Raw genomic sequence first — 57671 nt, forward strand, 5'->3', positions numbered from 1 at the left:
CCGGAGATTTCCTCTGTTCTACAGGGCAGACACTGCTCTTCCTGCGCCTATAAAGCCTTCCTCTCCTCTCTCCTGCGCTAAGGCTCTTCCCAAACAGGAAAAGCCTTCTCTGCTGTCCATCCCTGTGATATTTGCCTTTCAAAAAGCTTGCGGCCTTCCGCCGCAGGTGGACATTACTATACACCGCATGCGCACTCTTGTCAACTCCCGGAACGCCTTTTTTTCAGTTTTTTTCGCTTTTTTTTGCACGGATAATGCACCCCAGGAAGCGCTTCTTATTAATCAGTTATAAATTTTCGATTCATTAGGCTTTTTAAGCAAGATATCGGACTTACAGTGAATAATTACATTCAGCAAAAACGCATTTTGATGGAAAAAACGAACTTCGCTTTACGAATAAGACGCTTGATGTAATTGCCCAAGAGTGCGGACTGGAAGAAGCAAATTATTTTATCCGTATGTTCAAGAAAATTGAAGGACTTACTCCAGGAGAATACAGAAAGAGATGGGGATTAAGGATTAAGAATTAAGAATTAAGAATTGAAAAATATCCGTCCCAAATTATGCAAAATTCTCAACCAAGACTATCCAAAATTATGCATTTACATTGAAAAAGAGCAGAAATTCAGCTATAATATAACCAAAGGTTCTTATGCTCAGAAGAAAAGCTTACGAAAATCTGCTTAAATGGAAAAATACAAAGAAAAATGAAACTTTATTGATAAAAGGTGCCCGCTCGTTGGCTTTGGAAAGGGATGTAAAAATAGCGTAACGATTCTATTCTAAAAAATTACATCGGTGCTATCTTGTTAAAATGTTCACCTGCTACAGCAAGATTCCATGCAGGATATGCTTCTTCTTCATGCAATGCAAGCCAGCCAACAACCATTTTCATTTGTCTGGCTGGTAATTTTCCTGCAAGAAGTTCACCGTCTATTCCAATGGCGGCTTTGTATTCTCCATAGTAAACATGAACATGAGGTTTATTATGTTCTTTATTATCTCTAAACAAAAGGTATATTATCATTCCTTAAAATCGGCTTAATTCTGGCATTGCTGTTTCCTATGCAATCTTTCTGCTGTGTATTTATAACTTTCTTCATAAAGGGTTGCCAGTGCTATGTCAATTTCACCATCCATCCAAGAAACAAAACCGTGCGTTACTTTTGCTGTCTGTCTGTTTGATTCTTCCGCCAATGGCAAAAACGCAGAACCTTTATTTAAAAGTGATGTAACGTCAAAAAGTCGTGTTTCCCCTGTCGAAAATAAAACAAGCATCATTCCATCTTCAAGAACTTTTATAGAAGAAACTTCAATTTCGGGAACTAATTCACCTGCACAACAAATCCCGTCTTTTATATACATTTTTATCCTCCATTTTCATTTCTTTTCGTATTCTAGTATTTAATCAACTTTTCGTACATTTTAAAAAGTTCTGCAACAATTTCACTTTCGGTAAGTTTTTTTTCTTGGGGTCATTTTTTGCCTGCGCAAAAAACCGGGCTTTCCGCAATTCCGTTTTCGCTCCATCCTCCTCGTCGCCTCCGGCTTCTGCGGTGGATCGCATCGCTTCGCAATGCGCTTGCTCCAATCCCTTGCCTGCTCGTTGGCTTTGGAACTAAACAAATCCTTTTTTTTTATTTATTCATGAATTTACAGGTTATATATCACCCGCTAAATATGAAGCCATTAAAAAATCATTTACTTTTGTTTGCCAGCCTTTTCCAAGACTTTTAAAATGATCTACAAGAATTGAATTGAATCTGATGGAAATCTGCTCTTTTTTTGCTTTAAAATATTCTGGATGCATAGGTTCAAATCCCGAAAAATCTGTAATTTCCGGAAATTCAGAAGTATCAATCTGACTATCAGAAACTGCATTTGCTTCACACTTTGCTAATAATTCTTCTAAGTCTTTCATAATAAGCCTTCCTTTCATTTGTAGTTGCATACCGTGCAGATATGATTCGTTTCTTTTCATTTCTTGGTGTGTACACAACCAGCGTCACTATCTGACGTTTTATTCGACCAATGACAATATATCTTGCTTCATCGATTGTAGAGTTTTTATCGTCATATTTTTCCAAGGCAAACGGATCATCAAAAACTTCAGCCGCTTCTTCAAATGATAATCCCTCATGTTTCTTAATATTTGAGGAAGCTTTATTCTCATTCCATTCTGTAGATTCGTTTTCCATATCTATAATGTATCACATTTTTGTATCACAAACAAGAATTTTATCTTATATCTTATAACGAAAGCATGCTGCAACAGTTCAAAGCGATTATTGGGGTCATTTTTTGCTGGCGCAAAAAACCGGGCTTTCCGCAATTCCGCTTGCGCTCCACCCTCCTCGTCGCCTTAGGCTCCTGCGGTGGATTGCATCGCTTTGCGATGCGCTTGCTCCAATCCCTTGCCCAGTATTGCGGCTGTTTTTTAGCTAATTGCCCAATTTACATCTTAAACAAATCACTATGGCTACCTGTACGGGAAAGTTCCAATATCAGTTCGTTATTATTGATTGAGTATATTAATAGCCAGTCTGGCTGTATATGACACTCTCGATGCTTTGACCAAACTCCTTTAAGCTGATGGTCTTTATATTTTTTAGGCAATGGTTCCTGTTTTAAAAGCATTTCAAGAACTTCAATAAAAAGTTTTTCATCTTTTCCGCATTTTAGTGCCAGTTTAAAGTCTTTCTTAAATTGATTTGAATAGCGCGGTTCAAGCATGCAGGGAATCCATAAGCTCTGAAACAGAATGATAAACAGGACTCAGATTTTTGCCTTCTTCCGTTTCCTTTAGGACTTTTGCGGTCAGTTCATTGGGAGTTTCATATCCGATTTCAAAAGGAATTCTTCTTTCTCGAATTACCTGCTTCAAAAAAACATTTATTGCGCTTGTCATAGAAAGTCCGAAGTCTTCAAAAAGTTCTTCAGCGGCCTTTTTTGTTTCTGCGCTTGTTCTAACATTTATTGTTGTCATTGTAGCCATAAATACCTCACATTTGATTTATAATATAATACAATGTAATGCAGATTGCAACAATTTTTAACAATCGGATTTGCTCAGAACTAACGTTCTTCGCTTGTTTCTCGTGAGCATCGTTAGATGCGAACAAATCCGTTTGTTATTTCTTTAACATTCTGTTGTTTTACACAGTTTCTCGTACATCTTGAACAGCTCTGCAACTATTTCGCTTTCGGTCATTTTTGGGAAGGTGTTGGAGTTTTCAGATTCTTTATGAATTCGTCAATATCGCTTAGAATGTAGTTTTTACCTTGCGTGTGTAGAATTTCGGCATTGTCGTCAAGATAAGAAAAAACGCCTTTTTCATCGAACATTTTTGAAATTTCAGCTGACGACTTGTTTTTTTCTGAAGCGTATTCTTCAATGCACCATGAAAGCCAGAAAGCTTTGTCCTCATCTGTCATTTTGTTTTTCTTCCTTCTCATTTTCGATTTTATACAAGTCATAGATGCCAACCCAGCCGTCGTGCCAAAGCTTGGTTGATTCATCTTCAAGAAGCTTTGCCGTATTCGAGCGGTAAAATTTTGCAACAGCTTTTGCAATCGGAAGATTTTCATTTTTTGCAATCTGTACGCTGATTTTTGAAACTTTGAAGGGAATAAAAAGATGAACATTTTTCTGCGTGATTTCTGGAATCATACAAAGACCTCCTTTTCAAAAGAAAGCAGTTTTAATGCTCTCTGGGTATGAAATGAAATTTGATTCACATAAAGCCATGTTTTTAACTCTTTTAGCTCATTTGCCTGGTGAGCTTTACGGATTTCCGGGGGGGGGTATTACAGTTTCGTCGTACAGGTTGAATGATTAAGGAATATTATGATGTTTTCAGCTTTCCGTGCTTTCTTCATACAGGCAATCAGGGCAGTAATCTATATCATTATTCCATGCAATGCTTCCGTATTCCACTCGGACTGTTTTAAAAAATTCTTTGTTGCGCAACGGCTTGTAGCAGGGTAAATCATATATTTTTTTTGCATCGAAATATTTTTCTTCATTGTTGTTAAATTTGATTTTTAAAATATAATTCGGCAAAGCTTCCACACTAACTGCACGTGGCAACAATGGTTTTCCATGAATTATTTTTTCCACAAAAGCCTCCTAAAACTATTGCAAAGGATTAATTTTAAAAATCTGTTCACCTTCTATTGCAAGTTTCCAGTTTGCCGTTAATTCATCTTGATGTAATAACGTCCATGCTTTTACAAGTGCAGCCTGCTTAGAAGGAAAATCACCGGCGATGATTTCTCCCTGCAAATCAAAAGCCGCTTCAAACTCATTATAATATGCATGAAAATGAGGCAAATGATGTTTGTCATTATCTTTCCAATTCATTTTAATCAAAATTCCATAAAACATTGATAATACCGGCATTTTCCATCACCTCCATATCTATAAATATAGCATGATTTTTATAAATTTTCATTCATTTACGCTTTTTGTGTGAGTTTCTCGTACATCTTGAATAACTCTGCAACACACTCGCTTTCGGTCATTTTAGTGTTGAATCCGTAGGCGGTCATTACGGCGCGGTCATTTGCCTGGTGAGCTTTGCGGAGTTCCGGGGGCATTACGGTTTCGTCGTAGAGGTCGGCAAGGGAGCTGTCCGGGTATTTGGCACGAGCATCCAGTATGGCTTGAGCAGTTTCTTTGATTTTTGTTTTTTGTTCTTCCGTTGGATTGCACCACGGGAAATTGTTGTAAACATTATCTTTTGTTATTCTATAGCGAGTTTCTAATCTTCCGCAAACAGATCGCATCCATGCCATAAAAATACTAGATGTGATTATTCCAAAATGCCATAGTTCAGCATTGGCAACAATTACAACAAGATTACTGGCAATTATATCAGGAGTTAAATAGCCAATGGGAACATAACTTCTTTTTTCAGACGAAGTTAATGGCATTATTAAATACGGTTTATCAAGAAAAGTTTCTACATGAAATCTAGTTGGTTTTTCAGCTAGTTTTCTTGTTCCTTCACTTTTGCTTGCAAGTCTGAAATTTTTTACATTTTGTATTCGCTTCAAACATTCTGGCATTTTCCTAAGTTCAGAAGGCGAACAATCACCTAGCCAAAGGCAATATCTAAAATATCCATTTATAAATTCGTCTGCACCAATCCATTTTCTAAAATATTTTTCTGAAGATGGTTCTTTTTTGATAAATTCTTTCATTTCCTCTTCTGTGAATAAATAATTACCATCATCAATAGGTTTATTTCCACTCCTTGCTTCAGGAACATTTTGTGATATAGGCTTGCTACAATTATCAATAAATATATTTTTATAATCAATTAGATATCCATTAATGTTTTCAGCTACTAATCTTTGAGAATCATTCAAATAAATTGTTTTGTTTTTGTTGTCTACATAGCTAAATCCAATAATCACGCAGTGAACGTGTGCTTTTTGTGTAGACTCGCTGTCCCATCGGAATGTTCTGTAGGCAAAATTAATTTTAATGCCCGAATCCATAAGAGGCTTCCACATTATTGCAACCTGTTCGCCTTGTGTAATGGAATTTGTTGATACTAAGGCTGATTGTATCTTTGTGTTTTTCATCAAATCCGCCGCTTTTTTGTACCAGCACGAAACATAATCAACATTCCCAATATTTTTTACACCTCCCCAAACAGAAAGTACATCTGACTTTTGGCTTTCGTTCATCAGCCTTGCTCCCACAAATGGAGGGTTTCCCATGATGTAGTCGTAATGATGTTCGCTTCCGTCTACATGGGTTGTGATTCCGGCAAAAAGTCCGTCGTCGGGTAAGATATTGTTGTCAATCGGCTTGAGAGTTGTCCAATCTATACGAAGGGCGTTACCTTCCACAATAGAGGCATTTGTTTTGAGCGGAAGAAAATCAATTTCCTGGCTGATGATTTTTTCGGTTTCGGCTATCATCTGGCTTTCGGCAATCCATAAGGCAGTTTTGGCAACTGTTACGGCGAAGTCATTTATTTCGATTCCGTAGAACTGGCTGATTTTTACCTTTATGAACTCGTCAAATCCAAGAACTGTTTCGCCGTTGAACAGAGAGGAAATAACTTTGTTTTCAAGACGGCGGAGGCTCAAAAACGCTTCGGTCAGAAAATTTCCGCTTCCACAGGCAGGGTCAAGAAATGTAAGTTTTCCAAGTTTTTCTTGGAATTCCAAAAGTTTTAAATCGCGATTTTTTTTCTGTGTGATTTTCTGGATTGATTCAAATTCAGCATTAAGAGAATCCATAAAAAGCGGATCGATTACTTTGTGGATATTTTCAACACTAGTGTAGTGCATACCGCCGCTTCGTCTTGTTTCGGGGTTCAGGGTGCTCTCAAAAACTGCACCGAAAATTGTCGGGCTTATTTCTGACCAGTCAAAACCTGCACAGTCGTTTACAAGAACATCTACAATTTCCTGCGTAAAATTCGGGATTTCAATTTTTTCGTCTTTAAAAAGTCCGCCGTTTACATAAGGGAACGGCTTTATAGTTTCATCGTATTTGTCGCGGTCTTTTAGTTCTGTGTCCAAAGCCTTAAAAAGGTCTATAAGTCCTTTGCGTACATTCTGAATATTGAAAGATTTTATATAGTCTTCAAAACTTGTACGCGTGGCAAAAAGTCCTGCATCTTCTGCATACAGACAGAATACAAGGCGAACGCATAAAATGTTCAGGCTTCTAAGGCTTTCCGCCGTCGGCTCGACATATTCTGTTACAAGCGCATTGTACAGTTTTTTTACAAGTTCTCCTGCCTTAATGCTGATTTCTTCTTCGCGCCTGATTTTTTCGTTCGTGCGGTCTGCAAGAAATTCAAGGCGGTAATATTCTTTTTCAAGATTTTCAAGTTTGAGAATTTCCGGCTCGTCTTCCGGGCGGTTCATATCGTGAATGCGGATTTCTGCAAAATTTGAAACGACAATCCACCGCGGACGCAAATCGTATGGAAGTTCCGAAGCATATCTTTTTGCCTGTTGGTATGGAGTAAGCATTGTACCATCGGACTGTGTATAAGATTTTTCAAGGTCGATGTCAATGGATTTCTGCTCAATAAGGACTTTTGTTTCAGGGATATAACCGTCGATGAAACTTGTATGAGAAAGTTTTACCCGTTTTTCAAATTCAATATACGAAGCTGCCTGAGGAATGTTCAGGACATCACCTAAAAGACCTATCCAAAACCGCTGGGTTTCCTGCTTTTCGTCACCTCGTCCTTTCCAATCTTCACTGAATTTCTTTGCCGCTTTCTGCTGTTCTGCCTGTGTCATAAGAATTATTTTAGCATAAAATTTGTTTTTTCTGCCATAACTTAACTTTGTAATTATTCTCCCGCCTATAGAAAAAATCTATAACCCCCTATAGAAATTTAGTATTTGAATAGAATCTTAAAAAACATTATACCTAGCAAACAGATAGGTAATAAGTTGTAACAAACAAAATTGGAGGTGTCAGTTGAAAACCAAAGTTCACAATATAAATATAGAGCGGAATACAAATACAAACATAAAAAATATTGTAAAAAAACTTCTTCCTCTGGCAGGCGTAATAATTGCGCTTTTAGTGCAGGTTCTTGTTCCAGACAGTTCATCGCATCCTGTGGCAAAACGTCCTTATTACACAGCTTTTTTAACAGCGTTGCCGGCAATTCCGTTTATCGCCTTTGTTTTGTCATTTTTCTTCCATAAAATATCTGAATATCTTGAACGCAAAGGACATTTCTGGCTTGGAGCTGCCCTTGTAGTTACGGCAATAAATTTTATAACAGCAAAATTCGCGCTTCTTCCAGTGATTTTTTTTCCGTCGTTTGACAATATTCTGGCTATTTTTGTGGAATCGTGGCAGCTTGTGCTCAAGTGTATTTTTTACTCGTTCAAGCTTTTGATTTTCGGAGTGTTCTGGGGAGTGCTTGCCGGTTTTGTTCCAAGCCGTTCACTTGGCAAGAAAACTTTTGAGGCAGCAGCGCGCCAGCTTCAAGTTGCAGGAATCTTAAAACCAGAAACAGACATCGCAAGATTTGTCGAAACAGGCTACATAGAACTTCCGGGCGTTCCAGACGGCTAACTCTATGATTCTGAAAAAGGTGAATACATAGAAATTACGGAACCGCGTGCATAATAAACGCACAAAGTGCAAAACACCGCAGTTAATTCAAGCCTTGTATTTTCAAACTGCGGTGCATGTATTTTTGAAAACTTTATATTGTAGATGGAGAAAAAAATGTCAAAAGAATTAAAACCAAACTTACAGCCAATTATTTTTGCAGCAGTCACTGCAGTTCTCGGAATCCTCGTTGCCGTTGCACCGCAGACTTTTGCTTCTGTGTGCAAAGTTACGGGAAAACCGATGAAGTGTTTTTGGACAGCACGTGCAGAAATTTTTCTTGGAATTTCTATTGCAGTTTTCGCTGCCTTGCAAATTTTATTTGCCTTAAAAAATTTGAACACTCAGGCAAACATTGCGCTTAATCTTGCAATCGCCGTAAATGCCATAGGCGTTATCCTTGTTCCGTCGGCATTAATCGGAGTATGCGCAAAACCTATGATGCACTGCCATTCAGTTACAAAACCGTTTTTGATTGTTGCAGCAATCCTGATTATTCTTATCGCTGCATTGCAGACAGCATTAGCTTTAGTTCAGCGTTCAAATAAAACTGGAGAGTAACTGATGAAAAAACTTTCTTCGCTTTCAATTGCACTTTCAAACCTTTCGTATAAAATAAACCGTACTTTTTCGATGCTTCTTTTAACTTCGCTTTGTGCAGCGTCTGTTTTTGCGTGCGCCGTTCTTTCTTTCGGACTTAAAAACGGAATAAGCACAGTCCAAAAAAGGCTCGGAGCAGATTTAATGATTGTGCCGGAGGGAGCTGAACAGAAAATGCAGTCAGTCCTTATTTCCGGCGAACCGAATTATTTTTATATGGAAAAAGAAATTGCAGAAAAAATCAGTCAAATTGAAGGCGTAGAAAAAGTTACGTCCCGCTTTTATCTTACAAGCGTAAGCGAAGATTGCTGTGATTTTCCAGTTCAGATTGTAGGATTTGAACCGGAAACAGATTTTGTAATTTCTCCGTGGATAGAAGAATCCTTTCCTCCAGATTCAAAAAAAATCACGGAAGAATTTTATAAAGAAGGATGCGTCGTAACCGGAACCAATGTACTTACGCAAAAAGACGGCGTACGTTTTTTTGGTAAAACGCATCCTGTTTCAGGCAGACTTTCTAAAAGCGGCGCAGGAATTGATAATGCAGTATTTGTAAGCATGAACACGTTAAAAGAAATTTATGACGATGCAAAAGGACGAGGCTTTGGTTTTATTTCTGATGGAGAAGCCGGTTCAAAAGTCAGTGCAGTTTTTGTCAGGCTTTCAGAAGGAGCAAAGGCAGACAGCACCTCAGTAAAAATTACCTCCCGGATTCCGAACGTCAGCGTAGTAAAGCGAGATGCCGTTTTTTCTGAAATTTCATCTAGCCTTGATTCCGTTTTTTTTATACTCAAAATTCTTGCAGCTTCTGTCACGCTTTTTACAGTCATTTCGCTTGCGATAATTTTTCCGCTTGCAGTTTCTTCAAGAACAGCTGAATTTTCAATTTTAAGAATCTTAGGGGCAGCTCATAAAAAATGTGCAAAAATTCTTTTGTGCGAAGCGCTTTTTATAAGCGTTGCAGGAGGACTTTCTGGAATTGCCCTTGCGTGCCTTCTTGTTTTTCCATTCTGCACGGCAATTGATTCAGCGCTGTCAGTACCGCTTGTTTTTCCGCCGCCTGCAATTCTCTTTTTGACAGGTTGTGCCGTCATTCTGGCAGTCATTTTAGCAGTCCTGCTTTCTGCATTAAAAAGCATTATTGCAGTTTCAAAACTTGAACCATACAGCGCAATGAAACAAGGCTGAATTATTTTTTTGCGGAGTTAAAATGAATATAGAACTTAAAGACATTTCAAAAACTTTCTGGCAGAACGGAATCGAACGCACCGTCCTGAAAGATGTATCATTAAAATTACAGCAGGGAAAAATCATTGCACTTACTGGTGTTTCAGGGGCTGGAAAAAGCACGCTCCTTTCAATTGCAGCAGGAATTCAAAAGCCGTCTTTAGGAAGCGTTTTCTGGAACAAAACAGATATTGCAGGATTTTCTGATGATGAAATTTCAAAACTCAGAAACAAAAACATCGGTTTTGTTTCGCAGGAATACAGCCTGATTCCATCGCTGAATGTTCTTGACAATGTCCGCCTTCCGTTTTTTTTAACAGACAGTTCAAAATCGGATGCACGTCAGACAATTTTACGTGCCAGAGAACTTCTTGTTCAGCTTGGACTTGAAAAACTATCCGAAAGTTTTCCGGGAACTCTTTCTGGCGGAGAAAACCGCCGTGCAGTAATTGCCCGCGCACTGATGAACGACCCGGAGATTATAATCGCTGACGAGCCGTCTTCTAATCTTGACTGTGAACAGGCAGATAAAATCAACCAGGTTTTCAGGACACTTGCACAAAACGGAAAAGCCGTTCTTATTGCCACCCACGACGAAAAAGCCGCTGCTTCCTGCGATGAACATTATGTGCTTGAAGGTGGAAAATTGCGGTAGAAAGATACTGTAACGGACAGCTTGAAGTATCTCATTTTTGACAAACCTAAAGAATCGTAGTAATATATTGGTGCTGACAGATTCAAAATATGTCAGCATCTTTTCCTTACCGTACAGAAAAAAAATCTATTATAACTAAGTGTACGGTTTCACCTAACTAGATTTTCTAAATACTCTACCTACATTGACTGCATACTCTAACTAGAGTATACTCCCTCTCACTGACAGTTTTCAGTTCATGGAATAGCAATGTTTCAGTTCGTGGAATAGTAATGTTTCGGTTCGTAAGATAGTATGTTATGTTTCGTAAACTGTTATGTTACAGCCTGTAAATCGGCATGACAACATAAGTCATCCCGAACTTGATTCGGGATCTGGTAGAACAAAATGAACGATAAAGCACATGTCATTCCGACCCCCGCACATGTCATTCCGAACTTGTTTCGGAATCTCACTGACAGGTCTTTAAAACCGTCAATGGGATGCTGAAACGAGTTCAGCATGACATGAATAGATGCTGAAACGAGTTCAGCATGACAACATAAGTGTCATTCCGAACTTGATTCGGAATCTCACTTATGGGTCTTTACAACCGTCTGTGGGATGCTGAAATAAATTCAGCATGATATGAATAGATGCTGAAACGAGTTCAGCATGACAACATAAGTCATCCCGAACTATGACAACATAAGTCATCCTAAACGCAAAAATATTTGTCATCCCGAACTTGATTCGGGATCTGGGAGAACAAAATGAACGATAAAGCATATGTTTATTTTATGACAAATAAAACAAATTCAGTGTTATATATCGGTGTAACAACTAATTTGAAAAAAAGAGTAAGTCAGCATAAAAGACATGAATACGAAGGATTTACAGATAAATATAAGTGTAGCAAGCTTGTATACTTTGAAGAATGTAATGATATAAAAGCGGCAATCGTAAGAGAAAAACAGTTAAAAAATTGGCATCGGGACTGGAAAAACAGCCTTGTAAATCAAGTCAATAAGGAATGGAAAGACTTGTACGAAAGTGAATAGATGCTGAAACAACTTCAGCATGACAAGAGCTGGGATGCTGAAACGAGTTCAGCATGACAACATAAGTGTCATTCCGAACTTGATTCGGAATCTCACTCATAGGTCTTTACAACCGTCAATGGGATGCTGATGCCCCAGGCACGTGAGTGCCGCGTTAAATAATTTCCTTAAGGCAAACGCCCTTGTGGCGTAAACGAGTTCAGCATGACAGGGGCTTTTTATTCAGCATGAATCGAAAATCTAATTTTTTTGGAGAGCAAAATATGCCAAGAAAGAAGCAAAGCATACTTTCAATAGAGGAACATAAAACTCCTGTAGATGTTGTAGTTCGCGACAGTAACCTTCCTGCACCAGATGGAAAAGTACATCAATACGGTTCAATAGTGCATAGAAAGGCAACAGTACGCTCAATTCTTGCTGAAATGGAACGTAATTCTCAAGCCTTTGTAAGCAAGGAAACTATGTTTTACATAGCAGAAGAACTTAGCCGGCGTATGATGGAAAAATTCAAGAGGGGCTATTCTGTGGAACTTTTGGACTTTGGTACGATTTTTCCTACCATTAAGGGCAGCATATCTGAAACTGATACGCCAGGAAAGATTAAAAAACAGTTTGATGTCGGCTTTACGCCTTCAGAAAACGCCCGGGATGCACTAAAAAATCTTACTGTTCACACAGTACGCCGTCCGTCCGTTCAGCACATTATTTTTTTCATAGTTAATATTTTTAAACCGGAAGAAAAAAATCTGCTAAAACCAGGCTGCATTGCAAGAATGACCGGAAAGGCAATAAAACTTGGCGGAGAAAAAAGCGGAATTTATGCAGCGGCCGTTACGGAAGATTGGAACGGAAAACTTCCCGCCCGCGAAAACTGGATTCAGATGAATTATGTAACGCAGAACAAACCTTCAACGCTGGAATTTTATGCAGAAGGTCTTTCGCAAGGCTTTTATGTGTTTATTGTAGAAACATCTTTAAGTGCAGGCGGCAAGGAATTAAAAAACAGCGTCATCATCCACTCTAATGTGGTGCAGGTATTGGAGTAAATGGGAGGTTTTAAACTTGAATACGTCTGGTCAAGGCACATTCGCCTTCGGCTCATTCAAGGTCTTGACTCAGCCGTTTTAAGGGTTTGTTTTAACCCCTTAATAATCTATAGAAAATTTTATTCTTCTATAGACATTTTTTTGTGCTATAATTAATGGTATCTTTGGAAATTGTAATTTTTAGAGATGCCTTTAAGTAAAAAATTAAGGATTCAAAAACAATGATTACAGGTGAAATTAAATTCCTGCGGCAATGCAAATCAGGTGAACGGCAAGCGCGGCAACCCAGGCGACAAAACACTGCCAGAAGACAACTGCTGCTGCCCATTTGCGCCCGAGCTCGCGTTTGATTGAAGCAATCGCTGCTATACACGGTGTATACATTAAAGAGAATACGAGCATTGATGCAGCACCGGAAGTTGTCAGTGCAGATGTGATTCCGTCTGCAAAAAGAATTTCCATTGCAGAAACGACGCTTTCTTTTGCCATCACGCCGCTTATGAGCGAAGTTACAATCCGCCAGTCGCCGAGCCCGACAGGTTTTAAAACAGGCGCAATCAGTCCTGCGATGTGAGCGAGAATGCTGTTTGAAGAATCTTCTACGATGTTCAGATGAAAGTCAAAAGTCTGCAAAAACCATACGACCATCGTTGCAAGCAAAATTACGCTGAATGCCCTTGTCAAAAAATCTTTTGCTTTTTCCCATAAGAGCTGAGCAACATTTTTTGCACCGGGAATTCTGTAATTCGGTAATTCCATTACAAAAGGAACTGCCTCGCCTTTGAACAGAGTGTTTTTAAAAAGCAGCGTAATCAAAATGCCGGTTACGATTCCAAGAAGATAAAGTCCTATCATAATCAGCGCGCCGTGCTTTGGGAAAAATGCGTTTACGAAGAAAGCGTAAATCGGAAGTTTTGCCGTGCAGCTCATAAACGGCGTAAGAAGGATTGTCATTTTTCTGTCGCGGCTTGACGGCAAAGTTCTCGTTGACATTACGGCAGGAACTGTACAGCCAAATCCGATTAGCATAGGAACAATGCTCCGTCCTGAAAGCCCTGTCTTTCTCAAGAGCTTGTCCATAAAAAAAGCAACCCGGGCAATGTATCCGCTGTCCTCCATAAGTGACAGAAAGAAAAACAAAGTGACGACAATCGGAAGAAAACTCAAGACACTTCCGACACCGCTGAAAATTCCGTCGATGACAAGACTGTGGATTACGGAGTTTACGCCGGCAGAAGTCAGCCAGACGTCAACAAGAGAAGTCAGTGCATTTATTCCGTTTTTTAAAAGTTCCTGCAAAAAACTTCCGATGACGTTGAACGTAAGGTAAAAGACAAGGCCCATAATTCCGATGAAGCATGGAATTGCAGTCCACTTGCCTGTAAGAACGCGGTCAATTTTTTCTGAACGGATACGCTCGCGGCTTTCTTTTGGTTTTACGACAGTCTGTTCGCAGACACGTTCGATAAAGTCAAAGCGCATATCTGCAACGGCGGCGCTCCTGTCCATTCCGCTTTCGTTTTCCATCTGGATTACGACGTGTTCGAGCATATCTTTTTCGTTTTTGTCGAGTGCGAGCTGTTCAAGGATTAGATGGTCGCCTTCGATTGCTTTGCTTGCGGCAAAACGCAGTGGAATGTCTGCGCGTTCGGCATGGTCTTCGATGATTGATTCGACTGCGTGATGTGCCCTGTGAATTGCACCGCCGTGATCGTCTTTAAGACAGAAATCCTGCTTTAAAGGACGTTCCTGATATTTTGCAATGTGAACTGCGTGTTTGATAAGTTCATCTACGCCTTCATTTTTAACGGCAGAAATCGGAATGACAGGAACTCCGAGCAAGGCTTCAATTTCGTTTATGTCGATTGAGCCGTTATTGCCTGTAAGTTCGTCCATCATATTAAGCGCAACGACCATTGGAATGTCTGTTTCCAGAAGCTGCATTGTCAGGTACAGGTTGCGCTCGATGTTTGTGGCGTCGACTATGTTGATGATTGCGTGCGGTTTTTCGTTGAGGACAAAATTGCGCGATACGATTTCTTCGTTTGTGTACGGCGACATTGAGTAAATGCCCGGCAAATCTGTTACGAGCGTATTCGGAAAGCCTTTTATCTGACCGTCTTTTCTGTCAACCGTCACTCCCGGAAAATTTCCGACGTGCTGGTTTGCGCCTGTAAGTTTATTGAACAGTGTCGTCTTGCCGCAGTTTTGATTTCCTACAAGGGCAAAGCGCAGAACTGTATTTTCAGGCAGGGGATTTTCGTGGTCGGGACTGTGGTATTTTCCTGCTTCGCCAAGTCCGGGGTGTTCCGAGTGCGAAATTTTTTGAATGTGTACGTGACTGTTGGAACGTTTTTCAATCGGTTCAATCGTAATCTGCTCGGCATCGGCAAGACGTAAAGTCAGTTCGTAGCCGTGAATTTCAAGTTCTACAGGGTCGCCCATCGGAGCAAATTTTACGACCGTTACTTCTGCACCGGGAATTACTCCCATATCAAGAAAGTGCTGTCTTAAAGCGCCCTTGCCTCCGACAGCAGTGATTTTTGCAGTTTCGCCTACAGACAATTCTTTTAAATTCATAAAGCCCTCGTTGAATAATTGAAAATACTGTCTGTCAATTTTATAAAATTGTCAATATGTGTGAGTAAATCATATCACGCTATCAGAACTGTTATGAGGCTGTGAATCAAATGTTTATAGCAAAAAAAAACTTTCCTCCGAAGCGTACAATATGATTGTTCAAGTCTATTGCGTTGCGTCAGGGAGGAAAGTAAATGTCAAATATAAGAGATTTGCTGAGCCATATAAAATGGTTGTTAAAAGTTTACATCGAAATATAAAAGAAAGGCAATATATGGTCAGTACAGAGACAGCATTTGGACTTAAGTCTCGGCTTGAGTCCCTTAGCCTTATAGGTTAAGAGCAAACCACCTGTTTGTGATTTTTATAAATAATTAGCGTAACACTGAAAAATCCTCAGGTAGGATTTTTTCAGTGTTTCCTTAGATATGAAAAATCATGATTATTTTTTGCAATTTCATCGGAAAATTTGAAGATTTGTAGTGAAAACTATGGCTGTAAGTGATAAAATGATTACAGGAGGATTGATAAAGAGGGTTAGTCCTACAAATGGCAATTTGTTTGACTAAAACACTGCGTTTTCAGGCGGGCTGAAAACGCTAGATGCAGTGTGGTTTTAAAATCTAGTTTTGAATATAAAAATCCACTTTTTTTTCTTGATTCTCTTCCCAAAAAACATTTGCAGTTTTCACGCAATCAAGAAAAATGCTTTTTTCTTTCGGATTGTCTTCTAATAAAATTTTATCAAAATCTCTAATTAAAACTTTTATAGAATTAGAATGTATCCAATCCAAATCCTGAAGACAGTCATCAAGAGCATTCCAATTATTTCCGAAATAATTTGGAAAGTATAATATCTTTGCTATTTCGGAAAATAAATCATTTCTTGTTTGCATATTCTTTCCTTCAAGGATAAATAAATTTGTTGAATTTATTTTTATAATATTTTAAACTTCTGTTGTATTTATAAATTTCAACATATTTTACTCCATTCGTGTAAATGTTTTGTAATGGTCTGTTGTTTTCCATGCAGATTTCTTTCAGTCGTTCTCCTACTTCTTCGGTAAACACTTTTCTTCTATACTTCGCTGGAAACACCAGATGATATAACAACATTGTTTTATTATGATTCTTGTATATATGCTTATCATCCATTCTTTTATTATATCATCTTTTCGACGCAAGCGTCGGGGAATTAGACGCTCGGTAGATTAAATTTTCATCACCCATAAAAATATTTTATAATAGGTCAAGTAAAAAACAAGAAAATAGTTTGCTATAAGAATATTAACTTTTTCTCAAGAGATTTTAGCAGTTGTAGATTAACTTAAAAACTTGTGCTAGATTTATTCCATGGGTGATTTCTTTTTTCAAAATATGCCTTGGCTCTGGCTTTTTTTCACAATAATTTTTCTTGTTATCGAAGCCTTCACTTTGTCGCTCACAACAATCTGGGCAGCGATTTCTTCACTTGCTTTGATTTTTATTTCAATGGCAAGAATTGATATAAAATGGCAGATTCTGATTTTTATGGTTTTCACAATAATTCTACTTGTTTCCACCCGCTCATTCGTCCTGAAAAAACTCAATCCACACAACGGCGTAAATGCAGTGAATTCCATCGTTGGTCAGGAAGTGACAATCACGCGCAAAATTGAAGATTCAAAAAAGTACGAAGGAAAAACACAGAACGGAGTAACCTGGACTGTCGTTGCTGATTCGCCTGAAGAACTGAACACAAACGACATCTGTATAATAGAAGAAATTTCAGGAAACACACTGAAGGTTTCTTTGAAAAAATAAAGCTATATGAGGTTTAAAAAAATCAATCAGCATTGGAGGTAGTATGAATATCACTATTTTAGCTTTCATTTTGCTTGTCATCATTGTTCTGGTGATTGCAAACATTGTAATTGTTCCCCAGTCAAAGGCTTTTGTCATTGAGCGTCTGGGAGCGTATCAGAAAACACTTGAAGTCGGGCTTCATGTAAAAATGCCGTTTATCGACAGGGTTGCAAAAAGAATGAGCCTGAAGGAAAAAGTTTCGGACTTTCCGCCGCAGCCAGTAATCACAAAAGACAACGTTACTATGCAGATTGACACTGTTGTCTACTGCCAGATAACTGACCCAAAGCTTTATGCCTACGGAGTTGAAAATCCGATGAGCGCGCTGGAAACACTCACGGCAACAACCCTCAGAAATATCATCGGTGAGCTTGAGCTTGACGAAACTTTGACGAGCCGCGATGTAATCAATTCAAAAATGCGCTCAATTCTTGACGAGGCAACCGATCCGTGGGGAATAAAAGTCACACGCGTTGAAGTAAAGAACATCGAGCCGCCGCAGGCAATCCGCGAGGCAATGGAAAAACAGATGCGCGCTGAACGTGAACGCCGCGAGCAGATTCTGATTGCAGAAGGCCACAAGCAGGCGGAAATTCTTGAAGCCGAAGGAAGAAAACAGGCAATGATTCTTCAGGCAGAGGCAGAAAAGGAAGCCGCAATCCAAAAGGCAACTGGAGAAGCACAGGCAATAAAAGTAGTTCAGGAAGCAAAAGCCAGCGGACTTGCAATGCTGCGCGAAGCAAAAATCGACGAAGCCACTCTCAGACTCCGGAGCCTTGAAGCACTTGAAAGAGTCGGAGACGGAAAATCCACAAAAATTATAATCCCATCTGAAATCCAGTCACTGACAGGAATTTTGTCTTCTATAAAAGAAACCCTGCGCTAAAAAAAATCCCACGGAAAACCAAAATTTTCCGTGGCTTCATATCACAAAAAAAATCGCAATAAAAAAGCATACCCCAACATACGTCAGGATATGCTTATTAAAACACTTGAATCAATTTTTCTCTAGCTGCGGTAGAAATTAATCAGGCAGCCTGCAAGAATGATTTTGCGTTCGTCATCGGTAAGATCTCCGGTAGAAAGCTCGAATTCCGTAACGGTGCCGTCCGCCTTAACTGCATAGGCTTTTACGGATGCAAGTTTTTCTTCTACCATCTTCTTTACGTCCGGGATAAATACGTAGTCGCCGTTTGCAAACGGAAGGTTTTTGTCTCCGTCTTTGTACAGGAACGGCAGCATTCCCCAGTTGATGAGGTTTGAACGGTAGCGTTTTGTTGCGTATTCGTTTGCAATGTTCGCCCAGCCGCCAAGCACTTTCTGGCAGGAAGCAGCCTGTTCGCGTGCTGAACCGTCGCCCGGTTTTACTGCAAAAATCGTTGAGCCGAGTCCGGCTTTCTGAACGCGTCCTGCAAATTCAGGCTTTGCGCTTTCCAAAATCTGTGCGGTTTTCTTCACTTCTTCCGTTACTTCAGCCGTTCTGTCGCGGACTGCCTTTGCCTTTCCTACGTATGCAGGGTCTTTGCGGCTGAGCGTAAATTCCGCAAGTCCAAGCGGATTTGAGCGGAACGAAGAAGTTTCTCCTGACGGAATAAGCTCGTCTGTTGTCGTTACCGGATCGTGGATTTCGGAAACGACTTTCAGAAGCATATCGTCCGTAAGCGCAGACATTTCCGGCCAGTCCTTGATGTTAGGGCCGAACTGAATTTGTACTTCCGGGTGTGCAACGCCTTTTGAATCGTAAACGCGCTTTTCGTAAATTGTCTTGTCAAAGAAATATTTTTTGCCGCTGAATTCCGTGTCGAATTCCGTAGCCGCAGTAAGAAATCCCTTGTTTGCGGCTGTTGCGGCGATTGAGCGCGCATCCATAAGCGCAACGGAAGAAAGCTGACCGTTCTGGATTTTTGAACCTTCGCGGTTCGGGAAGTTGCGTGTTGAGTGGCGGATAGAAAGCGCGCCGTTTGCCGGAGTGTCGCCTGCGCCAAAGCACGGACCGCAGAATGCCGTCTTGATGATTGCGCCTGCGTCAACAAGCGAAGCGAATGCGCCGTTTTTCATAAGTTCCATATAAACCGGCATTGAAGCAGGGTAGACGTTCAGAAGGAATTTTCCGTTTCCTGTGTCTTTTCCTTTAAGGATGTCAGCCGCCGCGCAGATGTTTTCAAAACCGCCGCCTGCACATCCGGCAATTACGCCCTGATCAACGTAAAGTTTTCCGTCGATGATTTTGTTTTTAAGCGAGAACTGAACTTTATCCCCGAAGCTGACTTTTGCGCGTTTTTCCGTTTCTTCAAGAAGGTCGGAAAGGTTTGCGTTCAGCTCGTCGATGGTGTATGCGCAGGACGGGTGGAACGGAAGCGCAATCATCGGGCGGATTTCTGAAAGGTCGATTTCAATTGCGCCGTCGTACCAGGCATTTTCCGCAGGAGTGAGTTCTGCATAGTCGCCTTCGCGTCCGTGGATTGCGTAGAATTCGCGGATTTTTTCGTCAGTCGCCCAGATTGAAGAAAGACAGGTTGTTTCCGTCGTCATAACGTCAACGCCGATACGGAAATCTGCCGAAAGATTTTTTATTCCCGGACCTACAAATTCCATCACCTTGTTCTTAACGTAGCCGTTGTTGAAAACTTCTTTGATTATTGCAAGCGCAACGTCCTGAGGTCCTACGCCCGGAACAGGAGAACCTGTGAGGTATACGGCAATTACGCCGGGCATATTCACGTCATAAGTTTTTCCCAAAAGCTGCTTTGCAAGTTCTCCGCCGCCTTCGCCGATTGCCATTGTACCGAGCGCGCCGTAACGAGTATGGCTGTCAGAACCTAAAATCATATCGCCGCATTTTGCAAGCATTTCGCGCGCAAACTGGTGGATTACAGCCTGATGCGGAGGAACGTAAATTCCGCCGTATTTCTGCGCGCAGGTAAGACCGAACATATGGTCGTCCTCGTTGATTGTTCCGCCGACTGCGCAAAGTGAGTTGTGGCAGTTTGTAAGAACGTACGGAATAGGGAATTTTTCAAGCCCGGAAGCACGGGCCGTCTGGATAATTCCGACATACGTAATATCGTGTGAAGTGATTTTGTCAAATTTGATTTTCAGTTTTGAAGCGTCCGCAGATGTGTTGTGTTTCTGCATAATGCGGTATGCAATTGTGTTTTTTGCACAGTCAGCCGCATTTGCTCCGTGCACAGATTCAACTAATTTTCCGTTAGAAAGGAAAGCGCCCTTTTCCCAAAGTTTCATAGAGTCCTCGCTTTTAAGAATAGAATATAGGGGAAACTCTAAAAAATCATCAAACATAAGTTTTTAGAGTTTCCCTTTACATTATCATAAACTATATATTTTCTCAACGATTGTAAAAAAAGGAAATCGCCGGAACAAACACAGAGCCAAAAAATTCCATAAAGTACTTTTTATGCTATTTAAAAACCGCGCTCATCCATATATCAATAAACCGCTGTGTAAGCTCGGAACAGTCGCTCCAATACCGCGGCTCGGATTTTTTCAGAATGGAAGACTCTATGCAGCCCCACAAGCCAGAAATAAAAACATTGATATCGCGCTCGGGATTGTCAGAGTATGCGATTCCCTCGGAAATACATTCCTCCAAAAAAGAGGCGGCGGTTCTGTTTGCCTGATAATAGTCCGAAAAAATTTCACCTGAAGCTTCAATGTCCGATTCAGTTTTTGAAAAAAGAAGCACGGCTCTGCGCGGATGGGCAAGACACCAGTCCCTGAAAACAGAAGCGGCATTCAAAATCTTTTCCCGTGGCGAAAGATTTTCTGAAGCCTTTAAAATAAGCGAATTCAGTTCCGCAATACTGTCCCGTGATATCGCCTGGAAAACCGAAGTCTTGTCCTTAAAATAATGATAGATATTCGCCGCAGTAATATTGCACTTTGCCGCAATATCGCGCATTCCGATTTCCGCAGGATCTTTTTTCATCAGCAGCGCAAGTGTATTCTCCTTTATCTGCGCAACAATTTCGGCATTGGGATTTCTCATAGACAGTTCCGTATATTTTTTTTAGCGAAGCGAAATAACCGCCTCAAGCGCCATTCGGCACTTCCTCAATATTAAACAAAGTTCAAAAAAAACTTCAATACCCTTTCAAAGTCCGCCGCATTTTTACGACATTGAATTTTCAAAAAAACTATGATATACTACATTTATTATGGCAAAACCAAAAACAGAATTCGCTGTAAACCAGAAAATCGTTTACCCGAGCCAAGGTGTTGGAAAAATCACTGAAATTTTCAAAAAAGATTTCAACAACGAGCCGACATTTTACTACAAGATTTATCTTGAAGTTTCAGATATGAATGTGATGGTTCCAGTTTCAAAAGCAAAGGATTTAGGAATACGCGCCATCGTTTCAAAGGAAGAAGCAAAGGCCGCCCTGAATTCAATCAGCGAGGATTTTGAGCCTCCGACTTCAGACTGGAAACTCCGCTATCAAATGAATCTTGACCTTCTGAAAAAAGGAACAATATCCGATATCGCAGCTATTGTGCGCTGTCTTTATCACCGCTCCAAAGTCAAGGAGCTGCCGATTCTTGAGCGCAAGCTTTATGACAACGCAAAAAAACTTCTTGAGGACGAAATCGCAGAAGCTCTTGGAATTTCCGACAAGGAAGTGGAAGCCATGCTGCACGAAAAACTTGAGCCGCTCGGACTTAGGATAGAAAAAAAGCCTGCGTTCACTGACGAAGATGAAGACGAGGACGAATACGAAGAAGACAGCTCATCTTCTGAAAAAGACTCCGACGATTTCAGCAGCGAGGATGATGACTAGCAATTCACTTGTCATAGCCGCCGCTGGTTCTTCCAGCAGAATGGGGCTTGGCACAAAAAAAGAATATCTGCCTTTAAAAAACGGAACGGTTCTTTCGGAATCGCTCCGTGCTTTTCTTGAAGCCGCTGATTTTTCAGAAATTGTAATTTCAGTTCCTCCGAACGGAATACAGGAAGCAAAGGCGGCAGTGTTTTCCGACAGCAGAATAAAGGATTTATTAAAAGATTCCCGGCTGATTTTTTCTGAAGGCGGAAAGACAAGGCAGGAATCAGTATTCAAGGCACTTTGCAAAATCAGCGACCAGAATTCAACTGTGCTCATCCATGACGGAGCCAGGCCCTTTGTTTCAGCCAAAATAATACAGGACGTGCTGAAGACCGCGCATGAATCAGGAGCAGCTGTTCCGGCAATTCCGCCTGTTGACACTCAAAAGGAAATTTCCCCCGACGGAACAATCAAGCGGCATCTTGTAAGAAAAAATATCGGGGCCGTACAGACACCGCAGGGATTTCATCTGGCTCCGCTGATTTTGTGCCACCAGAAAGCCGCCGAAAAAAAATACGAATGTACAGACGACTCAGAGCTTTGGGATTCATTTCCTGAATTCACAGAAGGAAAAAAAGTCCGCGTTGTTGCAGGCTGTGAAAAAAACAAAAAAATAACATTTTTACAGGACATTGAAAAGGAAAAAGAAATGATCCGCATTGGAATGGGAACAGACTTGCACTGTCTTGCCGAGGGCAGGAAATTTTTTTTGGGCGGAGTTGAAATTCCCTGCGAAAAAGGCGAGCTTGGAAATTCTGACGGAGATGTTCTTCTTCATGCAGTGAGCGACGCACTTTTGGGAGCTTCCTGCCTGGGGGACATCGGCTCTTATTTTCCGCCGGAAGATCCAAAATGGAAAGACAGCGATTCCGCCGTGCTTCTGAAAAAAATATGGAATGACGTGCGTTCAGCCGGATGGAATCTTGTAAACATGGACTGCGTGGTGGAAACAGAAAGCCCCAAGCTTCTTCCATGGAGAGAAAAAATAATAAATTCCATTGCGCAAATTCTTGAAACAGATTCCGCCAAAATATTTGTAAAAGCAAAGACAAATGAAAAGCAGGATTCTGTAGGAGCCGGAAACGCAATAAAAGCATACTGTGTCTGCCTGCTGCAAAAATAGCAAAAAGAAAAACCCTGTTTCAAAGCCCGCCGCAAAACCGCAGCAGACAAGAAACAGGGATTAAAAAAAATCATCTAAATAAATTTTTGAACTCTCCGTTTAATCGTCAGTTCCCATTTCCAGAATAAGATCCACAATATTTTCTTCAATTTTCAGCCGCTGGGCAATCTCCGGATTTTTCCAGCCGGCCTTTTTCAGCTTGATTACATTCGCCTTGAGAACAGGAGTTATATTCGAGCCGGAAACCGCAGGCCCCTTGGTTCCAACTTCCTTTACAGTAATATCATGGATAAGCTTCAGCTTGCTGTCGGCATCACTATAAAGCTTTTGCAGACGCGCCTCTGTATTCAGAAGTCCATCGCGGGAATTCTTGATTTTTTCAATGCGGGATTCGGCATCGTCAATAAGACTCTGTAGAGAAGTCAGCTTGTCCACGGCATCGTTGATTTTTCCGCTGTTCTTCATAATCTTTTCAATATGCCCCTGCATTGAACTAATTTCATCCGGCAGACTGTTGGCTTTCATGGAACACTCTTCCAGCCGCTTTTCAAGATTTGAAATATTTTCAAAAGAAGAATCAACTTCCTCCGCAATGCGATCGTAGGTTTCCCTCTTGTTTTCAATGCGATCCAGCTTTGCCTGCACATCTGAAATGCTGTCATGGAATTTTCCAACCCTGGCCTGCATATTGATGATATCATCGCTCATGGAAGTAAGCTCCCGAATTTTCTCATCCATTCCGTTGCTCAAATTCATAAGCGTATTGAATTTATATTCAATGCTGTCCAGGCGGGATTTGTCCGAGCTGTAGGAATTCAGCCGGGAATTAACATCATCACCGAATTTTTCAAGCCGCTGCGCCTGCGCATGAAGATCGTTGAGCTTGTCCTCAAAATTCTTCACAGAAGAAATTTTCTTGTTCAAGTCTTCTATTGAAACTTCAAGCTGCTTTTTAAGAATATCGGCCTTGTCAAAAACCGCTGTTTCAGTTTTGAATGCGCCGATGCTCTTGTTTATTTCATCAATCTGAAGCTGAATCGTGTTCGCTTCCTGTCCGATTTTATCAAAGGCATCACTGAAAACACGCTTGTATTCTTCAACCTGCTTGTCAAAACGCTTCTTAAGCTCCTTGGTCTGCGTGTCCGCATATTCTTCACGCTCCGCAATGGATTTGTTTACTTTTGCAATCATGTTCTCGTACTGCTCGTTAAAATCAGAAATCGCAGACTTGGATTTTTTGTCATAGTCAGCAAGAATACCAGCCGCCTTGCCAGCCGCAGAAGAAAAATCTTTCTGCAGATCATTTATTTTCTGCTCGTTTGTATCAGCCAAAACTATAAGCTGATCCTCAATCTTCTTGGCGGCATCCTCATATTTGCCTTTCAGATTGTTGTTCCATGCTGAAAATTCCTGCATAGCCGCATCGATTGTCGCAGACTGGGATTCCTGCTTTGAAAGAAGAATATCCCTGAAATTCTCAAACTTTGAATTCAAATCATTCTCGATTTTGTCAAGCTGCTCATTCATGCGCTCGTTGTAACCGTCGGTTTCAGTTTTCAGATACTGGTCAGCACTTTCTATTGTCTTTTTAATTTCACTTCTGTACTGCTCGATAAAATCATGAATTTTCTGATTCACCGTATTAATCTGCTCCTGAACAGTTGACTGGCCAGAAAGAAGAGCCGTCTGGAATTTCTTCTCCTGGTCGAGTGTCTTTTTCGTGAGATCAGAAATTCTTTTTGCAAGGGCATCATCGTAGTTCTTTTCAAGAGCAGCGCGTTTCATCTCGTATTCCGCTGTAAACTCTGAAAACTGATTGTCAAATTTATTTTTCCAGTCCGAAAGCTTGAGCGCAACATCATCCTGCCGCTTTGCAAGATCCGCGGAAAATGAATCTTCGAACACTTTGACTTTTGCACTGAGCTTGGCGGCAGAATCCTTTTTTATTTCATCAAGCGAAGTCTGAACTGAATCCAAATCATCCTTGAGTTTTTCATACTTTGAAACTATGGACTTTTCAAAATCCTCCTGGGTTTTCTGCGCACCCTCAGAGAATTTTTCAAAATCGCCGATTACTTTTTTCTGGCTTTGATCCATAAGTTTTCTCAATGAAGACTCAAGCTTGTCAACGTCCGCTCCAGCTGTGTTCAATTTCTTAAACCTATATTCCATTTCCTTCTTGTAGCCATCAAGCTGCTTGTCAAGAATTTCAAGATACTTTGTCTGACGGGCATCACATTCATCAGCAATATTTTTTGTGGAGGAAACAAGCGCGCTGTTCAGCTGGTTAATCTGCTCCTGCATGGAAGAAGTAAATTCCCTGAGCTTTTCAGAGTTGGCAGAATTTTCATTTTCAATGCGGTCGGCAATTTCTTTTGCGCTTCCTTCAATCTGCTCGTACCTGGAAAGAATTTCAGCAAGCGTTCCTTCGATATTTCCCTTTACAGTTTTTGACTGCTCATCAAGAGAGCCGAGCGTTGATTTTATATCCGAATGCATTTCGTCAACACGCTTTTGAACATCGGTTTTATACTTTTCAAGATTTGCGGAGCTCAAGGCACTGAATTTTTCGTAGGCGGCGTTTTCTTCTTGTTCAGTCTTTTCACGGATAGAATCAAATATTCCATTGCAACGCTTTTCAAGCTCCTCAGCCTGCCGCTCAACAGAATTCTGAAGCGAGTCCAAAGTGTCTGTATTAACCTTTACATCATTTTTGAGACTGTCGGTTATTTTCCTTACGTTGTCCTCTGTTTGCTCAATCAGCTCCTTTGCTTCTGCCGCGGCATTATCAGAAAGCGACTGGACTTCATTTATCCGCTGCTCAATCAGCTCCTGCAAAGTCTGTGTTTTAGCATCAAGCTCCTCTTTTAACGACTTTGTATTCTGCTCAATTTTCTGTGTATAATCTGAAGTTGTCGCCTTGTACTGCTCCATTGCGCCAAGAGTCTGGGTTTCCACATTGTTTTCAAGCTGCTCAAGTTTCTTTTCAATTTCCAGGGCGCGCTCTTTAATCTGACGGTCAAGGGCTTCGGCACGATCGGAAAGCTCCTTGCGCAAAGCATTAGTTCTTGCATCAATGTCCTGCGTGTAAGTGGAAGTTGTGGTCTTGTATTTTTCAACGGCCTGCTCAGTCTGAATCTTTACATCATCTGTAAGAGCAGAAAGTTTTCTGCGGATATCATCTTCAAGGCTGCTTGTGCGGTCTTTTATTTCTGATGAAATTGACAGAGTTTTATTGTCTATTTCTTCAAGTTTTTTCTTGAATATGCTTTCAATAGAACTGAATTTCTCGGTGGAGCTGCTGTTAAGAGTTGAAATTTTCTGGCGGATTTCATCTTCGATTTTTGTAATTGATTTTTCAAGCGAACCGCTTACAGCCCCTGTCTTCTGCTTTATTTTTTGATTCAGCTCATCAACTTTGCTGTCTAAATCCTTGTCAAACTCGTGCATTTTTTCCTTGAGTTTTGAATCGAGCCGCGAAGACTTGTCATTGAACAAAGCAATAAGGGCCTGAGATTTTTTCTTCATTTCAGACTCTGCATTTTCATTGTTTGCATCCAGATTTTCCTTCAGCTCTTTTGTTTTCTGCGAATAATTTTCCTCAAGCTCACGAATCTTATCATCAAAAATCTGAATGACATTGCTGCTCTTGTTGGAAAAATCAAGATCCATAGATGCCGCCTTATCATCATAGGATTTCAAAAGCGCCTTTGTTTTTTCTTCTATATTTGAAGATATATCCTCATAGTTTTTTTCCAGTGCGTTTTCAAGCTCAGAAGTTTTGGAGCGGTAGTTGTTTTCAAGGTCGGATGTAGTGCTTCTAAAAATCTCTTCAAGCCGGGACGTTTTTTCTTCAAGCAGGGAATCAAGAGTGGAAATTTCAGACTCAAGTTTTTCTGAAAAGCCCGCAACATTGGAGTCAAGTTCCAATGAGAATTTTTCAGATTCCTGCCTTACGTTTTCTGCAATCTCAGAAGTTTTTTCCTCAAGAGCCTGGGCCTGGCTGGTAACACTGTCAAGCAGAGATGAAAATTTTTCAGCAAGCTCTGTGTCCAAACTAGAAATTTTTTCAGAATATTCGCTCTGTATTTTTGCAGTTGAATTTTCAACCTCGGCAGAAAGGCTGTTCAGCTTGCCGCTTAGCTCACTTTCAAGGCTTTCTGTTTTTTCAGAAAACACACTGTTAAGGTCTTCAACTTTAGTTTCCAGCCGGGAATTAAAGCTGTCTATATTCTCCCTGAAAAAATCCTCGACACCCTGAACTTTACTGTTCCATTCCTCGGTCAAAACATTTGTACGGGCATCTATCATTTCTTTCAGATGATCTGTGCGCTCAGTGAATTTCTTTTCAAACGAAGCAGTCTGGTCATTCAATGAATCGCTGAATTTCTGTGTTTTTTCTTCAAGGTTATTTCTTATTTCCCCAATCTTGAAATCAATGGTTCCGTTGAGCTGCTCTGACTGCGCTTTCACTTCAGCAAGACACTGCTCCGTCTTTTCGTTGAATTTACGCATCAGCTCTTCAAACGATTCGTCCTCAAGCTGCTTTGCGTTTTCGATCGCCTTTGAATACGCCTGTTTTATGTCGTCCTCAATTTTCTTCATGATTGCGTCATTCTGCTTTATGGCCTTTTGAGTTGTTTCGTCAATCGCAGAAGCGCGCTTTTCATACTCTTTAAGCAAATCGGAGCCAATGGCCTTCAGCTGCTCGGAATTTGTTACAGAAAATTTCTTTTCAACCTCGGCAATCTTGCTGTTCATAGAGTCGATAATCTGATTCTGCCGTGAAAGCCGGGAATTAACCTTGTCCACAATGGCCGATTCCTTTCTTACAGAATCAAGGTTTTTTTCCACAGCCGCAGTCATTTCCATAAGGCTCTGAAGAATCTTGTCATAATCGTTGATTTTGTTTTTTATATTCTCAATATTCTGAATAGGATTTTCAAAATTTTTTGTAGTTGAGTTGCACTCATCAATCTGCATCTGCATTCTTTTTATTGCAGCCTTGACTTCAATATCCTTGGTTTCAAGGTCATTTTCAAGAATCTTTATAGAATTCTGCTGATCCTCAAAATACTTGTCGAATTCTTCCTGCCTCTGGTTTGCATAAGACCTGAGTTTTCTCATAGGATCATCATTTTTACTAAGCTGCCTGACAATAAAAGAAACAATCTCAGACAAAACCACTGCAATTATAATTAAAAAAACATTATTCACTTTTTATTTCCCGTCCGAATTTATTAAGAATCCTCTAAAGAAGGAAAATTTATTTGAGAGCCTCTAAAAAATCATTGAAAATGAATTCTAAAGGCCCGCTCTATTCTAGCACAATTTTTTTAAGCTGACGATAATTTTTAAACGAAATGTCAGCCTCAGGAAGCTTTATTCCAAAAATCCGCCTGAAACCTTTGAGAATATATGCGCTTTTCATTTTTGCATTGTTCGCGCCCAAAACATCATACTTTTTGCTGTTCCCGACATACAAAATCTTCTCCGGCGGCACTCCAAGTTTTCTGGAAAGAATTCCAAAGGGATACACAGAAGGCTTTAATGCGCCGGATTCCTCTGAGCCTATGCACACATCGCACAGATTCAGAATTCCCCATATATCGCCCTTTTGCGACGGCGGAAAATCAGAAAGAATTCCAATTTTCAGACCGGCATTTTTCATTGCCTCTATACATTCATAAGCATAGCTGTATGGCTTTATTTTTTTGAAGAATTTTTTCAGTCCCTCATAGCAGATATCGTTTATGATTTTTTTTGCCTGCGGTGTTGAAATCTTTGCCTCTTCCGCAAAAAGCCTTGCCTGGAATTCATAAAAATCCGACAAGGGCGCAGTCCTGTGAAGAATCCTGCGGATTTTATTATAGTGAAGATAAAATGAAAAATGTCTAATCACATACAGCGGCATAAGAATATAAAGCTTCCATGACGGATAAAGCGTCCCGTCAATATCAAATGCAACTGCTTCAATTCCCTCGAGCATACACTGTAATTATATAGAAATAATTATGTAATCTCAAGCGTATATTCAAAACAGACCGTTCCTTCTTCTCCGGGCGAAAAAAGCCATCCGTGAATCTGTTTTTTTATTTCCGCCTGAATCTGAAAAGGCAGAAGCGACGGGGGCACAATGGAAATTTTTTCCAGAGGCACAGTGCCGTCCGCAAGAACCCTGAACCGTATTAAAACCCTGCGCGTAGAATCAACAAGCCTTGCATGCTCCGAAGATATTTCTATAAAAGGCGTTTCGGGATGCAAAAGCTCCCTTTTTTTGCCGCCCGACATTTCAAGAAAAACACGTCCGCCGCTTTCCTTTTCCCCGGAAGAATCCGCGCCCCCGGAATTTACAAAAGCAGAATCCAAGGCGGAATTTTCCGCGCTGTTAAAATCCATGTCAGCTGAAATCGGCTCAGCTTCAAATGCGGAGCTGGAAGAAATTTCCGGCGCTTTTTTTTCTACGGAGCTTTTTGCGGGGGAATCTTTATGCGCTGTGTTTTTTTCCGGGATTTTTTCCGCTGCGGCTCTGGATAAAAAAATTGAAACGGCGGCTGGCTCTGTAAAATTTTTCTTCTCGCTGAATTTCAGCAAAGATAAAAAAAATAAAATTGCCACAAAAAAAACTGCGGTTGCGGCGGCGGCAAACAAAACTGCGCGCTTTTCAATGCATGTCATTTTTTTCAGCCGTCATTAAATTCACGCAGGAAAAACCGCCTTCACGGATGATGTCAAGAAGCTCAACAATTCTTCCGTTCCTTGCGTTTTTGTCCGCCGAAATAAAAACAGGAAATTCCGCGCGCAGAATTTTCCCCGTGTCAAATTCCAAAAGCAGAGCCAGAAGCTCGTCATCGGAAATGTTTTTTTCATTGAGCCACAAAGCCCCGTCTTCCTCCACGGAAATCACAAGGCCTTCAGATTTTACCAGCGCCGCCGACTCGCTTGAAGGAAGCGAAACATTCAAAGCGGAATATATATTGAAACTGGTGGAAACAAGAAAAAACAAAACAAGCTGAAAAATAACATCCAGCATCGCGGACAGGTCGACAGCCGGCCTTGTCCTGGATTTTAAAGAAACCCTCACGCCAAGCTCCGTGTTTTTTTTGTAAGCGCAAACAGCATAGATGTAACAGTCTGCTCCATGCAGATTATTCCTCGCCTTGAACATGAATTAAAGCAGGTGCTGAAAACAAGCGCGGGAATAGCAACCGCAAGGCCTGCGACAGTCGTTATCAGGGACTCGGAAATCGCCCCGGCAAGAAGCGCGGAGTTTCCCATTGCGCCAGAATCTCCGATAATGCCAAAAGCCCTTATATTCCCGGAAACCGTTCCAAGCAAACCGAGCAATGTTGAAATATTTGAAATTATTCCCAGCGCAGAAAGATTGCGCTCAAAATCCAGAACAGCCAAGTCCATCCGCACCTGGATAAATTCCTTCAAGTCCGGCTCTGAAAAATTTCTGTGCTCCAGCGCGCATTTTACAACCTTTGCGCAGGGAGTACCGGCAAAATCACAGGCGGAATTCGCACCTTCAAAATCGCCGCTCAATATCAAGTTTTCAATTACGGCATTGAATTTTCTGTCCCGCTTTTTCACTGAAAAAAAATAATAGAAACGTTCAAAAATAATAAACACAGCAATCAGCGCACAGGCGATTATCGGAACCATTATTATTCCGCCGCTTTTTAAAATAGCAAGCATTTTTCACCTCCCATAACGGCTGCCCGGAAAAAAGTTCAGCCTATTGAAAATAAATTTCCAGAAGGAGCTTTATTTTTTTTCATAAGGGAAAAAAGCTTCGGATGCCTTTACGCGCTCCAGATGAACATAGCAATTCCGGTATCTTTCTATGAAATTTGCAAGAGAAATTTCCCTGCCCTGCTCAAAAATAAAACAGCCGAATTTTCCATTGCTGTCAAAATACGGAAAGAAAACCGCACAGTCGTTAAAGACAAATTCATCAGGCTTCAGATACGAACCTTGCCTTACCGCGCCAAGATAAAACCACGAAGGCTCTGTAACCGCAAGAACATAAAGCACAGATTTTATTTTTTCAACTGAATATCCGGTGTTCCTGATATAACCGTTTGAAGAGGCAACTTTTGCGCCCAGGGATTCAGAGGCAAAATGATTCTGGTTTACATCAAGCCCGGCGGATTTAAAGTCAGCGTTTCTTCTTGAGCGGACAGAATATGCCTTTGAAGCAAGATTTCTGCACCAGTCAAGTGTAAAATACAAATTCCAGTCCTGCGACTTCACTCCGATTTTTCCAACTGAATCAAACTCGACAGTCGGCACTGTCAAATCAGGAATTTTTGTTCCCATGCCTGACACCGGCTCCACAATTCCGTCTATAATCCATTTTAAAAATCCCGCGCCGGACAGATACAATTTTTTTTCATCAGGCTTAATTTCAAATCCGGATGAATTTTTCAGAACATAGCTGCCGCCGGTCAAAATTGATTTCAGCTTTCCATCAAAATCATAGCAGGCATCTTCGGAAAAAATAATTGAATCCAGATTTTCCTTTATTATGCCGGCCATAATGAGAGAATCCCGGTAAAGTCCTTTTTCCACGGAAACTTTTTCCCACGGAAGCGTTTTCTGTGTCAGGTCGCGCACTTCCTGAAATCCGACTGTGTAAATACGCTCAAACGGAATTCCCAGAGGAACAGAGCGCGCGGCAAACGAACCGAATATGCTCATGTCAACCAAAGTCTTCTGTCCCTGCGGTCTGAAAACAAGAAAAACATCAGAATCGGGGCTGAAATGCCATTCCACACGCAGAGGCTTTCCGGATTTTTTGTCCCTGAAAAGAACCCAGCTGCCGGCGGCTCCCTGGGGGTACACTGCGGCACGGACAATTCTGTGGTTGTCTCCGTTTATCAAGTCCACGTCAAGCACTGAGCGGGGCGCAACAATAACTGCAAATTCAGTTTCAGTTTCTTCCATGCGGATCTGAAAAATTTCCCCGACTCTGTTTTTCCGTAAATCCTCGCTGTATCCCCTGACTTCTGAAATCGGCGCGGAAATCCAGGAATCAACAATAGTCCGCCTTATTTCAGCTGAATCAGGAATTAAAAATCTGTTGTAATCAGCGGACACAGACGAAAAAAACAAAAGCAACAGCGGAAAAAACAAGCACTTTTTTTTCAAAACAAGCTCCATTTATGCCATAGGAACGCCTCGGAAATTTCAATTTCCAAGGCAACTACTATTTTCCAAAAAAATTCGGTTTCAGACTACAGGCACATTTTCCATTTCAACAGGCTCGGGATCCACAAAAGCGCCCTCTGCCATCTGAATTTCAGGCTTTACAATGCTCTTGTCCGGCTGGTGAATCATTCCGTCAGCTTCCTCATCAGGATGATTTCCAACAGGGGCGTTGCTCAAAAGCAGCTTGAGCCTGTTAAGCTGGTTCACTTCGCTTGAGCCCGGGTCATAGTCAATCGCTGAAATATTAGACTCAGGATAGCGGCGGCGAAGCTCCTTTATCATGCCCTTGCCTGTAACATGGTTTGGAAGACAGGCGAACGGCTGAACACAGGCAATGCTTGGACAGCCCGAATTTATAAGCTCAACCATTTCCGCGGTAAGGAACCAGCCTTCTCCCGTGATATTGCCGAGCTGAACAATGTCATCAACGCCTTTCATCATATCATAGATTAAATTCGGCGGATCGAAGCGGTGGCTTTTCCTGAGGCATTTTTTCATGTAGCCGCGGAACAGCTCAACTGCCCAAACCATAAGGCGCGCATTTTTTTCAGTCTTCTTTCCAAAGGCAAGCTGTCTATGGCGGAAAATTCCAGTACTGAATGTATAGAACAAAAAGTCCGCCAGATCCGGCATGACACATTCCGCCCCTTCACGCTCAATAACGTTTACAATGTCATTGTTTGCCGTCGGATGGAATTTTACAAGAATTTCTCCAACAACTCCAACGCGCGGCTTTTTTACAGGAAGAAGCGGAAGCCGGTCAAAGTCACGGACAATTCCCCTGATAAGACTTCTGTATTTCAGAGCTGAAAGAGATTTCAGTCCAAGCTCGCACTTCATGTTCCATTTTTCATAAAGAGCATTTGCGTTGCCGGGAACAGCCTCGTACGGACGTGTTCTGTACAAAACACGCATCAAAAGGTCGCCGAGCATAATGGAGCGAACCAGGCGGATAAGCATTCCCGGTGTGTATTTCCATCCGGGGTTTTTTTCAAAGCCCTGGGTGCTCATTGAAATAACAGGAACACGGCTGAATCCGGCATCATTCAGAGCGCGCCTGATAAAGCCGATGTAATTTGTAGCACGGCATCCGCCGCCTGTCTGGGTAATAATCAGGCTTGTATTGTCCAGATCGAATTTTCCGCTTTGGAGGGCGGCGATAAACTGGCCTGCAACAAGAATTGACGGATAGCAGGCATCGTTGTTCACGTATTTCAGACCTGTTTCAACTGCCATCGGGTCAACGGCATCAAGCACAACAAAATTGTAGCCGGAATATTCCATGGCTTTCTGCAGAAGCCTGAAATGAATCGGGCTCATCTGCGGACCTATAATCGTGTGCTTCTTTTTCATTTCCTTGGTGAAAACCTGGCGTTTGTATGAAGCGGATTTTATAGAAAGCTTTACACGGTTTCTTTCGCGCGCCCGGACTGCTGCAATCAGAGAGCGGATTCTAATTCTCACAGCTCCAAGATTAGAGCCTTCGTCAATTTTTATGAGAGTATACATTCTGCTCTTTGACTTCATGATTTCGTCAACCTGATCAGAAGTAACAGCATCAAGACCACAGCCAAAAGAAGTAAGCTGAACAAGCTCCAGATTCGCCATCCCGCTCACAAACGCGCCTGCACGGTAAAGCCGGTTGTGGTACGTCCACTGGTCTATGATTCTAAGCGGCCGCTCAATGGAACCGAGGTGGGCAACAGAATCCTCCGTGAACACTGCCATTCCCAGGCTGTTTATCATCTCAGGAATTCCATGGTTTATCTCCGGGTCAAGGTGATAAGGCCGGCCTGCAAGCACAATTCCATTTGCACCGCGGCGGATTGTTTCTTCAAGAGCCTCTTCGCCTTTTTCCTGAATATCCTTTCTGAATTTTTCCTGCTCTGCCCAGGCCGCATCAACAGCTTCGTTTATTTTCTGGCGGCTGAGATTTTTAAAGTGCGGAGAAAGCTCTTCGTACAGGCGTTCCTTTAAGCGCGGCTTGTCATAAACCGGAAGGAAGGGATTCATAAAAAGAACAGAATCATCCTGGCGGAGCTGCTCAACATTATTTCTAAGAACCTCAGGATAGCTTGTGACTATCGGACAGTTGTAATGGTTTCCCGCGCCTGAATCCTCTTTTGTTTCATAGGGAATGCACGGATAGAATATAAATTTAACGTTCTGCTGAAGAAGGCTTTCTACATGGCCATGCGAAATTTTTCCAGGGTAGCAGACGCTTTCCGAAGGGATTGTTTCAAGTCCTTTTTCATACACTGCGCGGCTGGAACGGGGCGAAAGGCGCACACGGAATCCCAGCTTTGTAAAGAACGTAAACCACAGCGGATAATTTTCATATATATTAAGAACGCGCGGAATTCCCACATCGCCCATGGGAGCATTCTCCGGCTTGAGCGGAACATAATACCCGAACAGTCTGCGGTATTTCCATTCAAAAAGATTCGGCAGATTCTTTTCGTCCTGATTTTCAGAAACATTCTTGTTGCTCGCCTCGACTACTACAGCTTTTTCTTCAAGCTCTGCACCGCGCTCACAGCGGTTGCCGGTAATAAATTTTCTTACAGCGCGGACAGTTTCTCCCTGTGCGCCGGAAGTAGAAAATGTATTTATTGTAAGAAGACAGTTGTTGGAGCATTTTCCGCAACGGCGAAGCTCAAGGTCAACCTTGAACGACTCAAGCTGCTCCAAGGTGGCAATGCCGCTCTTTACGAATTTAGGAGTCTGATCCGGGTCATCCGGCTTTGGACGGCGCAAATCCTCCCACTGGTCCATTGCGATAAGAGCCGAGCCATAAGCACCCATAAGCCCCGCAACGTCAGGACGGTATACACTTACTCCTGCGATTTTTTCAAAGGCACGGAGAACGGCATCGTTAAAGAAAGTTCCGCCCTGTACAACCACCTTTTTGCCTATATCGCTCGCCTTGCGCAGTTTTATTACTTTAAAGAGCGCATTCTTGATGACAGAATAAGAAAGTCCGGCTGAAATATCGGCAACTTCCGCGCCCTCTTTTTGGGCCTGCTTTACACGGCTGTTCATAAAAACAGTACAGCGGGTTCCAAGGTCAACCGGCTTTTTTGCCATCAGCGCAATCTTTGAAAAATCCTGAACGCTCATTCCCATTGTGCGCGCAAAATTATCAAGGAAAGAACCGCATCCGGCAGAACAGGCTTCATTAAGCTGAATTGAAACAATCGCCCCGTCCTTCATTCTGAGGCATTTCATATCCTGGCCGCCGATATCCAAAAGGAATTCAACGCCCGGAACAAAAAAGTCAGCGGCGCGGTAGTGAGTTATAGTTTCAACTTCGCCTGCATCAACACCAAGAGCAGCCTGAAACAAAGCCTCTCCGTAGCCAGTGGAAACAGAGCGGGCAATATAGCATTTTTCAGGCAGAATTTTATAAAGACTTTTTAAAACCTTTACAGCCAGGTCAACAGGATTTCCTGCGTTCACATCATAAAAGCGCCATAAAATCCGGCCCTTGACATCAATAAGCACAGCCTTTGTGGTAGTGGAGCCTGCATCAAGTCCCAGGAAAACAGGGCCTTCCGCAGAATCCAGATCGCCGGTAATCGCTTTTTCCTCTGCATGCCGCCTGTTGAATTCGTCAAGCTCCTCCTGAGTTGTAAAAAGAGGCTCAAGCCGCTGAACTTCCTGCATTTCCGCGCCGACAAGATTTTTCAGGCTGTCACGAAATTCCTTGATTGTGGGGAAAGTTCCGCTGCCGCTGGCTGCACCCACACATTTCATTTCCCGCTCGGCCGAATATGCCGCACCAGAAGCTACAAAAAGCTGGCTGTTTTCTGGAACAATTATCTGGTCAGGCTCAAGCTTCAGTGTAATCACAAAGCGTTCTCTCAGCTGATCCAAAAAATGAAGCGGTCCGCCAAGAAAAGCGACATTTCCGCGGATAGGCTTTCCGCACGCAAGCCCCGAAATTGTCTGGCTCACAACAGCCTGAAAAATAGAAGCAGCAATATCTTCGCGCCTGGCACCCTCGTTAATCAGGGGCTGGACATCTGTCTTGGCAAAAACACCGCAACGTGCGGCAATCGGATAAATGGTGGTTGCTCCGCGCGCAAGGTCGTTCAAGCCGGAAGCATCGGTTTCAAGGAGAGCCGCCATCTGGTCTATAAAAGCTCCTGTTCCGCCTGCGCAGGTTCCGTTCATGCGCTGTTCAACTCCGCCTTTAAAATAAGTGATTTTAGCGTCCTCGCCGCCAAGCTCAATCACAACGTCCGTCTGGGGAATAATCTTGCGGACTGCGGTGGTAGCGGCAACAACTTCCTGAATAAACGGAATATTCAGCCACTGTGAAACAGAAAGACCGCCGGAACCAGTGACCTTTACACTGACAGTCTGATTTTCCCTGGCGGGAAGCAACTTTTCAAGAGAATCAAAAGCCTTGTTCACCACAGTGATAATTGTATTTCTAATATCAGCCCGGTGCCGCTCATAGGCCCCGTACAAAAGTTCATCATTTTCTCCGAGGGCAACAACCTTTACAGTAGTAGAACCAACATCGATTCCCATTCTAACAGGACGGACAACGGGAGATAATGAAGAAATATCACCTAAGCTATTATTTTCCATACAAAAAACACCTTTTCAGCTAAAAAATAAGAATTTACCCTATAGTTTATAGGATAATAAACAGAAATTCAATGAGAGCAACAGCAGAACAGAATAATCACATCAGGAACATCAGAAAGCGACTTAGGCATTGAACTTCTGGGCAGGGGTCACCATCCAGATAGCCTTCAGCTCAACAGAGCCGGTATTTTCCAGCACATGCGGCGACCCTGCATTGAAGGTAACACTGTCCCCTTCCTTGAGCGCAATTTCCTTGTTTCCATAGTGGAGAATTCCTTTCCCCTGAACAATCAGCCCCATTTCCTTTCCAAGATGACCGTAGCTTCCCCTGTGTGTCCGGCTTCCCGGAGGAATGGATATTGTGTAGCTTTCAAAGGAATTTTCTCCATTGCCGGAAAACGGATCTGAAAGCTCCTCGTAAACAACATCCTCCTCGTGGATTTTACGCCTGTCCTCGCAGCTGATTACAGAAACGGGGCGGCGGCGGCAGTACTCCTCAAAGAGAAATTCAAGGCTTATGTCCAGGGCATCCGCAATATCAAGCAGAGTATCTATCGCAGGGGAAACCTTATTGCGCTCAATCTGTGAAACAAGACTTTCGCTTACTTTTGCATGCGCAGCCACGGTCTTCAGTGTCATGTGCTTGCGCTCACGCACAGCCCGGAGTTTTTCTCCAAACTGATACTGCTTTTTATTTTCTTCTTCGCTCATTTTTTTTGCCCGAGTAATTTCACGGAAGCTCTGGTTAACTTAAAAAATCAGCCGGCGCTTCCATGCCGTTTTTCATATTTCGCTGAAATACTGAAACAGCAAGATATATTGGAAACCTCGAAAAACTTCAGTTTTCAAGGATAAAAACCTATTGTCAAATATTCCGTCCAGGCGGATTCACGACCTTGCAAAAGTGTCATTTTTCTGCTTTTCCTGGTTTTTTTCCATTATAAAGCGGATAAAATGGTCTTCCAGCGTATTTTTCGGGCCCTCGATATGAAGCCTCTGCCTGGCTCTGGCGTTGTCACGGCGCACAGTGTACAAAAGGTAAAAATCCCGGTAGTCAAGGTTGATGTCCGTCTTTACGCGCTCTCCAAGGTAGGAACTTACCTCATCGCGGCCAATCGACTTTACGCCCTGCTCCCTCAGAATTCCTTTCAGCCTCAGAATCTGCTCATAGGAAACACCGAAAAGAAATTCCTCCATTGCCTGGGCAACATCAGGCTCGCCGAGTTTTTCCCTTATAAATGCGCCCCACTGCTCATCCATCTGAAAAGTAACAGTCATAAGCTCGCTTGTTCCCATCATAGAGCCAAACGCAGGAGCCAGACGGCGGCGCGCAGACCACACCGACTGCAAAACAGGCGCAATGTCAGAAATTGTCTGATCGCTTCTGTGCTCCCAGAGAATTATCAGGGAATTCGCAAGCTCCCTTCTGAGGTCAATAGAAATTGACTTGTCCTTTATGAGGTTCATGTAAACATCTTCCGCCATGAGCGTGAACATCATGGAAACAGTTTCGTCGTAGTATTCCTTGGCTTCCTGCTCTGACATAAGGGCATAGTTTCTGGCAAGCTTGGACATCGAAAAAAACGTATGGATTTTTGTCACAAGAAAGCCCTTGCCCAGAATAGCCTTTGACGGCATGTGGAGCACAGTATCGCCTTCTTCCTGATAGGATATGATGCTTTCAACAAGAGCCATGGGAGTTCGTGTGGAAGTTGTTGTGTTCGCGCGCTCAAGCAGGGAAGGAAACCGGGCAATCGACTGCGCAAGACTTGTAACATCCCCCAGCCTTTCCTGAAGGCGCACAAGCCTGTCGGGGGCGTTTTTTTCAAGGGCAGCCTGAAGCTTTTCTATGAGCCGCTGCTGGTATTCTGTAAAAACAACAATTCCAGTCTGTATTATCTCATTTTTTGCGGCTTCGTTATTATCAAAAAAATATGAAATATCAACCTGGGAAAAATCTGAATTTTTAATTTTATCCGCACTCAAATCAAACACACCTTTTAAAAGAAAATCTGCTGCGGCAAAAAACATCACGGGAGCTTCCTGAAACACTGAAATTTTCAGAAGGCTCCCCTGCGGCTGACACTAAATAACCTTCATTCTGATTATTCACCGTCCCCTAAAAAAGAACGTCACGCTGCTCCATCTGAAAGCACAGCTGACCTTGCCGGGCACAATTACAAGGCTGTCCCGAAAAAGCATTTGTTTTCCGAGCTTCCTATAAAAAAAACACAGGCAGAACAAAAAGGAAACCCCGTTTCCGCCTGATTTTTACAATTATACCATACATTCTTCAATTTTCAACTTATAATCTGAAAAAAAATCACATTCGCCCATTTCCGCTTCAAATAAAAAAAATACATTCCGATAATAAAAGTATGAAAAAGCGTATTTTGTTTTCAATCCTGATTTTTGCAGGCGCCGCATTCTCACAGCAGGTGCGAGGAATTGTAGAGCTTCCTCAGATGCAGATTCTGGCAGAAGATATTTCAGCAAAGGAAAGGTTTTCGGCTTCCGGGGAAAGGGAAGGCATAGACCTTTTTATACGCAAAAAAGATTCTATAAATAGTGTCATGCTTGTTGAAACCACAAAAGATCCGAACGGAAAGGAACCAAACTACGCTTACCGGGCCGGTGAATGGAACAGTACCAACGGAGATGAAATCCGCTACCTTGACGGAAAGGAACTCCGCTCTGAATATGCAAAGTACAGCCTTATTTCCTCAACTGTGGAAGACCACCCGCAGCTTGGCAAGGCTTTTCACATATTCATTCCGAACAAGCTTTACTACGGCTATCCATGGTCGCGGAACGGCTCTGTGCAAATCGGAAAGGGAGTCTTTATAAATATCCGGACATTTGAAAAACCGTACGGGGACTACAGCGGAAAATACATGGACAACCCGTTTATGTTCGACATCGGAAAAGCCCCGGAAAAACCCAAAAAGCCTGAAATAATCGAAGAACTGCCGGAACCATTGCCCGCTCCGGAACAGGAAATTCTCATTGATGACTACAGTCCTGAAGCTGCGCAAAAATTCTCGGAGCTTTCAAGAGATGGCGGCGGATTGATGTATTATTCCAAGCCGGAAAATCTTGTGCAGGATCTTCTTGCTTCAGTGGAGCGAATCAGCCCAAAAACAAAAGTGGACATCGTGCTTGCAATCGACACAACAGGAAGCATGAAGGACGACATGGATATACTGCGCGAAAAATGGTTTCCTGAATTCATTGAGCAGACAAAAAAATTCGGGGATCTGCGGACAGGACTTTTGTTTTACCGCGACTACAACGACACCTACAACTACAAGGGACTCCCCGTGAAATTCATGGATTTCACAAGAGAACTGGACAAAATCAAAAAGCAGCTGGACTCTGTGATAATCCACGGAAACGAAGGCGGCGATATTCCAGAAGCTGTGCATGAAGCCCTGTTTGCTTCGATTCAGTTCTATGAATGGAGAAAGGATGCGCAAAGAAAAATCATTCTTCTTGGAGATGCCGAACCGCATCCAAAACCAAGAGGTCCGCGCAAATTAACGCAGGAAAAAATAATGCAGCTGGCAAATGAAAAGAAAATCATTCTTGACTGCATTATTGTTCCTGACGAAAAAACAAAAGCCGCAAAGTAGCATAACAAGCATAAAATCATAAGCGTTGAAATAACGAAAGGCTGCCCGTTTTTGGACAGCCCTTTTTTTATGCTGAAAAGAAAAATTCTAAAATTCAGTTTGCGGCGGCTCCCATAAACCAAAGGCTGAAAAAGTGGCATACTGTTCCTGCAAGACAGAAAAAGTGAAACACTGTATGCATCCATCTTATTGACTTGAGCGCATAAAAGACAAAGCCCACAGTATAAAAAATTCCTCCTGCAATAAGAAAAAACACGCTAGATTCAGGCAGAACCTGAACAAGCCTTTTCCATGCAAACACAATCGCCCATGCCATCGGAAGATAAGTTGCCGCTGAAAGCAAGCGGATTCTGCTCCCGAATATTGAATAGAAAGTGCATCCGGCGGCGGCAATTCCCCATTCAATTCCGAACAGCGTCCAGCCGAGCGTTCCACCTAGAGCCGCGATGCAGTACGGCGTATAGGTTCCTGCTATCAGAATGTAAATTGAGCAGTGGTCAAGAATACCGAACACTTTTTTTGCCGCGGCAGGAGTAAGGCTGTGGTAAAGCGTGGACATGGCATAAAGAATAATCATTGCCGCGCCGCATATCGACACTCCGACAACACCGGCGGCACAGCTTCCTTTTTCCGCAGAACGAACCACATTCACTATTAAAAGCGGAAGCGCCGCACACGAAAGCAGCGCACCGATTCCGTGGGAAATTGCGTTTCCTATTTCCTCCGCGGTTGTATACTGCTTTATTTTATACTGCGATGATATTTTGTTCATATTTCCTCCTAAAAAACTCCGGCATCAGCGGCAGCGCATGGAAGCGCCGAAATTTCGCATTGCACTGTCAGTGTCCAGTTAGACATTTTTAATATAAAAAGGTTGCAGTTTTTTGAATTAATTGCAAATTATTATCATATAAACTACAATAAGGCTTATGGCAAAGACTGTTGATGACAAAAAAATTATTTACACTATGGATAGGGTTTCCCGGGCTTACGGGACTAAAGTTGTTCTAAAAGACATAAGCATTTCATATTATTACGGCGCAAAAATCGGAGTTATCGGTGAAAACGGCGCAGGAAAATCCTCGCTGTTCAAGATTCTGGCCGGAGTGGACAATGATTTTACAGGCGAAACACATCTGCTTCCGGGATTCACAATGGGCTATCTGGAGCAGGAGCCTCAGCTTGAGCAGGGCAAGACTGTAAAGGAAATCGTAATGGAAGGTGTCAAGCCGATTACAGACCTGCTTGCTGAATTCGACAAGGTAAATGAAGCCTTCGGAGATCCCGACGCGGACTTTGACAAACTCTGCGCGCGCCAGGCTGAGCTTCAGGAAAAACTTGATGCCGCTGATGCATGGAATCTTGATTCAAATCTGGAGCTTGCAATGGATGCTCTGCGCTGTTCGCCGGCTGACCAGGTTGTTGATGTTCTTTCCGGAGGAGAAAGACGACGTGTTGCCCTGTGCCGCCTTCTTCTGCAGCAGCCTGACATTCTGCTTCTGGATGAACCGACAAACCACCTTGATGCGGAAACTGTCGCATGGCTTGAGCGGCATCTGCGCGACTACAAGGGAACAATTATCGCCATTACCCATGACCGCTATTTTCTTGACAATGTGGCCGGCTGGATTCTGGAAATGGACAGGGGCGAAGGCTATCCGTTCAAGGGAAACTACTCTGAATGGCTTGAGGCAAAGCAAAAGCGCCTTGAACTTGAAGAAAAGCAGGCTTCCGTGCGCCAGCGCGAAATGAAAGAAGAGCTTGAGTGGATTCATGCAGGCGCAAAAGGTAGACAGGCAAAGCACAAAGAGCATATCACAAAATACGAGCAGCTTCTTGCCGAAGAGCAGAAAAGAGTTCAGCTCAGGGACAACCAAATTTCAATACCGGCAGGCCCTCGGCTGGGAAGCCTTGTAATTGAAGCCCACAAGCTTACAAAGTCATTCGCCGACAAGCTTCTTTTTGAAAATCTGGATTTTGCAGTGCCGGCAGGAGCTGTTGTGGGAATTGTAGGACCAAACGGCGCAGGAAAAACAACTTTATTCAAAATGCTTTCAAAAGCCGCCACAGGAGAAGGAGAAGAATCCCCTGATTCAGGCGAAATAAAAATCGGCGACACAGTAAAGCTTGTGTACGTTGACCAGATGAGAAGCCGGCTGGATCCAAACAAGACAGTTCTTGAGCTTCTTTCAGACGGCTCGGATCTTATAAAGCTCGGCGCAGTTGACGAAAAAGGCCGTCCGATAAACGGCGCGCTGCGTGAAGTGAATGCCCATGCGTACTGCTCGTGGTTTAACTTCAACGGGGCTGAGCAGAATAAAAAAATCAGCGTGCTTTCGGGCGGAGAAAAAAACAGGCTCAACATGGGACTTATGTTCAAGGAAGCCGGAAACGTTCTGCTTTTAGACGAGCCGACAAATGACCTTGATATTTCCACAACGCGCTCGCTTGAGGAAGCCATAAACAGTTTTGCCGGCTGTGTTCTTGTCATAAGCCACGACCGCTATTTCCTTGACAGAATCTGCACCCACATTCTTGCGTTTGAGAACAACAGCGAAGTCAAGTGGTTTGAGGGCAACTGGAGCGAATATGTTGAATGGAAGAAAAACGTCCTTGGCATTGACGACGACCATCCGCAGAAAACTATGTACAGAAAGCTTACAAGGGCATAAACATGAAACTTCCTTCTTCTAAGCTTGATGTGCGCCTCATTGCGCTCGACCTGGACGACACGCTTCTGGACTCAAACCGGCAGATAAGCGACAAGAATGTGCAGGTTTTGCAGGAATGTGTGCGGCGCGGAATATATGTTGTGCTTTGCTCCGGCCGCGCTGAAGATGGAATACTTCCGTTTGTGCGCCGCCTTGACATTGCAGGAAGTGAATTCGGAAAATTTATTATCGCCATAAACGGATGCAGTGTCTTTGACATGCACGAGCGCAGACAGATTTTTACATGCAGCGTAAAACAGGATATTCTTTTGCAGGCTGATTCCGAGGCTGAAAAAATGGGGCTTAAAAGCGAAGTATATTCGCCCGACACAATTTTCTATGCCGAGGAAAATTCATGGACACGAATCGACGTTGACATGTGCGGACTCAAAGGCAAAACCGTGGAAAACTACAGGGATTTTCTGCGCCAGGGAAATTTCCCCAAGATGCTGATTCCAGGAGAGCCTGAAACACTTCAGATTCTGCAAAAAAAACTGAAGGAAAATTTCGGGGAATCTGCTGTTGTCTTTACAAGCAAGCCTTTCTTCCTTGAAATTCTTCCGCCCGGATGCGGCAAAGGTGAATCTATCCGCTGGCTGGCTGACCACATCGGAATTCCATACGGAACCACAATGGGATTCGGAGACAGCATGAACGACGAAAGCATGATTGAAAAATGCGGTTACGGCGTATGCATGAGCAACGGAATAGATTACATAAAAAATGCCGCTGACTTCATCACTCAGAAAAGCAATGACGAAAGCGGCGTTGGCGACTTCATAGAAAAATTTGTCCTCTAAGAAAATCTAGCTGCGGCTCTGGCTGTCGGCTTTTTGAAGAAGCTCTGTTTCCCACTGAAGCAGGGCTTTTTCTGTCTTGGAATTTGAGCCTTTTACATCGCACATAATTCTGAAAACAGGCTCTGTTCCGCTCGGGCGCATCCATATAAACGCAACGGGATTTTTTTCCGAATCAAGAAACTGCACTTTCAGTCCGCCGTTTGCATTGTTCCATTCCTGCGCATCAGAAATTTCATCTGTGCCGTTTGTTGTGCAAGCCCTGTAGCTGAAAATTCCAGCATCCTGTTTTAACTGCTCCTTTTTTTCTTCCCAGAATGAAATAAATTCCTTCCTGAAATTTTCTTTTAAAAGCCCCTTGTCCTGTGTTTTCACCTGAAGCAGCGCGCGGCTTTCGCTCACTCCCGTTGTTGTATATTCAGGCAGCGTTGAAATTACATCATCCAGTGTAAAATCGCTTCTGTATTTTTCTTCCTGCCCCGACATCCGGCACCACAGATGAAAAATGCCGGGCCTGTTTTTCTGGTCACGGATTGCAAGAAGCTTTACGAGCGCAAAAATAGTCGCAACGGGATCTCTCACCGCAGACGGATATGTGATGTTTCCGCCGTTGCTTCCCTCTCCGAAAATCCGCACATTGAAGCCTTCATCTCTTTTTTTGCGCGCAAGATTCACTACATTCGCCTCGCCCACTTCTGCCCGGAACACTTTTGCATTGAGCGCGGAACATATTTCGTCAATCCGCATGGATGTAGGACAGTTCACGGCAACAGCCAAATTCTTCACGCCGGGATTTTTCCAGTATTCAAAGGCAAGCTCCGACATAACGCACAGAGCAAACACTTCCTGCGCAGGAACTGTCTTTGCCTCGGTCTTGTTCCAGTAGACAATGTTTCCGCGGTCGCCGTCACAGTCAGGCATATATCCAAGCAGAGCGGCTGTGTTTCCTTGCGCCTGAAGCTCCTGAATTTTTTTTGCGCAGTGGATTAAATTTTCCGGCTCTGGAATTATTGCATGCTCGATTTTTTTTTCGTTGAATGGAATAAATCCGATGCCACATTCAGGAATAAAAAAGCTGTCGATTGAGCTGGCTCTGGCTGAACCGTTCATGTCGCACACAATGCTCAGTGGATTGCATGCCGCAGATTTTTTCAGAAAAGCGAAAATGCTGTGCTGGAAACTTTTTTTTGCGCTCCCGGAAATCACTTCCCTTATGAATTTTTTATATGCCGCAAGCGACTGTTTTTTATACTTTGCGCTTTTTAGATAAACTGAATCCACTTCAGTTTTCTGGGCGCGGATTGCAAGCGAAAGCGCGTGTTCCTCCGCATTTGACGAGCCGCACTTTTCAGCGAATTTTTCCGCAAGAATTTTTGACTGCCCCGCCTCAAGAACTCCGCCGTTGTTCAAGCCGAATTTTATTCCGTTGTGCCCGATCGGATTATGGCTCGCTGAAATATAAAGAAAGCCATCGTGCTTTTTTGAGTACGCCATTATTTCCGGGGCGGCCGCTGTTCCAAGGAAAACAACTTTTATTCCGCAGGCGCAAAGTCCCTGGATTATGTTCTGCGCGATTTCCTTTCCTGTGGGGCGGGTGTCGGCTGCGACAACAACTGCCGGGGATTTTTTTCCAGTCTGAGAAATTATGTACTCTGCAAATGTTTCTGCTATTAAAAGGCAAAGAAATCTGTTTGTTTCTCCTATGTTAGAAGAACTGTCCTCCGCATCTGCGCTCTCTGTAAAAATTTTTCTCCAGCCAGATGCTGATAAAATCATATTGTGTTCCATAATGCTATTATACGCTTCATTGTGATAATTGAAAAGCAGACGTGAAAAAAATCAGCGGACTGCCAAGCGCATTTCATTACCGCAAAAAATTCCCAGCCTAAGTTCCAGCCGGAATTTTCTTTCGATTTTCACTTACATTGAACATCGCCTTTGTTTTCAATATAATAAACGCATTATGTCAGAAAGAAACGAAAAAGAGCTTTGCCACTGGGCCGACCAGCAGGCTTCAAGAATCATCAAGCAAAAGGGTGAGCTTGAGCAGTACACCTGCGCTTCCGGAATCACCCCGAGCGGAACCGTTCACATTGGAAATTTCCGCGAGATTATTACAGTTGACTTAATTGCGCGCGCATTGCGTGACCGAGGCAAAAACGTGCGCTTTATTTATTCATGGGACGACTATGATGTTTTTAGAAAAGTTCCGGGCAATATGCCTTCGCCTGAAGTTCTTGAAAAATATCTGCGCTATCCAATTACAATGGTTCCAGATACATTCGGCAGGGACGAAAATTATGCGCGGCATCACGAGCGTGACATAGAAACCCAGCTTCCGCGTGTTGGAATCCATCCTGAATTTTTATATCAGGCGGAACGCTACCGTGCAAACCGCTATGCCGAGGGAATGAAAAAAGCCCTTCAGAACCGCGAGCTTATAAAGCAGTGCCTGAATGAATACAGAGATGAGCAGCACAAGATGAAGCCGGAGGATGATTACTGGCCGATTGCCGCTTTCTGCTGCAAATGCAACAAGGACGAAACAGAAATTCTTTCCTATGACGGCGAATACGGAGTTTCATACCGCTGCAAGGCGTGCGGACACGAGGAAAAAGGCGATCTTCGCACTTCAAAGGAATTCAAGCTCGGATGGCGTGTTGACTGGCCGATGAGATGGAACGAAGAAAAAGTTGTGTTCGAGCCGGGCGGAAAAGACCATATAAGTCCGGGCGGAAGCTACGACACTGCAAAGCTTGTGAGCAAAAAGGTCTTTGGCTGGGATGCTCCTGTTACAATGAAGTATGATTTTGTAAAGCTCAAGGGCGTTCCCGGAAAAATGTCATCCTCAAAGGGAAAAGTGATTTCTCTTGTTGATGCCCTGGAAGTTTACCAGCCGGAAGTTCTGCGCTATATTTTTGCCATGAACAAGGTTGACCATGAATTCAGCATCAGCTTTGACCTTGACGTCGTTACAATCTACGAAGCTTACGACAAGACTGAAAGAATTGCATGGGGAATCGACAAGGCAAAAAGCGAGGATTTGTTCCTGAAAGAAAAACGTATTTATGAGCTTAGCCAGATTGAATGTGGAATGCCGAAAGTTCAGCCGTATCAGGTTGGATTCAGGCTTCTGACCACTTTGCTCCAGACATATTCAGGCGATATTGAAGCCGTCATTGCATCGCTCAAGGATGTAAAGGAAGAGCAGAAGGAAACACTGCGCCGCCGCTGTGAATGTGCCTGGTACTGGATAAGGGAAAGCGCGCCGGACTGTGCGCCGGACTTCTGCTTTACACTGCGAGAAGACGGCTCAAAGGCTGAAGACATATCCGGGGTTATGCTTGATGCTGTAAAGCGTGTCCGCGATGATGTTGTTCCGCGGCTTGACACATTTGCTGTAGACAAGGAATGTCAGCAGGCTATGTATGACATTGCCTCAGAGCTTGGAATTGAATCAAAGGCTTTGTTCACAGCATTGTATCATGCTCTTATCGGAAAAGACCAGGGACCGCGCCTTGCAAGCTTCTTCAGAATCATCGGAAAGGAAAAGCTTCTGAAGATTCTGAGCGTATACTAAAAGCGCTCCGGGCAGGCACTGGATAATCATCAGATTATTCGGTGCTATTGCAGACGGAATTCAAAGGTTTGCTTATAAAATTATGATAAAGAATTTTTTGTTTATTTTTTTTATTTCAATGCTTCCCCTGATTGAACTGCGCGGAGCAATACCGGTTTCGCAGGCGCTTCAGCTTCCTGTTGTTCCGGCGTACATTGTGTGCATAATTGCAAACATGATTCCGGTTCCGTTCATCTATCTTTTTGCGCGGAAATTTCTTGAGTGGGGAAAAGACAAGCCCGCTATCGGAGGAATCTGCCGCTTTTTTCTGGTCAAAGGTTCTGCCGCCGGCGAAAAACTTCAGCGGAAAGCAGGAAAAGGAATTTTTGCCGCGCTCATGCTGTTTGTAGGAATTCCGCTTCCGGGAACAGGAGCATGGACAGGAACACTTGCCGCAAGTTTTCTTGGAATAAAATTCCGTGAAACAGTTGCCGCCGTGCTGCTCGGCATTATAATGGCAGGCTGCATAATGATGGCCGTAAGCTTTGGCGCATTCGGAGCAATAGGAGCTTTTGTGGGAAAATAACGCAAGGGTGAAAACTCCGCCTTCATCAATAAAAAAAGCTGCCCGGCAATGAACTGAAACAACAGTTCTTACGGACAGCTTGTTTTTTTATAAAAATCTCAAAAATTATTATGAGGTTTCTGTGTTTCCTTATGCCTGAAGCGCAGTTACCGCCACAGTTGCAATAATATCGTCAACACTACAGCCTCTGCTCAAGTCATTCAGCGGACGGGCAAATCCCTGGCACACAGGCCCTATTGCCATCCAGCCGCCCATTCTCTGGGCAATTTTATATCCGATGTTTCCTGCATTGATATTCGGGAATACAAACACATTTGCATGGCCTGCAACCTTGCTGCCAGGAGCCTTGAGAGCACCGACTTCAGGAGATACAGCCGCATCAAACTGGAATTCTCCATCCAGTGAAAGAGAAGGAGCTTTTTCCTGCGCAATTTTTACAGCTTCCTGAACCTTTGGAACGCTCTTCAGGAATTTGTCGTCATTTCCGCTGCCTTTTGTGCTGAAACTCAGCATAGCAACCTTAGGCTCAATGCCCGCGATTCTTTTTGCTGTGTCCGCAGTGGCAATGGCAATGTCCGCAAGCTCCTCGCTTGAAGGCTCAATGTTGATTGCACAGTCAGCCAGAAGAGCAACTCCTTCCTTTATGTAGGAATTTCCGCCTTCCGGAGCAACCATAATAAAACTTGATGAAACAGTCTTGATTCCAGGCGCAGTCTTTATAACCTGAAGTCCCGGGCGCAAAGTGTTTGCCGTTGAATGACACGCGCCGCTCACAAAACCGTCAGCATCACCCGCTTTCAGAATGAGCGCACCGAACATTGTGCGGTCTTTAAGAATATAGTTTTTTGCATCCTGAACTGAAGGATATTCCGCCTGCCCTGTTTTCTTATTGATTTTTCCTTCACGCGCCTTGAACAAAATCTCTGCATATCTGTCTGTGTCCGGGCTTGTGGCAGGATCTACAAGCTCAATTCCTGAAAGGTCAACGCCGGGAGCTACAGCAGCACATTCCGCTTCATTTCCGATAAGAATGATTTTTGCAATTCCTTCCTTGACAATCCGGGCCGCCGCCTCAACAACACGCTTGTCCTCGCCTTCGCAGAGCACAATTTTTTTTCCAGCCGCCTTAGCTTTTTCCTTCAGCTGCGAAACAAAATCCATAATGCACCTTCTTTTAAAAACATTGAAAATTTAATTTTTCAAGATTTCATTATTTGACTTGAATGTCGGGCAACCGGAATTCGAATCCGGGACCTCGTGCCCCCCAGACACGCACGCTAACCAACTGCGCTATTGCCCGAAATATGGCGTTATTATATCAAATACAAAAATGATTATCAATTAATTACCGCGCTTTTTTCACGGCGATTTTTTGCACTCCCCTGTCCGGGCGGAAGTTTTAATTTCCGCGTTGATTGTGCAAGACCTGATTTTGTGCTATCATAAGCGAAAATTTCTGCCGACATTTATGCCGACATTTTTCAGAGGTGGAGTATGGCGAAAAATCTTGATTGGGCGAACCTGCCGTTTGGTTACATAAAAACAGACAGGCGTTTTGTTGCGAATTACAAAGATGGTGCGTGGGATTCCGGAAAGCTTATCAAAGATGACAAGGTAAAGATTTCTGAATGTGCCTGTGTCCTTCAGTATGCGCAGACTTGTTTTGAAGGTCTTAAGGCTTATACAACAAAAGACGGAAGAATCGTAGCGTTCCGCCCGGATTTGAATGCCGAGCGTATGGAAAGCAGCTGCAAGCGTCTTGAAATGCCTGTTTTCCCGAAAGAACGCTTTGTAAAGGCCGTTATTGATACTATAAAAGCGAATATCAACTGGGTTCCGCCGTTTGGAAGCGGTGCAACTCTTTACGTTCGTCCTTTTATGTTCGGCTCAAATCCTGTTATCGGCGTAAAACCTGCCAATGAATATCAGTTCCGCATTCTTGTTACTCCTGTAGGTCCGTATTTTAAGGGCGGCGTAAAACCGATAACTGTCCGCATTTCTGACATTGACCGCGCTGCTCCTCACGGAACTGGCGATATTAAAGCCGGACTGAACTATGCTATGAGCCTTTACAACATTGTTGATGCACACAAAAACGGCTTTGCAGAAAATATGTACACTGACCCTGCGACCCATACCTATATCGAAGAAACCGGCGGCGCAAACATTCTGTTCGTTACAAAGGACGGAAAACTTGTAACTCCAAAGTCTGGAAGCATTCTTCCTTCCATTACGCGCCGCTCTCTTGTTCAGGTTGCAAAAGATTATCTGCACATCGAAGTAGAGGAGCGCCCGATTAACAAGAACGAACTTTCTGACTTTGTGGAATGCGGCTTGTGCGGAACTGCGGCTGTTATTTCTCCAATCGGAAAAATCAATGACCACGGAAAGGAAATTCTATTGCCGTCCGGAATGGAGGAAATGGGACCTGTTCTTTCAAAACTGCGTGAAACGCTCACTGGAATTCAGATGGGCGAAATCGAAGCTCCGGAAGGCTGGATTTACGAAATAAAATAATAAAATCACCTCTGTGAATTATGCGGCTGCTCAAAAGGGCGGCCGTTTTTTTTATTCCGCTCCATGGAATTTGCGTTTTCTTATGATTACGTATGCAGTTATCACAGCAGTTCCAGTTATCACCCAGCTCACAGGATAAACGCTCATTATTGTTGTAAACTCAGGAAATTTCTTGAACACAGTCGCAAGCCAGACAAGCCGTATAAAACAGGAGCCAGCCAGCGTAAGAACCGCCGGAAGCATCGAGCACCCCATTCCCCGGAGCGCGCCCGCTGTAATTTCATAAGTGCTTGTAAGAAATTCAAGCGATTCCACATAGACAATTCTTGTGAGGGCAAAGGGAAGAACATCGCTGTCTGTTGTATACAATCTTACAAGGCTGTTTCTGAAAAACACAAAGACAAAGCACATAAAGCCGGCAATAAGAATGCTGCACATCATTGACAGCCTGTAGATTTTTTTACACCTGCTGAATTTCCGGGCGCCGAAGTTCTGGCTTGTGAAAGTAGTTGCAGCCTGTGTAAATGCGCTGACAACAAAATATGAAAAGTATTCAAAGTTGAGCGCCGCCGCCGAGCCTGCCATAGCATTGTATCCAAAAGTGTTTATTCCGCCCTGAATGCAGATATTCGAAAAGCAGAAAACCATTCCCTGAAGCCCGGCCGGAATTCCTATGCGGCATATTTTCAGGAACTGCCTTTGATTTATGCGGAGTTTTCTGATGTCCGGTCTGAACGGCTCGCTTTCATTCAGCAGGAAGCGGAATACCAAAAGCGCGCTGACGTAGTTTGCCGTTACCGTGGAAACAGCAACACCCGCCACACCAAGATGAAAAACCACTACGAACACCAAATTCAAAAGCACATTGAGTATTCCAGCCACTGCAAGACTGTACAGCGGCCGCTTGGAATCACCCTTGCTTCTCAGCACTGCCGAGCCGAAATTGTAGAACATCACCGCCGGCATTCCTAAAAAATAAATGCGCAGATAAAGCGATGCAAGCTCCAGAACTTCCGGGGGTGTTCCGATTTTTTCCAGAATTGGACGGGAGATCGCAGGCCCCGCAGCCGCAAGCAAAATTCCGCTTATCGCCGCCACGGAAACCACAGTCTGAACCGCTGATTTTATTTCGTCCTTTCTGTCCTGGCCGATGAGAGATGCAATAAGAACATTCGCACCGAGCGACATTCCCACAAAAATATTTATTATGAGATTTATTATCGGCGCATTATTCCCGACTGCCGCCAGAGATGTACTGCCTGCAAACCGTCCTACCACCGCAACATCCGCGGAATTGAACACCTGCTGAAGAATACTGCTTGCTGCAAAGGGAAGCGCAAAAATCAGTATTTTATCCAGAAGGCTTCCATTCAGCATATCCAGACTGTTTTTTCCTGTCTTCATGATCAGTCCTTCTCCAGAATAAAAAGATATTCGCTGACATGGATGCTGCGCGCGCTCAGATTGCGGGAGCCTCTGAATGTGTTGTACGGAATTTCCACGGTTTTGTTTTTTCCGTATTTTCCCAGCATGGATTTCATGTCCTCAAGCTTAATAAAGCCTTCTGAATTGTATGATATGATAATGAATTTTGCATCAAGCGAGCTGATTATTTTTTCAAGGCTGGTGAATGCGCTCTTGCGCCTGTTGAACACTGAATGGTTCCAGTCCGCGGGAATTCCTGAAATTTTACTGAGCCTGGCGTCCGGCATTTTATTGCGCGCAATCAGATTCAGCATAAAATAATTCGAGCCGTACGGATGCTGATTGTACGGCGGATCAAGATATGCGACGTCGATTTTTTTCAGCTGCGTGCAAAGCTCTGAAGTGTCCTTCTGGTAGATTTCAAAGCGCGACTTGAAATTGCTGAATACCGGAACAGGAAGCTCCACCCGTCCCATGATTCTTGACAGGGCATTTCTTGCAGTTCCCCCGAAGCATCCGATGCCGGTGCGCTTATCTTTGTAGAACCCCTTGAAAATTCCCGATGTGTTCACATGCACAGAAGCTTCTGTGAGCAGCGGAGCAATAAAAAATTTTCTGTATTCCTCACGGTCAACAATTCTGTCAATCAGCGTACGGTACGAATCTATGCGCTCAGCATTTTCCCGTGTATAAAATGTCCGCTCCCCGGGCTGTATATCTTCCGTGGATGCCGGCGCGTAATTCCTGCAAATTATCCCCGGAATTTTTTTCTCAAAGAATTCTTTTTCTATTGATTTTCTGTAGCCGAAATATGCCTCGCTGTCAAAATCCTTTTTATTGAACAGATAGCAGCTGTTGAGCACTGACGAGTATTCTTCAAGATCATTGACTATCAAAGTTGAAGAATACTGCTTGAGCATGCGCGCAACAATACCGGAGCCTGAAAACAAATCCGCGCAGACAAGCTTCTGTTTTTTCAGCCGGCTTCTTATCTCTTCAACTTCCGGGCGGATGCTGTTTATAAGAGCTCTTTTGTTTCCAATGTATGTGATAATCTGGCTTGTCAGATAGTCTATGTTTTCTGTCATTGCTGCACCGTAAATTTTAGCGGAATTTTATTTCTCCAAGTTCCCCTGCCTTTAGAGGAAGGCGAACCAAGCATTATTCCACAGAACCAAAAAAATTTTCAAATGAACGAACATCGCCGCAAGCAGCAAGGCATCGTTCTTTTCCATAAGGTATCGCAGCCGGGATTACACACCATTTTTACGATGCAAGGCACCGGAGCATGCAAACTTCCGCACGAATCAATTCATAATGGAAGATTATATCTGCCAACTGTCTTTGCCATTTGCCGCCTCCCATAAAAATGAGGAACAGCAATTTATTGGTTACAACAATAATATAAAAGACAAATGCAAAAGTCTACAGCACTTTTATTGACCTAGAGGGGCATAAAACGGTATTATATCTACAAAATTTCTGAATGAATCTTCTGCGAAAAAAAACAAATAAGGGGTAAGAATAATGCCGTATTCTGAGCCAACTGATCTTGCTGTTGTAGCCTGTCCGGGCGGAGAGTCTTTTGCCAATGAAGTAATCACACATTTGCGCCGTATGTATAAGCATCGTTTTTCACTCAAGAGCGATGTAATTTCAAAGCGCTATGGAATGGAAAAAGACGATATTGTTCAGCAGATTAATCTGAAAAATGACATTGAAACAAGCGACCTGTGTATCCGCGGAACAACAGACAAATACCGTCCTCCGCTTTTCAAGGTCAATGCCCGTTTTACTTATTTTGCAAACGGAGAATTTAAAACAGAACTTCTGGACTGCATACGCGGAAAGGATGTTTATATTTTTCAGGATGTTGAAAACCACGAAAAGCTTTCTTTGAACGAAGGAAAAAATGTTTTAAGCCTGAGTGTCAATGACCATGTGATGAGTCTTCTCGTTACCATTGATGCAGTCCGTCAGGCAGGCGCGCGCCAGATTACCCTGGTTGTTCCGGCATATCCGTATAGCCGCCAGCACAAAAAGAAGAGCCGCGAAGGTCTTACAGCCGCTCTTTTAGGACATATTTACGAAATGATGGAAGTTCGGCGGATTATCACGCTTGACCTTCATTCCCGCGAAATTGTCAACGCATTCGCACACACACACTGCGAAAACCTTCATGCTTCATACCAGATTATCCGCGAGCTTGCAAATGTTGTTGATCTTACAAAGGAAGACCTTGTTGTTGTAAGCCCTGACACAGGAGCAATCGACCGCAATAAATTTTACGCCACTGGACTTAAAAAGCCGCTTGCAATGATTTACAAGGAGCGCGACTATTCGATTGTTACTCAGGATGCAAAAAACACAAACATCAAGAGCATAAAGCTTTTAGGCGATGTAAAGGGAAAAGTTGCTTTCCTTGCAGACGACATGCTTGGAACAGGCGGCACTCTGCTCAAGGCAATGGGATTTTTGCATGAACAGGGCGCAACAAAAGTCATCGCCGCTATCAGCCTTCCTTTCTTTACGGGAAACGCAATCGAGCAGTTTGACGAAGCCTACAGCAAGGGGCTTTTCTATAGAATAATTGGAACAAATGCGGTTTACCATGAAGAGCTTTTGAAGCGCGAGTGGTATATCAGCACAAATGTTTCAGGGCTTTTTGCAAATGTAATCACAAGGCTTCATCACGAGCAGTCTCTGAGTGATTTGCTTGACAACCGCACAATTATTGACAAGCTCATAAAGGTTTCAACTCCGGCTTCTGAAAAGAAAGAATAGGGAATCTCTAAAAACATAGAATTCCCAAGGAACAGTGAATAATCCAAAACGGACTATTCACTGTAACAATAATTTTTCAGAGGCAACTTTGAAAACTCCCGGCTTTTTGTTTTAGGTTTTTTATGGAGCAGACAGTTCTTTGTGTTGATATAGGAACATCTTCTTTAAAGGCTGCCTTTATTACGGAAAATGGGAAAGTGCGTGCATTCAGCCGCCGACCATTTCTTCTTTGCAATACAGAGCATGCTTCAAAGGAATGGCTTCCCGCTTTTCAAAATGCACTTCAGGATTTGCTTTTTCAATTTCCAGAAGGACATCCCTGCGGAATCTGTGTAAGCGGCAACGGCCCCACCCTTGTTTCTCAGTCCGGGGAAACTTTTCTTTGGAACGAGCCTGTGGTTCAGCTTGGCACATCTCTTTTTATTCCGCGCCTGCTTGCATTCAAGGACAAATTTCCTGACGTATGGAAAAACGACAATTTTATCTTCAGCGGCCCCGAATATTTTTTGTGGCTGCTCACAGGAGAAGCATGCACCATTCTGCCTGAAAAAAGGTTTGAGGACGTCTACTGGAATTCCGAGCTGCTTTTAAAAAACGGATTTTCAAATGATGATATAAAAAAACTTCCGCCGTTTGTGCTGTCTTCTCACAGGCTGTCAGGTCTTTCAAGAAAGGCTGCTCTTTTTTTGGGCGCGGAGGAACACGGAATTTCAGAGGGGCTTCCCGTTTTCTGCGGTGCGCCGGATTTTATTTCTGCGCTTATGGGCACAGCCACAGTAGAGCCTGGAATTCTATGCGACAGGGCCGGCTCCAGCGAAGGCTTGAATTTTTGCACCCCGTTTCCGCTTAAAGGCAGCGGCATCCGGAGCCTTCCTTCTGTTGTGCCGGAACTCTGGAATGCATCCGTTTTGCTTTCTGATTCAGGAGCGCGATTTGATTCCTTCAAGCTGAAAATTGAACGGGAGCGCGGAAAGCAGATTGACTACGCCTCTCTTGTCCAGGCGCTTGTGGACAGCGATGGAACTGACCCTTCGCTTGACCAGGGAAAATACCTGATGATTCAAACCGCCCTCAATTTAAAAGATGCCCTGAATGTTTTAAAATCCGCCGCCGCTGAACAAGGTCTTGCGTTCCCTGACGAAATGAGAGTTTCAGGCGGACAGGCAAAAAGCGCGCTTTGGAACCAGATGAAGGCCGACATCACCGGAATGAAAATTGTAATTCCGTCCTGTTCCGATGCCGAGCTTTCAGGGGATGCGGCATTTGCATTTTTTTCCCTTGGAATTTTTTCCAGCTTGCAGGATGCGGCAAAGTCGCTGTTTTCTGCGGCGGAAATTTTTTATCCGCATACAGTTTAAAAGACGGCGCGCCGATGCAGCTTTATTCAATTCCTGAAAAAATAAAAACTTTCATTTTTGACATAGACGGAACTCTTTATACATGCCCGGAATTTGTGGCAGAGCAGATTGACGTACAAATCAGACATTACGCCCACATAAACAAAATTTCAGAAGACGATGCCAGGAATATGATTGAAAACTACAGAGCCAAGTGGAGCGCGCAGCACAACGGAAAAAAAATAAGCCTGGGCAATACATTTCCTGCTTTTGGAATTGACATTGAAACAAGCATAAAATGGCGGAACGAACTTTTACAGCCCGAAAAATTCCTTCAGCCGGATTTGCGCCTCAGAAAATTTCTTGAAAAACTCGGAAAATCATTTAATCTCATCTGTGTTACAAACAACCCCGTAAAGGCAGCGAGGCGAACTCTGGAGGCAGCTGGAATTTCAGATGTCATTCCCGATGTGATAGGGCTAGATACCTGCATGAAATCAAAGCCCGCCATTGAAATGCTGGAGCTTGCCGCAAAAAAAACATCAAGCAATTTCTGCGAGTGCGTTTCTGTGGGCGACAGATTCGACATTGACATTGCGCTTCCGCTTGAGCTGGGCATGGGCGGAATTCTTGTAAAAGACGCTTCCGATGTGGTCAATATTCCCGGCGCGCTTGGAATTTCTTTCTCCGCACTTGACTAAAAAAAAATTGCCATATATATTTTCAGCCCTTGGAGTTGTTTTATGGCAGAAGAAAATTGCATTGACAGAGTAAACGAAACCCCGCTCAGAAAAATAGCGTATCCTCTGATTATTGAAAACCTTCTTTTCCTTGCGTTTTCAAGCATTGATATTTTTATGCTTTCCAAATACTCGGACAAAGCTGTTGCAGCAGTCGGACTTACAACCCAGTACACTTGGTTCATTCTTGTTCTGCTTCAGGTTATTCCGAACGGCGCGGCAATTCTGCTCACAAATTTTCTAGGGGCAGGCAGAACTGAAAAGGCAAAAAGCATTTCCCGGACTGCGCTTCAGATGATTGTCGTGTTCGGCTTGTTTTTCGGAGCGGTATTTGCATTTTCAGTTCCGCAGATTCTGAAGCGATACAGCATCGACACTGATGTGCGCCAGTTTGCCAGCCAGTATGTGTTCATCTGCTCGCTTTTTTCTGTGTTCTCTGGAATTTCAATAGTCCAGTCTTCCATACTGCGCAGCTACGGTCATACCAGGGATGCGATGATTGTCAATGCCGTTGCGAATCTGCTCAATATTGCAGGCAATGCGCTTGCGCTGTACGGATTTTTCGGGCTTCCTGTGCTGGGTGTCAGGGGAGTTGCGATTGCTACAGTTGCAAGCCAGCTGGCGGGTGCTGCAATTCTTTCTGTGCGAATTATGTCACTTAGCGACTGTAGATATTCCGCGGCCGCTCCTTTCAGAATCGA

50 protein-coding genes, 1 tRNA gene and 1 pseudogene (1 of these 52 running past the window's edge) are annotated in these 57671 nt (G+C 43.1%); 21 read left to right on the forward strand and 31 right to left on the reverse strand.

The window, feature by feature from the left end; translation table 11 throughout:
- Positions 1-389: 389 nt before the first annotated feature.
- Positions 390-530 (forward strand): annotated as a pseudogene (locus tag ACI4L0_RS01975) (helix-turn-helix domain-containing protein); the annotation flags it as partial.
- Positions 531-790: 260 nt separating this feature from the next.
- Here ACI4L0_RS01975 and ACI4L0_RS01980 read toward each other — a convergent pair.
- From ACI4L0_RS01980 to ACI4L0_RS02030, 11 genes are all read right to left on the reverse strand, one after another.
- On the reverse strand, positions 791-1027 hold the full coding sequence (locus ACI4L0_RS01980; RefSeq protein WP_439798487.1) for a DUF4160 domain-containing protein: 237 nt from the start codon (positions 1025-1027) through the stop codon (positions 791-793).
- 14 nt (positions 1028-1041) lie between these two features.
- Positions 1042-1365, reverse strand: a complete 324-nt coding sequence (locus tag ACI4L0_RS01985) for a DUF2442 domain-containing protein (protein WP_439798488.1) — start codon at positions 1363-1365, stop codon at positions 1042-1044.
- A gap of 295 nt (positions 1366-1660) precedes the next feature.
- On the reverse strand, positions 1661-1921 hold the full coding sequence (locus ACI4L0_RS01990; protein WP_439798489.1) for a BrnA antitoxin family protein: 261 nt from the start codon (positions 1919-1921) through the stop codon (positions 1661-1663).
- On the reverse strand, positions 1887-2198 hold the full coding sequence (locus ACI4L0_RS01995; protein WP_439798490.1) for a BrnT family toxin: 312 nt from the start codon (positions 2196-2198) through the stop codon (positions 1887-1889). The genes ACI4L0_RS01990 and ACI4L0_RS01995 overlap by 35 nt, the downstream gene beginning before the upstream one ends.
- Before the next feature lie 256 nt (positions 2199-2454).
- Positions 2455-2733 (reverse strand): type II toxin-antitoxin system YafQ family toxin, encoded by a 279-nt coding sequence (locus tag ACI4L0_RS02000; protein ID WP_439798491.1) that lies wholly within the window; start codon positions 2731-2733, stop codon positions 2455-2457.
- On the reverse strand, positions 2726-2995 hold the full coding sequence (locus tag ACI4L0_RS02005) for a type II toxin-antitoxin system RelB/DinJ family antitoxin (protein ID WP_439798492.1): 270 nt from the start codon (positions 2993-2995) through the stop codon (positions 2726-2728). The genes ACI4L0_RS02000 and ACI4L0_RS02005 overlap by 8 nt, the downstream gene beginning before the upstream one ends.
- Before the next feature lie 212 nt (positions 2996-3207).
- A complete protein-coding gene (locus ACI4L0_RS02010) occupies positions 3208-3435 on the reverse strand; it encodes a DUF3791 domain-containing protein (protein ID WP_439798493.1) in 228 nt (75 codons plus the stop codon).
- Positions 3425-3670, reverse strand: a complete 246-nt coding sequence (locus ACI4L0_RS02015) for a hypothetical protein (RefSeq protein ID WP_439798494.1) — start codon at positions 3668-3670, stop codon at positions 3425-3427. The genes ACI4L0_RS02010 and ACI4L0_RS02015 overlap by 11 nt, the downstream gene beginning before the upstream one ends.
- Before the next feature lie 186 nt (positions 3671-3856).
- On the reverse strand, positions 3857-4120 hold the full coding sequence (locus ACI4L0_RS02020) for a DUF2442 domain-containing protein (RefSeq protein WP_439798495.1): 264 nt from the start codon (positions 4118-4120) through the stop codon (positions 3857-3859).
- A gap of 15 nt (positions 4121-4135) precedes the next feature.
- Positions 4136-4402, reverse strand: a complete 267-nt coding sequence (locus ACI4L0_RS02025) for a DUF4160 domain-containing protein (RefSeq protein WP_439798496.1) — start codon at positions 4400-4402, stop codon at positions 4136-4138.
- 56 nt (positions 4403-4458) lie between these two features.
- Entirely contained in the window at positions 4459-7278 is a 2820-nt protein-coding gene (locus ACI4L0_RS02030; protein ID WP_439798497.1) for a DNA methyltransferase, read from the reverse strand.
- Between the two features lie 184 nt (positions 7279-7462).
- Here ACI4L0_RS02030 and ACI4L0_RS02035 point away from each other — a divergent pair, with 184 nt between their 5' ends.
- The 6 genes from ACI4L0_RS02035 to ACI4L0_RS02060 all read left to right on the forward strand — a co-directional run bounded on the left by ACI4L0_RS02035 (position 7463) and on the right by ACI4L0_RS02060 (position 12678).
- On the forward strand, positions 7463-8071 hold the full coding sequence (locus ACI4L0_RS02035; RefSeq protein ID WP_439798498.1) for a hypothetical protein: 609 nt from the start codon (positions 7463-7465) through the stop codon (positions 8069-8071).
- A gap of 156 nt (positions 8072-8227) precedes the next feature.
- On the forward strand, positions 8228-8671 hold the full coding sequence (locus ACI4L0_RS02040; RefSeq protein WP_439798499.1) for a DUF4418 family protein: 444 nt from the start codon (positions 8228-8230) through the stop codon (positions 8669-8671).
- Between the two features lie 3 nt (positions 8672-8674).
- The gene (locus ACI4L0_RS02045; protein WP_439798500.1) at positions 8675-9898 is read left to right on the forward strand and encodes an ABC transporter permease; all 1224 of its coding nucleotides are present in this window, start codon (positions 8675-8677) and stop codon (positions 9896-9898) included.
- Positions 9899-9920: 22 nt separating this feature from the next.
- A complete protein-coding gene (locus tag ACI4L0_RS02050) occupies positions 9921-10592 on the forward strand; it encodes an ABC transporter ATP-binding protein (RefSeq protein WP_439798501.1) in 672 nt (223 codons plus the stop codon).
- Between the two features lie 752 nt (positions 10593-11344).
- Positions 11345-11632, forward strand: coding sequence for a GIY-YIG nuclease family protein (locus tag ACI4L0_RS02055; protein ID WP_439798502.1), 288 nt, complete (start codon positions 11345-11347; stop codon positions 11630-11632).
- 263 nt (positions 11633-11895) lie between these two features.
- Complete coding sequence (locus ACI4L0_RS02060; RefSeq protein WP_439798503.1) at positions 11896-12678, forward strand: DUF4469 domain-containing protein; 783 nt, start codon at positions 11896-11898, stop codon at positions 12676-12678.
- Between the two features lie 237 nt (positions 12679-12915).
- Here the strand turns inward: ACI4L0_RS02060 and feoB are convergent, their stop codons facing one another.
- The 3 genes from feoB to ACI4L0_RS02075 form a co-directional block, all read right to left on the reverse strand.
- Positions 12916-15258 carry a ferrous iron transport protein B gene (feoB, locus tag ACI4L0_RS02065; protein ID WP_439798504.1) on the reverse strand — a complete coding sequence of 781 codons (2343 nt, stop codon included), beginning with the start codon at positions 15256-15258 and terminating at the stop codon, positions 12916-12918.
- A gap of 623 nt (positions 15259-15881) precedes the next feature.
- Entirely contained in the window at positions 15882-16154 is a 273-nt protein-coding gene (locus tag ACI4L0_RS02070; protein WP_439798505.1) for a barstar family protein, read from the reverse strand.
- A gap of 10 nt (positions 16155-16164) precedes the next feature.
- Positions 16165-16413 carry a transposase gene (locus tag ACI4L0_RS02075; protein WP_439798506.1) on the reverse strand — a complete coding sequence of 83 codons (249 nt, stop codon included), beginning with the start codon at positions 16411-16413 and terminating at the stop codon, positions 16165-16167.
- A 198-nt stretch (positions 16414-16611) separates the two neighbouring features.
- On the opposite strand from ACI4L0_RS02075, the gene ACI4L0_RS02080 reads away from it, so the two are divergent.
- Positions 16612-17061, forward strand: a complete 450-nt coding sequence (locus ACI4L0_RS02080) for an NfeD family protein (RefSeq protein WP_439798507.1) — start codon at positions 16612-16614, stop codon at positions 17059-17061.
- Positions 17062-17104: 43 nt separating this feature from the next.
- The gene (locus ACI4L0_RS02085) at positions 17105-17989 is read left to right on the forward strand and encodes an SPFH domain-containing protein (protein ID WP_439798508.1); all 885 of its coding nucleotides are present in this window, start codon (positions 17105-17107) and stop codon (positions 17987-17989) included.
- 122 nt (positions 17990-18111) lie between these two features.
- Here ACI4L0_RS02085 and ACI4L0_RS02090 read toward each other — a convergent pair whose 3' ends face one another.
- Both ACI4L0_RS02090 and ACI4L0_RS02095 read right to left on the reverse strand, forming a co-directional pair.
- Positions 18112-20346, reverse strand: coding sequence for a hydratase (locus ACI4L0_RS02090; protein WP_439798509.1), 2235 nt, complete (start codon positions 20344-20346; stop codon positions 18112-18114).
- 175 nt (positions 20347-20521) lie between these two features.
- On the reverse strand, positions 20522-21109 hold the full coding sequence (locus tag ACI4L0_RS02095) for a TetR/AcrR family transcriptional regulator (RefSeq protein ID WP_439798510.1): 588 nt from the start codon (positions 21107-21109) through the stop codon (positions 20522-20524).
- A gap of 169 nt (positions 21110-21278) precedes the next feature.
- Between ACI4L0_RS02095 and ACI4L0_RS02100 the strand changes: the two genes are divergently transcribed.
- Together ACI4L0_RS02100 and ispD are read left to right on the forward strand one after the other, a co-directional pair.
- Positions 21279-21899 carry a CarD family transcriptional regulator gene (locus ACI4L0_RS02100; RefSeq protein ID WP_439798511.1) on the forward strand — a complete coding sequence of 207 codons (621 nt, stop codon included), beginning with the start codon at positions 21279-21281 and terminating at the stop codon, positions 21897-21899.
- Positions 21892-23067 carry a 2-C-methyl-D-erythritol 4-phosphate cytidylyltransferase gene (gene ispD, locus ACI4L0_RS02105; protein WP_439798512.1) on the forward strand — a complete coding sequence of 392 codons (1176 nt, stop codon included), beginning with the start codon at positions 21892-21894 and terminating at the stop codon, positions 23065-23067. Before ACI4L0_RS02100 ends, ispD begins: the two co-directional genes overlap by 8 nt.
- Before the next feature lie 99 nt (positions 23068-23166).
- Here the strand turns inward: ispD and ACI4L0_RS02110 are convergent, their stop codons facing one another.
- From ACI4L0_RS02110 to ACI4L0_RS02150, 9 genes are all read right to left on the reverse strand, one after another.
- Positions 23167-28284 (reverse strand): SpiroCoCo family coiled-coil protein, encoded by a 5118-nt coding sequence (locus tag ACI4L0_RS02110; RefSeq protein WP_439798513.1) that lies wholly within the window; start codon positions 28282-28284, stop codon positions 23167-23169.
- Between the two features lie 100 nt (positions 28285-28384).
- Positions 28385-29056 carry an HAD family hydrolase gene (locus ACI4L0_RS02115; RefSeq protein WP_439798514.1) on the reverse strand — a complete coding sequence of 224 codons (672 nt, stop codon included), beginning with the start codon at positions 29054-29056 and terminating at the stop codon, positions 28385-28387.
- Between the two features lie 23 nt (positions 29057-29079).
- Positions 29080-29745, reverse strand: coding sequence for a hypothetical protein (locus tag ACI4L0_RS02120; protein ID WP_439798515.1), 666 nt, complete (start codon positions 29743-29745; stop codon positions 29080-29082).
- Complete coding sequence (locus ACI4L0_RS02125) at positions 29732-30151, reverse strand: ExbD/TolR family protein (RefSeq protein WP_439798516.1); 420 nt, start codon at positions 30149-30151, stop codon at positions 29732-29734. Before ACI4L0_RS02125 ends, ACI4L0_RS02120 begins: the two co-directional genes overlap by 14 nt.
- Positions 30148-30768: a MotA/TolQ/ExbB proton channel family protein gene (locus ACI4L0_RS02130; RefSeq protein WP_439798517.1), complete on the reverse strand. Its 621-nt coding sequence runs from the start codon at positions 30766-30768 to the stop codon at positions 30148-30150. Before ACI4L0_RS02130 ends, ACI4L0_RS02125 begins: the two co-directional genes overlap by 4 nt.
- A 69-nt stretch (positions 30769-30837) precedes the next feature.
- Positions 30838-32223, reverse strand: a complete 1386-nt coding sequence (locus tag ACI4L0_RS02135) for a hypothetical protein (protein ID WP_439798518.1) — start codon at positions 32221-32223, stop codon at positions 30838-30840.
- 81 nt (positions 32224-32304) lie between these two features.
- Positions 32305-36882 carry an acyl-CoA dehydratase activase-related protein gene (locus ACI4L0_RS02140; protein ID WP_439798519.1) on the reverse strand — a complete coding sequence of 1526 codons (4578 nt, stop codon included), beginning with the start codon at positions 36880-36882 and terminating at the stop codon, positions 32305-32307.
- Positions 36883-37005: 123 nt separating this feature from the next.
- Entirely contained in the window at positions 37006-37593 is a 588-nt protein-coding gene (locus tag ACI4L0_RS02145) for a helix-turn-helix domain-containing protein (RefSeq protein WP_439798520.1), read from the reverse strand.
- Positions 37594-37770: 177 nt separating this feature from the next.
- The gene (locus ACI4L0_RS02150) at positions 37771-38913 is read right to left on the reverse strand and encodes a hypothetical protein (protein ID WP_439798521.1); all 1143 of its coding nucleotides are present in this window, start codon (positions 38911-38913) and stop codon (positions 37771-37773) included.
- A gap of 347 nt (positions 38914-39260) precedes the next feature.
- Here ACI4L0_RS02150 and ACI4L0_RS02155 point away from each other — a divergent pair, with 347 nt between their 5' ends.
- Complete coding sequence (locus ACI4L0_RS02155; RefSeq protein WP_439798522.1) at positions 39261-40514, forward strand: vWA domain-containing protein; 1254 nt, start codon at positions 39261-39263, stop codon at positions 40512-40514.
- A gap of 94 nt (positions 40515-40608) precedes the next feature.
- On the opposite strand, the gene trhA is transcribed toward ACI4L0_RS02155, so the two are convergent.
- Positions 40609-41286 carry a PAQR family membrane homeostasis protein TrhA gene (trhA, locus tag ACI4L0_RS02160; protein ID WP_439798523.1) on the reverse strand — a complete coding sequence of 226 codons (678 nt, stop codon included), beginning with the start codon at positions 41284-41286 and terminating at the stop codon, positions 40609-40611.
- Between the two features lie 157 nt (positions 41287-41443).
- Here trhA and ettA point away from each other — a divergent pair, with 157 nt between their 5' ends.
- Positions 41444-43186, forward strand: coding sequence for an energy-dependent translational throttle protein EttA (ettA, locus tag ACI4L0_RS02165; RefSeq protein WP_439798524.1), 1743 nt, complete (start codon positions 41444-41446; stop codon positions 43184-43186).
- Between the two features lie 2 nt (positions 43187-43188).
- Entirely contained in the window at positions 43189-44025 is an 837-nt protein-coding gene (locus ACI4L0_RS02170) for a Cof-type HAD-IIB family hydrolase (protein WP_439798525.1), read from the forward strand.
- 6 nt (positions 44026-44031) lie between these two features.
- Here the strand turns inward: ACI4L0_RS02170 and ACI4L0_RS02175 are convergent, their stop codons facing one another.
- Entirely contained in the window at positions 44032-45810 is a 1779-nt protein-coding gene (locus tag ACI4L0_RS02175) for a phosphoglucomutase (protein ID WP_439798526.1), read from the reverse strand.
- Between the two features lie 175 nt (positions 45811-45985).
- Here ACI4L0_RS02175 and lysS point away from each other — a divergent pair, with 175 nt between their 5' ends.
- Entirely contained in the window at positions 45986-47602 is a 1617-nt protein-coding gene (gene lysS, locus ACI4L0_RS02180) for a lysine--tRNA ligase (RefSeq protein ID WP_439798527.1), read from the forward strand.
- An 82-nt stretch (positions 47603-47684) separates the two neighbouring features.
- Positions 47685-48167, forward strand: coding sequence for a COG2426 family protein (locus ACI4L0_RS02185; RefSeq protein WP_439798528.1), 483 nt, complete (start codon positions 47685-47687; stop codon positions 48165-48167).
- 129 nt (positions 48168-48296) lie between these two features.
- On the opposite strand, the gene pta is transcribed toward ACI4L0_RS02185, so the two are convergent.
- Complete coding sequence (gene pta / locus ACI4L0_RS02190) at positions 48297-49328, reverse strand: phosphate acetyltransferase (protein ID WP_439798529.1); 1032 nt, start codon at positions 49326-49328, stop codon at positions 48297-48299.
- Between the two features lie 65 nt (positions 49329-49393).
- Positions 49394-49467 (reverse strand) — tRNA-Pro (locus ACI4L0_RS02195).
- 194 nt (positions 49468-49661) lie between these two features.
- Between ACI4L0_RS02195 and ACI4L0_RS02200 the strand changes: the two genes are divergently transcribed.
- A complete protein-coding gene (locus ACI4L0_RS02200) occupies positions 49662-50684 on the forward strand; it encodes a branched-chain amino acid aminotransferase (RefSeq protein ID WP_439798530.1) in 1023 nt (340 codons plus the stop codon).
- A gap of 51 nt (positions 50685-50735) precedes the next feature.
- Here ACI4L0_RS02200 and ACI4L0_RS02205 read toward each other — a convergent pair whose 3' ends face one another.
- Complete coding sequence (locus ACI4L0_RS02205; protein ID WP_439798531.1) at positions 50736-52088, reverse strand: MATE family efflux transporter; 1353 nt, start codon at positions 52086-52088, stop codon at positions 50736-50738.
- 2 nt (positions 52089-52090) lie between these two features.
- The gene (locus ACI4L0_RS02210; RefSeq protein WP_439798532.1) at positions 52091-53197 is read right to left on the reverse strand and encodes a DNA adenine methylase; all 1107 of its coding nucleotides are present in this window, start codon (positions 53195-53197) and stop codon (positions 52091-52093) included.
- A 439-nt stretch (positions 53198-53636) separates the two neighbouring features.
- Between ACI4L0_RS02210 and prs the strand changes: the two genes are divergently transcribed.
- From prs to ACI4L0_RS02230, 4 genes are all read left to right on the forward strand, one after another.
- Entirely contained in the window at positions 53637-54893 is a 1257-nt protein-coding gene (gene prs / locus ACI4L0_RS02215) for a ribose-phosphate diphosphokinase (RefSeq protein WP_439798533.1), read from the forward strand.
- A gap of 122 nt (positions 54894-55015) precedes the next feature.
- A complete protein-coding gene (locus ACI4L0_RS02220) occupies positions 55016-56251 on the forward strand; it encodes an FGGY-family carbohydrate kinase (RefSeq protein ID WP_439798534.1) in 1236 nt (411 codons plus the stop codon).
- A gap of 14 nt (positions 56252-56265) precedes the next feature.
- Complete coding sequence (locus tag ACI4L0_RS02225) at positions 56266-56931, forward strand: HAD family hydrolase (RefSeq protein ID WP_439798535.1); 666 nt, start codon at positions 56266-56268, stop codon at positions 56929-56931.
- Between the two features lie 42 nt (positions 56932-56973).
- Positions 56974-57671, forward strand: partial view of an MATE family efflux transporter gene (locus tag ACI4L0_RS02230; protein ID WP_439798536.1) — the 5' portion only. 652 nt of this gene lie beyond the right edge of the window; only the first 698 of its 1350 coding nucleotides appear in the window; its start codon is at positions 56974-56976; the stop codon falls past the right edge of the window.

The sequence above is a fragment of the Treponema sp. genome (genome assembly GCF_051883275.1).
In the GTDB taxonomy this organism is placed as follows: Bacteria; Spirochaetota; Spirochaetia; order Treponematales; family Treponemataceae; genus Treponema_D.

Bases quoted from the DNA above. Each gene is read 5' to 3' on its own strand.
- ACI4L0_RS01980 (WP_439798487.1), bottom strand. From the start codon at position 1,027: ATGATAATATACCTTTTGTTTAGAGATAATAAAGAACATAATAAACCT.
- ACI4L0_RS01985 (WP_439798488.1), bottom strand. From the start codon at position 1,365: ATGTATATAAAAGACGGGATTTGTTGTGCAGGTGAATTAGTTCCCGAA.
- ACI4L0_RS01990 (WP_439798489.1), bottom strand. From the start codon at position 1,921: ATGAAAGACTTAGAAGAATTATTAGCAAAGTGTGAAGCAAATGCAGTT.
- ACI4L0_RS01995 (WP_439798490.1), bottom strand. From the start codon at position 2,198: ATGGAAAACGAATCTACAGAATGGAATGAGAATAAAGCTTCCTCAAAT.
- ACI4L0_RS02000 (WP_439798491.1), bottom strand. From the start codon at position 2,733: ATGCTTGAACCGCGCTATTCAAATCAATTTAAGAAAGACTTTAAACTG.
- ACI4L0_RS02005 (WP_439798492.1), bottom strand. From the start codon at position 2,995: ATGGCTACAATGACAACAATAAATGTTAGAACAAGCGCAGAAACAAAA.
- ACI4L0_RS02010 (WP_439798493.1), bottom strand. From the start codon at position 3,435: ATGACAGATGAGGACAAAGCTTTCTGGCTTTCATGGTGCATTGAAGAA.
- ACI4L0_RS02015 (WP_439798494.1), bottom strand. From the start codon at position 3,670: ATGATTCCAGAAATCACGCAGAAAAATGTTCATCTTTTTATTCCCTTC.
- ACI4L0_RS02025 (WP_439798496.1), bottom strand. From the start codon at position 4,402: ATGCCGGTATTATCAATGTTTTATGGAATTTTGATTAAAATGAATTGG.
- ACI4L0_RS02030 (WP_439798497.1), bottom strand. From the start codon at position 7,278: ATGACACAGGCAGAACAGCAGAAAGCGGCAAAGAAATTCAGTGAAGAT.
- ACI4L0_RS02040 (WP_439798499.1), top strand. From the start codon at position 8,228: ATGTCAAAAGAATTAAAACCAAACTTACAGCCAATTATTTTTGCAGCA.
- ACI4L0_RS02045 (WP_439798500.1), top strand. From the start codon at position 8,675: ATGAAAAAACTTTCTTCGCTTTCAATTGCACTTTCAAACCTTTCGTAT.
- ACI4L0_RS02050 (WP_439798501.1), top strand. From the start codon at position 9,921: ATGAATATAGAACTTAAAGACATTTCAAAAACTTTCTGGCAGAACGGA.
- ACI4L0_RS02055 (WP_439798502.1), top strand. From the start codon at position 11,345: ATGAACGATAAAGCATATGTTTATTTTATGACAAATAAAACAAATTCA.
- ACI4L0_RS02060 (WP_439798503.1), top strand. From the start codon at position 11,896: ATGCCAAGAAAGAAGCAAAGCATACTTTCAATAGAGGAACATAAAACT.
- feoB (WP_439798504.1), bottom strand. From the start codon at position 15,258: ATGAATTTAAAAGAATTGTCTGTAGGCGAAACTGCAAAAATCACTGCT.
- ACI4L0_RS02070 (WP_439798505.1), bottom strand. From the start codon at position 16,154: ATGCAAACAAGAAATGATTTATTTTCCGAAATAGCAAAGATATTATAC.
- ACI4L0_RS02075 (WP_439798506.1), bottom strand. From the start codon at position 16,413: ATGGATGATAAGCATATATACAAGAATCATAATAAAACAATGTTGTTA.
- ACI4L0_RS02080 (WP_439798507.1), top strand. From the start codon at position 16,612: ATGGGTGATTTCTTTTTTCAAAATATGCCTTGGCTCTGGCTTTTTTTC.
- ACI4L0_RS02085 (WP_439798508.1), top strand. From the start codon at position 17,105: ATGAATATCACTATTTTAGCTTTCATTTTGCTTGTCATCATTGTTCTG.
- ACI4L0_RS02090 (WP_439798509.1), bottom strand. From the start codon at position 20,346: ATGAAACTTTGGGAAAAGGGCGCTTTCCTTTCTAACGGAAAATTAGTT.
- ACI4L0_RS02095 (WP_439798510.1), bottom strand. From the start codon at position 21,109: ATGAGAAATCCCAATGCCGAAATTGTTGCGCAGATAAAGGAGAATACA.
- ACI4L0_RS02100 (WP_439798511.1), top strand. From the start codon at position 21,279: ATGGCAAAACCAAAAACAGAATTCGCTGTAAACCAGAAAATCGTTTAC.
- ispD (WP_439798512.1), top strand. From the start codon at position 21,892: ATGACTAGCAATTCACTTGTCATAGCCGCCGCTGGTTCTTCCAGCAGA.
- ACI4L0_RS02115 (WP_439798514.1), bottom strand. From the start codon at position 29,056: ATGCTCGAGGGAATTGAAGCAGTTGCATTTGATATTGACGGGACGCTT.
- ACI4L0_RS02120 (WP_439798515.1), bottom strand. From the start codon at position 29,745: ATGACATGCATTGAAAAGCGCGCAGTTTTGTTTGCCGCCGCCGCAACC.
- ACI4L0_RS02130 (WP_439798517.1), bottom strand. From the start codon at position 30,768: ATGCTTGCTATTTTAAAAAGCGGCGGAATAATAATGGTTCCGATAATC.
- ACI4L0_RS02140 (WP_439798519.1), bottom strand. From the start codon at position 36,882: ATGGAAAATAATAGCTTAGGTGATATTTCTTCATTATCTCCCGTTGTC.
- ACI4L0_RS02145 (WP_439798520.1), bottom strand. From the start codon at position 37,593: ATGAGCGAAGAAGAAAATAAAAAGCAGTATCAGTTTGGAGAAAAACTC.
- ACI4L0_RS02150 (WP_439798521.1), bottom strand. From the start codon at position 38,913: ATGTTTTTTGCCGCAGCAGATTTTCTTTTAAAAGGTGTGTTTGATTTG.
- ACI4L0_RS02155 (WP_439798522.1), top strand. From the start codon at position 39,261: ATGAAAAAGCGTATTTTGTTTTCAATCCTGATTTTTGCAGGCGCCGCA.
- trhA (WP_439798523.1), bottom strand. From the start codon at position 41,286: ATGAACAAAATATCATCGCAGTATAAAATAAAGCAGTATACAACCGCG.
- ettA (WP_439798524.1), top strand. From the start codon at position 41,444: ATGGCAAAGACTGTTGATGACAAAAAAATTATTTACACTATGGATAGG.
- ACI4L0_RS02170 (WP_439798525.1), top strand. From the start codon at position 43,189: ATGAAACTTCCTTCTTCTAAGCTTGATGTGCGCCTCATTGCGCTCGAC.
- ACI4L0_RS02175 (WP_439798526.1), bottom strand. From the start codon at position 45,810: ATGGAACACAATATGATTTTATCAGCATCTGGCTGGAGAAAAATTTTT.
- lysS (WP_439798527.1), top strand. From the start codon at position 45,986: ATGTCAGAAAGAAACGAAAAAGAGCTTTGCCACTGGGCCGACCAGCAG.
- ACI4L0_RS02185 (WP_439798528.1), top strand. From the start codon at position 47,685: ATGATAAAGAATTTTTTGTTTATTTTTTTTATTTCAATGCTTCCCCTG.
- pta (WP_439798529.1), bottom strand. From the start codon at position 49,328: ATGGATTTTGTTTCGCAGCTGAAGGAAAAAGCTAAGGCGGCTGGAAAA.
- ACI4L0_RS02200 (WP_439798530.1), top strand. From the start codon at position 49,662: ATGGCGAAAAATCTTGATTGGGCGAACCTGCCGTTTGGTTACATAAAA.
- ACI4L0_RS02205 (WP_439798531.1), bottom strand. From the start codon at position 52,088: ATGAAGACAGGAAAAAACAGTCTGGATATGCTGAATGGAAGCCTTCTG.
- ACI4L0_RS02210 (WP_439798532.1), bottom strand. From the start codon at position 53,197: ATGACAGAAAACATAGACTATCTGACAAGCCAGATTATCACATACATT.
- prs (WP_439798533.1), top strand. From the start codon at position 53,637: ATGCCGTATTCTGAGCCAACTGATCTTGCTGTTGTAGCCTGTCCGGGC.
- ACI4L0_RS02220 (WP_439798534.1), top strand. From the start codon at position 55,016: ATGGAGCAGACAGTTCTTTGTGTTGATATAGGAACATCTTCTTTAAAG.
- ACI4L0_RS02225 (WP_439798535.1), top strand. From the start codon at position 56,266: ATGCAGCTTTATTCAATTCCTGAAAAAATAAAAACTTTCATTTTTGAC.